This is a genomic window from Paracoccus benzoatiresistens, assembly GCF_026913015.1.
GTDB classification, from domain to species: Bacteria; Pseudomonadota; Alphaproteobacteria; order Rhodobacterales; family Rhodobacteraceae; genus Paracoccus; species Paracoccus benzoatiresistens.
This window is the reverse complement of the sequence record NZ_JAPTYD010000009.1, coordinates 1-55,473: the sequence shown is the minus strand read 5'-3', so window position 1 is coordinate 55,473 and position 55,473 is coordinate 1. Positions and strand designations below refer to the sequence as shown.

At 66.6% G+C, this 55,473-nt stretch carries 54 protein-coding genes, 2 tRNA genes and 2 pseudogenes (1 of these 58 only partly in view); 37 read left to right on the top strand and 21 right to left on the bottom strand.

Annotated features, from left to right (window positions below):
- The 6 genes from trpA to recR form a co-directional block, all read left to right on the top strand.
- A protein-coding gene (gene trpA, locus OU682_RS09030) for a tryptophan synthase subunit alpha (RefSeq protein WP_268941754.1) crosses the window boundary here: on the top strand, positions 1-721 show its 3' portion. It extends 77 nt beyond the left edge of the window; 721 of the gene's 798 nt are visible here — the last part of the coding sequence; its start codon lies beyond the left edge, outside the window; its stop codon occupies positions 719-721.
- Positions 721-1,224: a GNAT family N-acetyltransferase gene (locus OU682_RS09025; RefSeq protein ID WP_268941753.1), complete on the top strand. Its 504-nt coding sequence runs from the start codon at positions 721-723 to the stop codon at positions 1,222-1,224. The genes trpA and OU682_RS09025 overlap by 1 nt, the downstream gene beginning before the upstream one ends.
- Before the next feature lie 60 nt (positions 1,225-1,284).
- Complete coding sequence (locus tag OU682_RS09020) at positions 1,285-2,010, top strand: molecular chaperone DjiA (protein ID WP_268941752.1); 726 nt, start codon at positions 1,285-1,287, stop codon at positions 2,008-2,010.
- Between the two features lie 63 nt (positions 2,011-2,073).
- Positions 2,074-3,846 carry a DNA polymerase III subunit gamma/tau gene (locus OU682_RS09015; protein WP_268941751.1) on the top strand — a complete coding sequence of 591 codons (1,773 nt, stop codon included), beginning with the start codon at positions 2,074-2,076 and terminating at the stop codon, positions 3,844-3,846.
- A 3-nt stretch (positions 3,847-3,849) separates the two neighbouring features.
- Positions 3,850-4,194, top strand: coding sequence for a YbaB/EbfC family nucleoid-associated protein (locus tag OU682_RS09010; RefSeq protein WP_268941750.1), 345 nt, complete (start codon positions 3,850-3,852; stop codon positions 4,192-4,194).
- Positions 4,195-4,208: 14 nt separating this feature from the next.
- Positions 4,209-4,808, top strand: coding sequence for a recombination mediator RecR (gene recR / locus OU682_RS09005; RefSeq protein WP_268941749.1), 600 nt, complete (start codon positions 4,209-4,211; stop codon positions 4,806-4,808).
- On the opposite strand, the gene OU682_RS09000 is transcribed toward recR, so the two are convergent.
- The gene (locus OU682_RS09000; protein ID WP_268941748.1) at positions 4,805-6,388 is read right to left on the bottom strand and encodes a lysine--tRNA ligase; all 1,584 of its coding nucleotides are present in this window, start codon (positions 6,386-6,388) and stop codon (positions 4,805-4,807) included. The two genes, recR and OU682_RS09000, sit on opposite strands and share 4 nt — an antisense overlap.
- Before the next feature lie 94 nt (positions 6,389-6,482).
- Between OU682_RS09000 and OU682_RS08995 the strand changes: the two genes are divergently transcribed.
- Positions 6,483-6,905, top strand: a complete 423-nt coding sequence (locus OU682_RS08995; RefSeq protein WP_268941747.1) for a tellurite resistance TerB family protein — start codon at positions 6,483-6,485, stop codon at positions 6,903-6,905.
- Here the strand turns inward: OU682_RS08995 and dacB are convergent.
- The 5 genes from dacB to lgt are packed head-to-tail and all read right to left on the bottom strand — an operon-like array spanning position 6,902 to position 11,552.
- On the bottom strand, positions 6,902-8,272 hold the full coding sequence (gene dacB / locus OU682_RS08990) for a D-alanyl-D-alanine carboxypeptidase/D-alanyl-D-alanine endopeptidase (protein WP_268941746.1): 1,371 nt from the start codon (positions 8,270-8,272) through the stop codon (positions 6,902-6,904). The two genes, OU682_RS08995 and dacB, sit on opposite strands and share 4 nt — an antisense overlap.
- Positions 8,272-8,841 carry a nicotinate-nucleotide adenylyltransferase gene (locus OU682_RS08985; RefSeq protein ID WP_268941745.1) on the bottom strand — a complete coding sequence of 190 codons (570 nt, stop codon included), beginning with the start codon at positions 8,839-8,841 and terminating at the stop codon, positions 8,272-8,274. Before OU682_RS08985 ends, dacB begins: the two co-directional genes overlap by 1 nt.
- 20 nt (positions 8,842-8,861) lie before the next feature.
- The gene (gene pgeF, locus OU682_RS08980; protein ID WP_268941744.1) at positions 8,862-9,626 is read right to left on the bottom strand and encodes a peptidoglycan editing factor PgeF; all 765 of its coding nucleotides are present in this window, start codon (positions 9,624-9,626) and stop codon (positions 8,862-8,864) included.
- Entirely contained in the window at positions 9,610-10,668 is a 1,059-nt protein-coding gene (locus OU682_RS08975) for a class I SAM-dependent methyltransferase (RefSeq protein ID WP_268941743.1), read from the bottom strand. Before OU682_RS08975 ends, pgeF begins: the two co-directional genes overlap by 17 nt.
- Entirely contained in the window at positions 10,665-11,552 is an 888-nt protein-coding gene (lgt, locus tag OU682_RS08970; protein WP_268941742.1) for a prolipoprotein diacylglyceryl transferase, read from the bottom strand. Before lgt ends, OU682_RS08975 begins: the two co-directional genes overlap by 4 nt.
- Positions 11,553-11,713: 161 nt before the next feature.
- On the opposite strand from lgt, the gene OU682_RS08965 reads away from it, so the two are divergent.
- Positions 11,714-11,962 (top strand): accessory factor UbiK family protein, encoded by a 249-nt coding sequence (locus OU682_RS08965; protein WP_234855465.1) that lies wholly within the window; start codon positions 11,714-11,716, stop codon positions 11,960-11,962.
- On the opposite strand, the gene OU682_RS08960 is transcribed toward OU682_RS08965, so the two are convergent.
- Positions 11,953-12,258: a DUF6476 family protein gene (locus tag OU682_RS08960; protein WP_268941741.1), complete on the bottom strand. Its 306-nt coding sequence runs from the start codon at positions 12,256-12,258 to the stop codon at positions 11,953-11,955. The two genes, OU682_RS08965 and OU682_RS08960, sit on opposite strands and share 10 nt — an antisense overlap.
- On the opposite strand from OU682_RS08960, the gene OU682_RS08955 reads away from it, so the two are divergent.
- The 5 genes from OU682_RS08955 to ade all read left to right on the top strand — a co-directional run bounded on the left by OU682_RS08955 (position 12,257) and on the right by ade (position 17,316).
- On the top strand, positions 12,257-13,279 hold the full coding sequence (locus tag OU682_RS08955; RefSeq protein WP_268941740.1) for an RluA family pseudouridine synthase: 1,023 nt from the start codon (positions 12,257-12,259) through the stop codon (positions 13,277-13,279). The two genes, OU682_RS08960 and OU682_RS08955, sit on opposite strands and share 2 nt — an antisense overlap.
- A 133-nt stretch (positions 13,280-13,412) precedes the next feature.
- Positions 13,413-14,321 (top strand): RNA polymerase sigma factor RpoH, encoded by a 909-nt coding sequence (gene rpoH / locus OU682_RS08950; RefSeq protein WP_268941739.1) that lies wholly within the window; start codon positions 13,413-13,415, stop codon positions 14,319-14,321.
- A 72-nt stretch (positions 14,322-14,393) separates the two neighbouring features.
- Positions 14,394-15,416 carry a hypothetical protein gene (locus OU682_RS08945; RefSeq protein WP_268941738.1) on the top strand — a complete coding sequence of 341 codons (1,023 nt, stop codon included), beginning with the start codon at positions 14,394-14,396 and terminating at the stop codon, positions 15,414-15,416.
- A 60-nt stretch (positions 15,417-15,476) separates the two neighbouring features.
- Positions 15,477-15,553 (top strand) — tRNA-Arg (locus OU682_RS08940).
- A gap of 65 nt (positions 15,554-15,618) precedes the next feature.
- The gene (gene ade, locus OU682_RS08935; RefSeq protein ID WP_268941737.1) at positions 15,619-17,316 is read left to right on the top strand and encodes an adenine deaminase; all 1,698 of its coding nucleotides are present in this window, start codon (positions 15,619-15,621) and stop codon (positions 17,314-17,316) included.
- A gap of 32 nt (positions 17,317-17,348) precedes the next feature.
- On the opposite strand, the gene OU682_RS08930 is transcribed toward ade, so the two are convergent.
- Positions 17,349-17,423, bottom strand: a tRNA-Gln gene (locus OU682_RS08930).
- Positions 17,424-17,517: 94 nt separating this feature from the next.
- On the opposite strand from OU682_RS08930, the gene OU682_RS08925 reads away from it, so the two are divergent.
- Positions 17,518-18,693 carry a BaiN/RdsA family NAD(P)/FAD-dependent oxidoreductase gene (locus tag OU682_RS08925; RefSeq protein ID WP_268941736.1) on the top strand — a complete coding sequence of 392 codons (1,176 nt, stop codon included), beginning with the start codon at positions 17,518-17,520 and terminating at the stop codon, positions 18,691-18,693.
- Here OU682_RS08925 and kdsA read toward each other — a convergent pair.
- The 3 genes from kdsA to OU682_RS08910 are packed head-to-tail and all read right to left on the bottom strand — an operon-like array spanning position 18,690 to position 21,923.
- On the bottom strand, positions 18,690-19,532 hold the full coding sequence (gene kdsA / locus OU682_RS08920; RefSeq protein ID WP_268941734.1) for a 3-deoxy-8-phosphooctulonate synthase: 843 nt from the start codon (positions 19,530-19,532) through the stop codon (positions 18,690-18,692). The two genes, OU682_RS08925 and kdsA, sit on opposite strands and share 4 nt — an antisense overlap.
- Positions 19,529-21,286 (bottom strand): KpsE/RkpR family capsule polysaccharide export protein, encoded by a 1,758-nt coding sequence (locus tag OU682_RS08915; RefSeq protein WP_268941733.1) that lies wholly within the window; start codon positions 21,284-21,286, stop codon positions 19,529-19,531. The genes kdsA and OU682_RS08915 overlap by 4 nt, the downstream gene beginning before the upstream one ends.
- Positions 21,270-21,923 carry an ABC transporter ATP-binding protein gene (locus tag OU682_RS08910; RefSeq protein WP_268941731.1) on the bottom strand — a complete coding sequence of 218 codons (654 nt, stop codon included), beginning with the start codon at positions 21,921-21,923 and terminating at the stop codon, positions 21,270-21,272. The genes OU682_RS08915 and OU682_RS08910 overlap by 17 nt, the downstream gene beginning before the upstream one ends.
- Positions 21,924-22,083: 160 nt before the next feature.
- Between OU682_RS08910 and OU682_RS08905 the strand changes: the two genes are divergently transcribed.
- The gene (locus OU682_RS08905; protein ID WP_371832225.1) at positions 22,084-22,671 is read left to right on the top strand and encodes a uracil-DNA glycosylase family protein; all 588 of its coding nucleotides are present in this window, start codon (positions 22,084-22,086) and stop codon (positions 22,669-22,671) included.
- Positions 22,672-22,737: 66 nt separating this feature from the next.
- Positions 22,738-24,408 (top strand): formate--tetrahydrofolate ligase, encoded by a 1,671-nt coding sequence (locus tag OU682_RS08900; RefSeq protein ID WP_268941728.1) that lies wholly within the window; start codon positions 22,738-22,740, stop codon positions 24,406-24,408.
- Between the two features lie 175 nt (positions 24,409-24,583).
- Here OU682_RS08900 and OU682_RS08895 read toward each other — a convergent pair whose 3' ends face one another.
- The gene (locus OU682_RS08895) at positions 24,584-25,489 is read right to left on the bottom strand and encodes a hydrogen peroxide-inducible genes activator (protein ID WP_268941727.1); all 906 of its coding nucleotides are present in this window, start codon (positions 25,487-25,489) and stop codon (positions 24,584-24,586) included.
- Positions 25,490-25,584: 95 nt separating this feature from the next.
- Between OU682_RS08895 and OU682_RS08890 the strand changes: the two genes are divergently transcribed.
- Positions 25,585-27,066, top strand: a complete 1,482-nt coding sequence (locus OU682_RS08890; protein WP_268941726.1) for a catalase — start codon at positions 25,585-25,587, stop codon at positions 27,064-27,066.
- A gap of 51 nt (positions 27,067-27,117) precedes the next feature.
- Here OU682_RS08890 and OU682_RS08885 read toward each other — a convergent pair whose 3' ends face one another.
- The gene (locus tag OU682_RS08885; protein ID WP_371832224.1) at positions 27,118-28,254 is read right to left on the bottom strand and encodes a DUF6456 domain-containing protein; all 1,137 of its coding nucleotides are present in this window, start codon (positions 28,252-28,254) and stop codon (positions 27,118-27,120) included.
- 219 nt (positions 28,255-28,473) lie between these two features.
- Here OU682_RS08885 and OU682_RS08880 point away from each other — a divergent pair, with 219 nt between their 5' ends.
- Positions 28,474-28,881 carry a DUF6477 family protein gene (locus OU682_RS08880; protein WP_268941725.1) on the top strand — a complete coding sequence of 136 codons (408 nt, stop codon included), beginning with the start codon at positions 28,474-28,476 and terminating at the stop codon, positions 28,879-28,881.
- Here the strand turns inward: OU682_RS08880 and OU682_RS08875 are convergent.
- Positions 28,844-30,388 (bottom strand): helicase HerA-like domain-containing protein, encoded by a 1,545-nt coding sequence (locus OU682_RS08875; RefSeq protein WP_268941724.1) that lies wholly within the window; start codon positions 30,386-30,388, stop codon positions 28,844-28,846. The genes OU682_RS08880 and OU682_RS08875 overlap by 38 nt on opposite strands.
- A gap of 486 nt (positions 30,389-30,874) precedes the next feature.
- On the opposite strand from OU682_RS08875, the gene OU682_RS08870 reads away from it, so the two are divergent.
- Positions 30,875-31,648 (top strand): invasion associated locus B family protein, encoded by a 774-nt coding sequence (locus OU682_RS08870; protein WP_268941723.1) that lies wholly within the window; start codon positions 30,875-30,877, stop codon positions 31,646-31,648.
- A gap of 61 nt (positions 31,649-31,709) precedes the next feature.
- On the opposite strand, the gene OU682_RS08865 is transcribed toward OU682_RS08870, so the two are convergent.
- From OU682_RS08865 to OU682_RS08850, 4 genes are all read right to left on the bottom strand, one after another.
- On the bottom strand, positions 31,710-32,918 hold the full coding sequence (locus OU682_RS08865) for a beta-ketoacyl-[acyl-carrier-protein] synthase family protein (protein ID WP_268941836.1): 1,209 nt from the start codon (positions 32,916-32,918) through the stop codon (positions 31,710-31,712).
- 62 nt (positions 32,919-32,980) lie between these two features.
- Entirely contained in the window at positions 32,981-33,247 is a 267-nt protein-coding gene (locus tag OU682_RS08860) for an acyl carrier protein (protein WP_268941722.1), read from the bottom strand.
- Between the two features lie 12 nt (positions 33,248-33,259).
- Positions 33,260-34,360, bottom strand: a complete 1,101-nt coding sequence (gene lpxD, locus OU682_RS08855; RefSeq protein ID WP_268941721.1) for a UDP-3-O-(3-hydroxymyristoyl)glucosamine N-acyltransferase — start codon at positions 34,358-34,360, stop codon at positions 33,260-33,262.
- A gap of 52 nt (positions 34,361-34,412) precedes the next feature.
- Entirely contained in the window at positions 34,413-35,939 is a 1,527-nt protein-coding gene (locus tag OU682_RS08850; protein ID WP_268941720.1) for a L,D-transpeptidase family protein, read from the bottom strand.
- A gap of 383 nt (positions 35,940-36,322) precedes the next feature.
- Here OU682_RS08850 and mepK point away from each other — a divergent pair, with 383 nt between their 5' ends.
- Both mepK and OU682_RS08840 read left to right on the top strand, forming a co-directional pair.
- Positions 36,323-36,883: a peptidoglycan L,D-endopeptidase MepK gene (gene mepK / locus OU682_RS08845; protein WP_268941719.1), complete on the top strand. Its 561-nt coding sequence runs from the start codon at positions 36,323-36,325 to the stop codon at positions 36,881-36,883.
- 174 nt (positions 36,884-37,057) lie between these two features.
- Positions 37,058-37,642: a TetR/AcrR family transcriptional regulator gene (locus OU682_RS08840; protein WP_268941718.1), complete on the top strand. Its 585-nt coding sequence runs from the start codon at positions 37,058-37,060 to the stop codon at positions 37,640-37,642.
- Here OU682_RS08840 and OU682_RS08835 read toward each other — a convergent pair.
- Positions 37,639-38,256 carry a TetR family transcriptional regulator C-terminal domain-containing protein gene (locus OU682_RS08835; protein WP_268941717.1) on the bottom strand — a complete coding sequence of 206 codons (618 nt, stop codon included), beginning with the start codon at positions 38,254-38,256 and terminating at the stop codon, positions 37,639-37,641. The genes OU682_RS08840 and OU682_RS08835 overlap by 4 nt on opposite strands.
- A 218-nt stretch (positions 38,257-38,474) precedes the next feature.
- Here OU682_RS08835 and OU682_RS08830 point away from each other — a divergent pair, with 218 nt between their 5' ends.
- The 6 genes from OU682_RS08830 (at position 38,475) to OU682_RS08805 (ending at position 44,781) form a co-directional block, all read left to right on the top strand.
- Positions 38,475-39,740, top strand: coding sequence for a Zn-dependent hydrolase (locus OU682_RS08830; RefSeq protein ID WP_268941716.1), 1,266 nt, complete (start codon positions 38,475-38,477; stop codon positions 39,738-39,740).
- A 68-nt stretch (positions 39,741-39,808) separates the two neighbouring features.
- Positions 39,809-41,260 carry a dihydropyrimidinase gene (gene hydA / locus OU682_RS08825; protein ID WP_268941715.1) on the top strand — a complete coding sequence of 484 codons (1,452 nt, stop codon included), beginning with the start codon at positions 39,809-39,811 and terminating at the stop codon, positions 41,258-41,260.
- A gap of 1 nt (position 41,261) precedes the next feature.
- Positions 41,262-42,035, top strand: a complete 774-nt coding sequence (locus OU682_RS08820; protein ID WP_268941714.1) for an ABC transporter ATP-binding protein — start codon at positions 41,262-41,264, stop codon at positions 42,033-42,035.
- Positions 42,036-42,072: 37 nt separating this feature from the next.
- Entirely contained in the window at positions 42,073-42,936 is an 864-nt protein-coding gene (locus OU682_RS08815; RefSeq protein ID WP_268941835.1) for an ABC transporter permease, read from the top strand.
- Positions 42,933-43,775, top strand: a complete 843-nt coding sequence (locus OU682_RS08810; protein WP_268941713.1) for an ABC transporter permease — start codon at positions 42,933-42,935, stop codon at positions 43,773-43,775. The genes OU682_RS08815 and OU682_RS08810 overlap by 4 nt, the downstream gene beginning before the upstream one ends.
- Before the next feature lie 25 nt (positions 43,776-43,800).
- Positions 43,801-44,781, top strand: a complete 981-nt coding sequence (locus OU682_RS08805; RefSeq protein WP_268941712.1) for an ABC transporter substrate-binding protein — start codon at positions 43,801-43,803, stop codon at positions 44,779-44,781.
- Between the two features lie 200 nt (positions 44,782-44,981).
- On the opposite strand, the gene OU682_RS08800 is transcribed toward OU682_RS08805, so the two are convergent.
- Positions 44,982-46,097, bottom strand: coding sequence for a hypothetical protein (locus tag OU682_RS08800; RefSeq protein WP_268941711.1), 1,116 nt, complete (start codon positions 46,095-46,097; stop codon positions 44,982-44,984).
- A 130-nt stretch (positions 46,098-46,227) separates the two neighbouring features.
- On the opposite strand from OU682_RS08800, the gene OU682_RS08795 reads away from it, so the two are divergent.
- The 9 genes and pseudogenes from OU682_RS08795 to OU682_RS08760 all read left to right on the top strand — a co-directional run bounded on the left by OU682_RS08795 (position 46,228) and on the right by OU682_RS08760 (position 53,576).
- The gene (locus OU682_RS08795) at positions 46,228-46,563 is read left to right on the top strand and encodes a PepSY domain-containing protein (RefSeq protein WP_268941710.1); all 336 of its coding nucleotides are present in this window, start codon (positions 46,228-46,230) and stop codon (positions 46,561-46,563) included.
- Between the two features lie 11 nt (positions 46,564-46,574).
- Complete coding sequence (locus OU682_RS08790; RefSeq protein WP_268941709.1) at positions 46,575-47,237, top strand: response regulator transcription factor; 663 nt, start codon at positions 46,575-46,577, stop codon at positions 47,235-47,237.
- A complete protein-coding gene (locus OU682_RS08785) occupies positions 47,234-48,532 on the top strand; it encodes an ATP-binding protein (protein WP_268941708.1) in 1,299 nt (432 codons plus the stop codon). Before OU682_RS08790 ends, OU682_RS08785 begins: the two co-directional genes overlap by 4 nt.
- Before the next feature lie 98 nt (positions 48,533-48,630).
- The gene (locus OU682_RS08780) at positions 48,631-49,971 is read left to right on the top strand and encodes an NAD(P)-dependent oxidoreductase (RefSeq protein WP_268941707.1); all 1,341 of its coding nucleotides are present in this window, start codon (positions 48,631-48,633) and stop codon (positions 49,969-49,971) included.
- Complete coding sequence (locus tag OU682_RS08775) at positions 49,971-50,777, top strand: class I SAM-dependent methyltransferase (RefSeq protein WP_268941706.1); 807 nt, start codon at positions 49,971-49,973, stop codon at positions 50,775-50,777. The genes OU682_RS08780 and OU682_RS08775 overlap by 1 nt, the downstream gene beginning before the upstream one ends.
- A complete protein-coding gene (preA, locus tag OU682_RS08770; RefSeq protein ID WP_268941705.1) occupies positions 50,770-52,071 on the top strand; it encodes an NAD-dependent dihydropyrimidine dehydrogenase subunit PreA in 1,302 nt (433 codons plus the stop codon). Before OU682_RS08775 ends, preA begins: the two co-directional genes overlap by 8 nt.
- Positions 52,072-52,405: 334 nt before the next feature.
- A pseudogene (locus OU682_RS24215) lies at positions 52,406-52,702 on the top strand (Arm DNA-binding domain-containing protein); the annotation flags it as partial.
- Between the two features lie 172 nt (positions 52,703-52,874).
- Complete coding sequence (locus OU682_RS08765; protein ID WP_268941704.1) at positions 52,875-53,063, top strand: hypothetical protein; 189 nt, start codon at positions 52,875-52,877, stop codon at positions 53,061-53,063.
- A 123-nt stretch (positions 53,064-53,186) separates the two neighbouring features.
- Positions 53,187-53,576, top strand: a complete 390-nt coding sequence (locus OU682_RS08760; protein WP_268941703.1) for a site-specific integrase — start codon at positions 53,187-53,189, stop codon at positions 53,574-53,576.
- Positions 53,577-53,747: 171 nt separating this feature from the next.
- On the opposite strand, the gene OU682_RS24545 is transcribed toward OU682_RS08760, so the two are convergent.
- Positions 53,748-54,113: a hypothetical protein gene (locus OU682_RS24545; protein ID WP_503634549.1), complete on the bottom strand. Its 366-nt coding sequence runs from the start codon at positions 54,111-54,113 to the stop codon at positions 53,748-53,750.
- Positions 54,114-54,152: 39 nt separating this feature from the next.
- Between OU682_RS24545 and OU682_RS08755 the strand changes: the two are divergent.
- Positions 54,153-55,245: pseudogene (locus tag OU682_RS08755) on the top strand (IS3 family transposase); the annotation flags it as partial.
- Positions 55,246-55,473 lie beyond the last annotated feature (228 nt).

Here is a 55,473-nt window from a genome sequence, read left to right as displayed (position 1 = left end):
GGATCCCGATGACGCCACCACGCTGGAAATCATGCGCGGCCTGCCCGAAGCCGGGGTGGACATCATCGAATTGGGAATGCCCTTCACCGATCCGATGGCCGATGGCCCCACGATCCAGGCCGCAGGCCAGCGCGCGCTTGCCGCAGGCGGCAGCGTGACCCGCACCTTGGGCATCCTGCGCGCGTTCCGCAAATCCGACAACACGACGCCAGTGGTGCTGATGGGCTACTACAACCCGATCTATGCCCGCGCCGGCGGGGTGGATGGGTTCCTGGCCGACGCCAAGGAAGCAGGCGTGGACGGCCTGATCGTCGTGGACCTGCCCCCCGAGGAGGACGAGGAGCTGTGCATTCCCGCCACGCGCGCGGGCCTGAACTTCATCCGCCTTGCCACGCCGACGACGGATGACCGCCGCCTGCCGGCCGTGGTCAGGAACACATCGGGCTTTGTCTATTACGTCAGCGTCACCGGCATCACCGGCGGCCCCGCCGCCAATGCCGCCGAGGTTGCCCCCGAGGTCGCGCGCATCCGCGCCGCCGCCAAGCTGCCGGTGATCGTGGGCTTCGGCGTTTCCTCGCCCGATGCGGCGGAACAGATCGCCAGCGTCGCGGATGGCTGCGTCGTGGGCAGCGCCATCGTCAAGAAGATCGGCGAGGGCCGCCCGGTGGCCGAGGTGCTGGACTTCGTGCGCGACCTGGCCGCCGGCGCGCATCGCGGCTGATGATCCGGCTTCGCGACGCGGCGCCGGAGGACGTTCCCGCCATTGCGGCGATCTGGAACCCGATCATCCGGGATACGGTCATCACCTTCTGGCCGACCGAACGCAGCGATGCCGAAATCGCCACGCTGATCCGCGACCGGCAGGCCGCGGGCCATCCCTTCATCGTCGCCGAAGACGCGGGCGTGGTGCTGGGCTTTGCAACCTACAGCCAGTTCCGCCATGGTGGCGGCTATGCGCGCAGCATGGAACACACCATCTACCTGGCGCCCGGGGCGCGCGGCACCGGCACTGGCCGCCTGCTGCTGGAGGGCCTGGAAGATCGCGCCCGCGCCGCCGGACACCGGCTTTTGATCGGGGGCGTGACGGCGTCGAACGAAGAGTCGCTGCGGTTCCACCTGCGGGCGGGTTATGCCGAATGGGGACGGATTCCCTGCGCTGGCTGGAAATTCGGCAGCTTCCACGACCTGGTGCTGATGGGCAAGGATCTTTCGGCCGGGAACTAGGGGTGCGACACCCTGCCCCTACACTTGCCCGCCATTACCCGCTAACCTGCGACCATGGACATGCGCGCGACCGATACCCCCTGCCCCAGCCTGCCGAAGCCCCGCAGCTTCTGGCAGCGCATCGGCGACCGGCTGGCCGCGCTTCTGGGCAGCGCGCGCGCCGCGATCCCGCCCGAACGGTCCGTCGCCTTCACCATCGCCGTGATCGCCCTTGGGGCGAAGCTGGCGAAATCCGACGGCGCCGTGGCCCGGTCCGAGGTCGCGGCCTTCCGCCGCGTCTTCATCATCCCGCGCGCTGAGGAAAAGAACGCCGCCCGCGTCTTCGACCTGGCGCGGCAGGACGTGGCGGGCTTCGACGCCTGGGCGCGCCGCATCGCCGCCATGTTCCCGGCCGGGGACCCGGTGCTGGCCGACGTGATCGAGGGGTTGTGCATCATCGCCGTGGCCGATGGCGGGATGCACGAGAATGAAATCCTGTTCATCGACGAGGTCGGCCGCATCTTCGGCCTGCCCGCCGAACGCACCGCCGCCATCCGCCTGCGCCATGACCGCCAGACCGGCTGCCCGCCCTGCGACGTGCTGGGCATCCCGATCGACACCCCCTTGCCCGAGGCGCGCAAGCGGTTCCGGTCGCTGATCCTGGAAGCCCATCCAGACCGCGCCATCGCCCGCGGCCTTCCGCCCGAGGCCGTGCGCCTGGCCGAGGCCCGCACCCGCCGCCTGAACGAGGCCTGGGACAAGTTCCGCCAGATGCGCCGAGGCACCGTCCCCGAGCCTGCCGAATAGGCTGCCCTTGCCGCGCCGGGTGCCAGCGACTAGGTTCGGCATGACCCTTTGACGGACCCTACGATGCCCCAAGACGCCGCGCCGACTTATCAGGTCCTGGCCCGAAAATACCGGCCCGAGACCTTTGCCGACCTGGTCGGTCAGGACGCGATGGTGCGCACCCTGAAGAACGCCTTTGCCGCCGACCGCATCGCGCAGGCCTTCGTGATGACCGGCATCCGCGGCACCGGCAAGACCACGACGGCGCGGATCATCGCCAAGGGCATGAACTGCATCGGCCCCGACGGCCAGGGCGGGCCGACCACCGAACCCTGCGGCACCTGCGAGCATTGCGTGGCGATCAGCGAGGGCCGCCATGTCGATGTGCTGGAAATGGACGCCGCATCGCGCACCGGCGTGAACGACATCCGCGAGATCATTGAAAGCGTGCATTACCGGGCGGCCTCGGCGCGCTACAAGATCTACATCATCGACGAAGTCCACATGCTGTCCACCAGCGCCTTCAACGCGCTGCTGAAGACGCTGGAGGAACCGCCCCCGCATGTGAAGTTCATCTTCGCCACGACCGAAATCCGCAAGGTTCCCGTCACGGTCCTGTCGCGCTGCCAGCGCTTCGACCTGCGCCGGATCGAGCCCGAGGTGATGATCGCGCTGTTGCGCCGCATTGCGACTGCAGAAGGCGCGCAGATCACCGACGACGCCTTGGCGCTGATCACCCGCGCGGCGGAAGGATCCGCCCGCGACGCGACCAGCCTGCTGGACCAGGCGATCAGCCACGGCGCGGGCGAAACGACCGCCGAACAGGTCCGCGCCATGCTGGGCCTTGCCGACCGGGGCCGCGTCATCGATTTGTTCGAGATGATCCTGCGCGGCGATGCCGCATCCGCCCTGACCGAGCTGCAATCGCAATATGCCGATGGCGCCGATCCCGTGGCCGTGCTGCGCGACCTGGCGGAAATCACGCACTGGATTTCCGTCGTGAAGATCACGCCGGATGCGGGCGACGATCCGACGATTGCGCCGGACGAACGGGTGCGCGGCAAGGAACTGGCCGACCGGCTGGCGATGCGGGTGCTGACCCGGCTGTGGCAGATGCTGCTCAAGGCACTGGAGGAGGTCTCGGCCGCGCCGAACGCCATGATGGCGGCCGAAATGGCGGTCATCCGCCTGACCCATGTGGCCGACCTTCCCGACCCCGAGGCGCTGATCCGACGCGTCCAGCAGGCGCAGGCGGCGGGCGACTTTGCGCGCGCAGGCGCGCCTGCGGCGCCCTCACAGGCGCCGCGCGCCGTCCGTCCCGCGCCGGTCATCGCGCAGCGGTCGGGCGCCGCGACCGCGCTGGCTGTCAGCCCGGATGCCTTCGCGGCCTGGCCGGACTTCGCTTCGGTCCTGGAACTGATCCGCCGGATGGGCGACATGCTGCTGCTGGTGCAGGTCGAAAAGCATGTGGGGCTTGTCCGCTACAGCCCCGGCCGGATCGAATTCGAGCCGAAGGGCAACGCCCCTCGCGATCTGGCGCAAAAGCTGGCCGAACGACTGCGCGGATGGACCGGTGGGCAACGCTGGGCGGTCACGGTCACCAATGAGGGCGGCGCGCCGACCATTGCCGAACAGCAGGCGGCCGAGCAGCGCAAGCGAGAGGAACGCGCCCTGCAACTGCCGATCGTGCAGCAGGTTCTGGCGACCTTTCCCGGCGCCACGCTGAAGCGCGTGACCCGCGCTGCGCCCGATGCGCAGGTCGAGGATGTGGCCGAGGGCGCCACGAACCCGCACGAACTGACCCAGGGCCCGGTGGCCGAGGTCGAGGAATGGGACCCCTTCGAGGATGAGGACTGAACAATGATCAAGGGTTTGGGCGGCTTTGGCGACATGGCCAAGATGATGAAGGCTGCCAAGGACATGCAGGAACGGATGGGCCAGATGCAGGCCAGCCTGGACACGATCACCGTGACCGGCGAATCCGGCGCGGGCCTGGTCAAGGCGACCGCCACCGCCAAGGGAGAGCTGACCGCGCTGGAGATCGATCCGTCGATCTTCGTGCCCTCGGAAAAGGAAGTGGTCGAGGATCTGATCCTGGCCGCGATCAAGGACGCGCAGCGCAAGGCGCAGGAAAAGATGCAGTCCGAAATGGCCCGCATCACCCAGGAACTGGGCCTGCCCGCCGACATGAAGCTGCCCTTCTGAATGGCGGCCCGTGAATGAAGGAAGGCAGCGACGACATCCAGGCGCTTGTCGGGCTGATGGCGCGGCTGCCGGGGCTTGGACCGCGATCCGCCCGGCGGATCGTGCTGCACCTGATCCGCAAGCGCAGCGGTCAGATGTCGCAGCTTGCCGATCTTCTGGAACGCGTGGCGCTCAATTCCCGCGAATGCATTACCTGCGGCAACATCACCGACCGCGACGAATGCGCGATCTGCTCTGACCCCGCCCGCGCGACCGGAGAGATTTGCGTGGTCCAGGACGTGGCGGACCTTTGGGCGATGGAACGCGGCAGGGCCTTTGGCGGCCGCTATCACGTGCTGGGCGGAACGCTGTCGGCGCTGGACGAGGTTGGACCGGACGACCTGGGCATCCCCGCCCTGATCGGCCGGGTCGAGCGCGAGAAGATCCGCGAGGTGATCCTTGCCCTGAATGCCACCGTTGATGGCCAGACGACCGCCCATTACATTGCCGACGCCCTGGCCGACAGCGGCGCAACGGTCACGGGCCTGGCGCAGGGCGTGCCGATCGGCGGGGAATTGGACTACCTCGACGACGGCACGATCAGCGCGGCCCTGCGCGCGCGGCGGCGGCTCTAGGCCGCCGTCAACTCTCCGGCCAAGGCTTTCTCGATCAGCGCGCGGGTTTCATCGATCCCGTAAAGCGCGATGAACCCGCCGAAGCGCGGCCCCTGGTCCGCACCCAGCAGCACCTGGTACAGCGCCGCGAACCAGTCGCGCAGCGGCTCGAACCCGTGCTCCTTGCCGATGGCGAAGACCATCGACTGCAACGCCTCCGGATCGGCGTGCTGGTCCCATGCGGCAAGCCGCCCGGCCAGGTCCTCCATCGCCCGGCGCTCGACCTCGGTGGGCGCGCGGAACTGGCGGGTGGGCGCCACGAAGTCGGCGAAGTAGCGCACGGCAAAGCCCGCCGCCTGGTCCAAGCCCGGATGGGTCTCGGGCGATGCCTCGGGCGCGTAGCGGCGGATGAAACCCCACAGCCCGTCCTTGTCCTTGGCACCCGCGACCGAGGCCAGGTTCAGCAGCATCTGGAACGGCACCACCATGTCCGAGGCCGGAACGTCGCCGCCATGGATGTGCCAGACCGGGTTGGCAAGCTGCTGGTCCACCGGCTGGTCGGGATAGGCGCGCAGCTGCTGGTGATATTCATCGACGGCCTTCGGGATGACATCGAAGTACATCCGCTTGGCCGTCTTCGGCTTCTGGTACATGAAATAGGACAGGCTTTCGGTGGCCGCATAGGTCAGCCATTCGTCGATGGACAGCCCGTTGCCCTTGGACTTGCTGATCTTCTGCCCGTGCTGGTCCAGGAACAGCTCATAGGTGAAATGCTCGGGCGCCCGGCCTCCCAGAATCCGGCAGATGCCGTCATAGATCGGCGTGTTGGTGGAATGGTCCTTGCCATACATCTCGAAGTCCACGTCCAGCGCGGCCCAGCGGGCGCCGAAATCGGGCTTCCATTGCAGCTTCACATTGCCGCCCGTGACCGGCAGGGTCAGTTCGTGCCCGTCCTCGTCGTCGAAGGTGATGGTGCCGTTCCTGGCGTCCACATTCTTGATCGGCACATACAGCACCTTGCCGGTCTTGGGGCTGATCGGCAGGAAGCACGAATAGGTCTGCTGGCGTTCCTCGCGCAGGCTGGCCAGCATGACCTCCATGATCGCGTCATAGCGCTCGGCGGCCAGCAGCAGCGTCTCGTCGAACTGGCCAGACTTGTAGAACTCGGTCGCGCTGATGAATTCGTACTCAAACCCGAAGGTGTCCAGGAAGCGGCGCAGCATGGCGTTGTTGTGGCCGCCGAAGCTGTCGTATTCGCCAAAAGGGTCGGGCACCGTGGTCAGCGGTTCCTGAAGGTGCTGCTTCAGCATGTCCTGGTTGGGAACATTCTCGGGAACCTTGCGCATCCCGTCCATGTCGTCGGAAAAGCAGAACAGCCGGGTCGGAATGTCGCTGATGATCTCGAAGGCGCGGCGGATCATCGTGGTCCGCGCCACCTCACCGAACGTGCCGATATGCGGCAGGCCCGAGGGGCCGTAGCCTGTCTCGAACAGGACAAAGCCCTTTTCGGGGTCTTTCTTCTCATAGCGTTTGAGCACCCGGCGCGCCTCCTCGAACGGCCAGGCCTTCGATTGCATCGCGGCATCGCGCAGGGTGGTCATTGCGTCTTCTCCTGTTCCAAGACCACGACGCCTTATTGAAAGCCGGCTGAATCGTCAATAATTTGCGCCGGAACCGATTGCCAAAGGACAAGACATGACCATTGAACTGCCCTCGTTCTCGCCTTGCGACGCATTGGTGGCGGTGATGGTGGCCGTGTCAGCGTCCGATCAGACCTATCGGACCTCGGAACTGGTCGCGATCCAGCGCAGCGTCGATCACTACCCGGTCTTTGCCAAATACGACGATGAGCGCATCCGGGCGATCAGCCAGACGGTCATGACCCTTTTCGAGGAAGAAGACGGCCTCGACGCCCTGTTCGGCCTGATCCGCGACGCCTTGCCGGAAAAGCTGTACGAAACGGCCTATGCCCTGGCCTGCGACGTGGGGGCCGCCGACGGTCGCCTGTATGAGGGCGAGGTCGCCATGCTGGCCGAGATCCGGCACCAGTTGAACATTCCCCGCCTTCACGCCGCAGCCATCGAGCTGTCGGCCCAGGTTCGCCACCGGGTCCTCTAGCTAGACCAGATCGTCAGCATGTCGCGCTGAAGCTGCCTGGCGTCACGCGTCCAGGACAGCACGCCTGCGGGCAGTTCCTGCCCCGAAGTCGCCGCCTGCCGCGACGGGTCGGCGGCAAGGATCGCGAAGGCCGACTGCCCGCCATCCGGTCGGGTGACATAGCCAGCCAGGTTCGACACGAAGTTCAGCGTCCCGGTCTTGGCCCGGACCTGCCCGACTGGCGCGGGGTCGCGGACAGAATCCTCGTCCAGCGGGTGCGGCTTCAGCAGATCGGGCAGGCCTGCCGCCAGTCCCGGCCCCGCCAGCAGCCGCGCCATGCCCCGCGCCGTCACCCGGCTGTCGGGCGACAGGCCGGAATGATCGGAAAGAGTGAAGTCCGCGCCCTGCCCCTGTGCCCCCAGCCACGCCATCATCGCGCGACCCGAAGCCGCAAGGTCCGACGCGCCGCTGGCGTGCAGGCCCACGACCTCGGCCGTCAGGTTGGTCGAGAAATAGAGCATACCGCGCAGGATCTCCTCCAACGGCGGACTGGAGTGGCTGGCCACGACCTCGCCCGGGGGCAGGTCGCGGATAACCTCTGGCGTGGGCAGGACCAGCCCCCTGGCGCGGCACAGGGTCTGGAACACGTCGCCCGCATAGAGTTCAGGCTTGCGGACGGGCAGCCAGCGGCTGCCGGGACGGTTCACGGCGCTGCGCGAAACGGTCCAGCTTTCGCGGCCGCCATCCTCTTGCCAGGAAAAGAGATCGGCCTGGTCCCCCGGCGCCGCCGTGATCGTATAGGCGCGCGGGGAATGGCTTGCCGCCCGCGCCTCCAGCGACATCTGAAGCGCGCCGCCCGTGCGCCGCCAGCCCAGATGCACGCGGTTGAAGTTCAGGATCATCCCGGACAGGGCGGGGTTGTAGGCCAGGTGGTCGGCCTGCGCTGGCACGAGTTCCTCGACCTGCGGCAGTGCGCCGCCCCAGACGGCAAAGCGCGCAGGCGCGGGCTGGCCGGTCGCGGCAAGGTCGCCCGCCAGCCGCGCCAGATCGTCGGTAGACAGCAGAGGATCGCCGCCCCCGGCCAGGACCAGCATGTCGCCCGCGCGGATGACGCGGGTGGCAAACCTGCGGCTGCGCCCCAGCCGAGCCAGGGCGTAAAGCGCCGTCACCGCCTTCAGCGTGCTGGCGGGCATCATCGGTGCGGCAGCCAGCGCGGCGTCCGACAGCGCCTCCCCGGGCAGGTCCATGCGCGCATAGGCAACGATGCCGGGCAGCCCGGCCGTGGCAACCACCGGACCTGCCGTAAAGGAGGGCTTGGCCAGGGGACGGGCCCAGGCCGGCGCCACCGGCAGCGCGGCAAGCCCCGCCAGAAGGCTGCGCCGCCGCATCATTTCCGTGCCCTCAGCGCGGTCGAGGACTGGCGGGACATCGGCAGGTTGAGCAGCACCCAGGCAGGCGGCCTGCGCAGGGCCAATGTCCCGGCCTGCCACTGCGGCAGGCGCGCGCGCGCCAAGGCCAGCGCGGCGATCGAGTGGCGGGCCGATGTCCGCGATCCGGGCCGGGCCAGCACGCCGATGGGGACGCTGGCTGCGATCTGCCTCCAGCGGTCCCAACGGTGGAACTGCACCAGATTGTCCGACCCCATCAGCCAGACGAAGCGCACGCCGGGATAAATACGCCTCAGCGCGGCGATGGTGTCCGCCGTCATGCGGGTGCCAAGGCGCTGCTCGACATCGGTCACAAGGACGCGCGGATCGGTTGCAAGGCGCCGGGCGTGGGCAAGCCGTTCCGCCATCGGCGCAGGCCCCCGCGCCTTCAACGGATTGCCGGGCGAGACAAGCCACCAGACGCGGTCCAGCCGGAACCGACGCAGGGCGGCCTGGGTGATGGCGACATGGCCTTCATGCGCGGGATCGAAGGAGCCGCCCAGCAGGCCGATGCGCAACCCCGGCAGCACAAGGGGAAGCCCCGCCTGGCTCAAAGCGCGATGGCCGAGATCAGCCTGCCGTAATCGGCCTCGCCCTCATGCGTGGCGCGGCGATAGCTGAAGAACTTGTCCGGGTCGGAATAGGTGCAATGGCCGGACCATTCGGCATCAACCCCCGCGTCTCGCAGCCGCATCAGGCCAAAGGACGGCAGGTCGAACATCGGCCGTCCGTTGGGCCCGCCGCTGAAGAAGCGGTCATAGCCCGCGTCCTCGGCCAGGAAGCTGTTCATGAAATCGGGGCCGACCTCATAGGCGCGCTGGCTGATGGTGGGACCGATCACGGCGCGGATCCGGGTGGCGCCAAGGGCGCGCATGGCCTCGGCCGTCGCCTCGATGATGCCGTCAAGCGCCCCGCGCCAGCCGGCATGGCAGGCACCGATCACCCCGGCGGCGGGGTCGGCCAGCAGGATCGGCTGGCAGTCTGCCGTCAGCACCGCCAGGGCCACGTCGCGGCGGGCGGTGACGATGCCGTCAGCCTCGGTATTGGCGACGGTGGCGATGTCGCTGGCCTCGGTCAGGGTGACCACATCGGCGGAGTGGACCTGCTTCACGGTCGCCAGGGCACCGGCGGGTATGCCCATGGCCGTGGCGACGCGGCCGCGGTTCAGGGCCACCATCTCGGTCTGGTCGGTGGACCGGCGCCCGCAGTTCAGCCCCGCGAAAAGCCCCGAGGATGCGCCGCCCTTGCGGGTGAAGAAACCGTGCCTGACATCGCGGAGCAGAGGATGGGTCAGGATCTCAAGCGTGGTCTGCATGAAGCCTCAGCTTGTCAAATCCGGGCACCGGGGGCGCCCCTTTCGGCCAGATGGCCATGGCCTTGAACAAGTGACCCATTTCATCCGGGTGGGTCAAGCGTCGAAGCGCCCCCATAGCGCCCGTGTCCCCGGCGGCCGCCAGCCGGTCCGCCCGCTGCGCCGCGCCCAGCGACAGAAGCCATTCGCCCTGATGGATCGGTCGCGACGCGATGGCCCCTGCCCGGATGGCAGCGGCAGCCAGGGGGGCAAAGTCGACATGGGCGGTCAGGTCGGCCTCGCCCGGATGGGCCAGGGGATCTTCCGGGGCGTGGTTGCGCAGCGCCTGGAAGGTATCGCCATAGCCGTTCCAGCCGCCGTAATCGATGAAGATCGCGGCGCCCCCCTGAACCGCGATGCGGCGGGCGATGGCTTCGACAATGGCGGGCGCGGCGGGACATTCCTCGACCACGTCGCCGGGCTGACCTTCGCGCGGCAGTTGGACGACGGGACCCAGGCCAAGGCGCAGGCCATTGTCCGACAAACCGACCATGCGTTCGGCCCAGCCGTCTTCGGCGCGCTGGTACTGCCGGATCGGCAGGGCGTCGAAGAACTCGTTTGCCATCAGGAACAGGGGCTTGTCAGGCAGCTGCCCGACACTGTCGAGATGCGTGACCGTTTCCAGCCGGTCCCGCTGGATCTGGCGCAGATGCGGGGATGCCTCGATCAGCGCGACCTGGGCCGCCCCAGCCATGCCGGGAACCTTGCGGATCGCGCGCAGCATGTCGGCCATCAGCGTGCCCCGCCCCGGCCCGATCTCGGCCAAGGTGAAGGGCGCGGGGCTGCCCTGGTCCATCCAGGCCTGCGCCAGGGCCAGCCCGCACAACTCGCCGAACATCTGATGGATCTCGGGGGCGGTGGTGAAATCGCCCTTGGCGCCGAAAGGGTCGCGCGTCGCATAATAGCCATGGCGCGGGTGCAGCAGGCAGATTTCCATGTAATCGGCCAGGGTGATCGGCCCCGTTGCCCGGATGCGCTGCGCGATGAGCTGGGCCAGGGGCGTCATGCGGCGGCGGCCACCGCCGGCCTGCGCCAGGCGCGCAGGACAAGGACCAACCCGGCCAGCACCATCGGCAGCGACAGAAGCTGGCCCATGGTCAGCCCGATCACCGGCCCGCCGATCACATGGCCAAGCGGGTTGTCGGGCGTGATGAACTGCGCATCCGCCACGCGGAACAGCTCCACGAACATGCGCGCCAGCCCGTAGCCGGTAAGAAACACGCCGAAGGCCAGCCCCGGACGGCGCAATCCGCCCCTGCGGACCAGCGCGAACAGGATCAGGCCCAGAAGCAGCCCCTCCAGCCCCGCCTCGTAAAGCTGGCTGGGATGGCGCGCGCAGGGGCCGGTGATGCCGGGGCAAGCCTGCGCAGCCTCGCCCGGGAAGATCACGCCCCAGGGCAGGTCGGTCGGGCGGCCCCAGAGTTCCGCATTAATGAAGTTGGCGACGCGGCCAAAGAACAACCCGATCGGCGCGACCACAGCCATGGCATCCGCCAGGCGCAACGCCGGGATGCCGTTCGCGCGGCAGAACAGCCACGTCGTCGCGATGACCCCCGCGAAGCCGCCGTGGAAGCTCATGCCGCCCTGCCAGACCTTGATGATCTCGCCCGGGTTGGCAAGATAGAAGCCCGGTTCGTAGAACAGCACGAAGCCCAGCCGGCCGCCCAGGATCACGCCCAGGATCACCCAGGTCAGCAGGTCGTCCACGCGGTCGGAAGCCATGGGCGCCCGGTCGCCCCAGACGCGATCGCGCCGCATCAGGGCAACGATGATCCGCCAGCCGATCAGCAGCCCCGCCAGATAGGCCAGCGCATACCAGCGCAGCGACAGGGTCAGGCCGCCCAGATGGATGGTGAAGATCTCGGGGGCGATATTGGGGAATGGGATCATGGGGCCTCGGGGCGTTGCGCGGCGCACGCTAGTCAGCGGCGGCGCGGTGTCAACATGAGGATCCCGGGCCGCCATGATGCAGCCGCAGCATTCCCGACATTGAACCCGGACGCCGCGCGGCCCATATAGGACGCCGAGCACGTATCGGGGGCAAAGGCCAAATGACCACGCAAAACAAGTTCTTTGACGATATCTCGAAGCTGATGACCAACGCCATGGGCGTGGCACACGGCGCCAAGTCCGAGGCGGAAACCGCCATGAAGGGCTGGATCGACCGCTGGCTGGCTGATCGCGACTTCGTGACCCGCGAGGAGTTCGAGGCCGTGCGCGAGATGGCCATCAAGGCCCGGACCGAAAATGCCGAGTTGAAGGCCCGGCTGGACGCCATGCAGGCGGGCCGTCAGGGCTGAAGCCGGTCCCGCAGCCCGCCCGAACGGTCGTACAGCAGCACCTCGCCCGCATCGGTCACGACGACGATCCAGTCGCGGGCAAAGGTCACGGCCTCGGGCCGGGCACCCTCGGGCAGCGTGATCGCCTCGGGCAGGCCGGGCAGCACCGGCTGTCCCAATCGCATCCACAGCAGCGCGACGATGGCGATCATGCCAAGGCCCATCACAAGCGCCAGCCCCGTCACCAGCCAGCGAAGCAGCCGCAGTTCCGGCACCGCTTTCGCCGCCGTTTTCCAGTCGCTATCATCCTTGTCCATGTCGAACCTTGTTGTCACCATTCCGGCCAATCCGCCCGAGCGGCTTGATAAGGCGCTTGCCCTTGCCGTGCCAGAGGCGGCTGCCCTGTCGCGTTCGCGCCTGGCGCGGCTGATCGCCGATGGCGCGGTCAGCGGCCCCGACGGCGTGGTCCGCGACGGCAAGGCCCGCGTGGCCGAGGGGCAGGATTACCACATCGCCATCCCCGAGCCCGAGGCGGTCGAGACCCGGCCCGAGGCCATTCCGCTGGTCATCGCCCATGAGGACGAGGATCTGATCGTCATAGACAAGCCCGCCGGAATGGTCGTCCACCCTGCCCCCGGCTCGCCCAATGGCACGCTGGTCAATGCGCTTCTGGCCCATTGCGGCGACACGCTGTCGGGCATCGGTGGCGAGAAGCGCCCCGGCATCGTGCATCGGATCGACAAGGACACGTCCGGCCTGCTGGTCGTCGCCAAGTCCGACCGCGCCCATCACGGCCTTGCGGCGCAGTTCGAGGCGCACAGCGCGCAGCGCCGCTATCTGGCGCTGGCGCATGGGCTGATCGACGGCGCCGACCCGCGCCTTCGCGGCACCCCCGGCGTCAGCTTCGAGGATGGGGCGGTGCTGAAGATCACCTCTCGGCTGTCGCGCCATGCGACGGACCGGCAGCGGCAGGCGGTCTATTTCGACAAGGGCCGCCATGCGGTCACGCGGGCACGGATGCTGGAACGCCTTGGCAGGCCCCCTGTCGCCATGCTGGTCGAATGCCGGCTGGAAACTGGGCGGACTCATCAGATCCGCGTCCACATGGCCCACGCGGGCTTGGGGCTGATCGGCGATCAGGTCTATGGCGGCGCGCGGCGTGCGTCAGCCAAGGCGCTTGGGGCTGCGGCGGAACTGGTCGCGGCGTTCCCCCGTCAGGCGCTCCACGCGGCGCATCTGGGCTTTGACCATCCGGTGACGGGCCAGCCGCTCTCGTTCGACAGCCCGCTGCCTGCCGACATGCAGGCGCTGCTGGATGCTTTGCGGGCCGCCACATGACGGCATCGTGAAGGCGTCACGCCTGTCGCGTTCACGATTTCTGAACAGAATATCACCAAAAGCCCCGGTCGGGGTTGCCGGAACCTTGCGCGCGCAGGTCGCGTTCCCCGGACATATGCGAAAGGCCAGCATCATGGCGAATTACGGAAACCTTCCCGCCCCCAGCCCCGAACAGGGCTTGAACCGCTATCTGCAAGAGATCCGCAAGTTCCCCTTGCTGGAGCCGGAAGAGGAATACATGCTGGCCAAGGCCTGGGCCGACCACCAGGACAGCGAGGCCGCACACAAGCTGGTCACCTCGCACCTGAGGTTGGCCGCAAAGATCGCCATGGGCTATCGCGGCTATGGCCTGCCGCAGGCCGAGGTGATTTCCGAGGCGAACGTGGGCCTGATGCAGGCCGTGAAGCGCTTCGACCCGGAAAAGGGCTTTCGCCTTGCCACCTATGCGATGTGGTGGATACGGGCCTCGATCCAGGAATACATCCTGCGGTCCTGGTCGCTGGTGAAGATGGGCACGACCAGCGCGCAGAAGAAGCTGTTCTTCAACCTGCGCAAGGCCAAGTCCAAGATCGGCGCGCTTGAAGAAGGCGACCTGCGCCCCGAAAACGTCGCCCAGATCGCCAACGACCTGAACGTGACCGAGCAGGAGGTGATCGAGATGAACCGCCGCCTGTCGGGCGGCGACGCATCGCTGAACGCGACGGTCGGCTCGGGCGAAGGCGAATCGACCTCGCAATGGCAGGACTGGCTCGAGGACGAGGACGCCAACCAGGCCGAGGCATTCGCCGAATCCGAGGAACTGGACACCCGCCGGCAGATGCTGATGCAGGCGATGGACGTGCTGAACGACCGGGAAAAGGACATCCTGATCGAACGCCGCCTGCGCGACGACCCGCTGACGCTGGAGGATCTGTCAGCGCGCTATGACGTGTCCCGCGAACGGATTCGCCAGATCGAGGTCCGGGCCTTCGAGAAGCTGCAGGACCGGATGCGGGTGCTGGCGCGCGACAAGGGGATGAGGGTGCCCGAGGGGATGGCCTGACCCATTCAGTGGCGCAATTGACCTGCCATTGGCGCGCGCTATGGTCGGCTTGACAATGGCAGACCGGACCCGATGACCGCGCTTACGAAATTTCAACGGCTCGAAGCCCAGGGGTCGTGGCGCGCGACCCCTGATGCGCCATTGCGCGAGGTCATCGTGTCGGTCGGCGAGGCCACGCTGGTCCTGTCGGATCCGAAGAATGACCGTCCCTTGTCCCATTGGTCCCTGCCCGCCGTGGTGCAGCTTAACCCTGGCGCTGTGCCGGCCATCTATGCGCCCGGTGCCGAAGGGGCGGACGAAACCGTCGAGATCGACGATCCGCTGATGATCGAGGCGATCTCTCGCGTCCAGGGTGCCGTTGCCAGCCATCGCGCCCATTCCGGGCGGCTGCGCAGCGCGCTGATGGTGCTGGCGATTCTGGCTGTCTTGGCGGGGGCGGTCCTTTGGCTGCCCAATGCGCTTGTCGTTCATGCAGCGCGCATCGCACCGCCGGCGCAGGCGCGCGACATCGGCATGGCGATCCTGGCCGATCTGGAGACAAGCGCAGGCGCGGTCTGCACGCGCGATTCAGGGCAGGCGGTCCTGGACTATCTGGCGCCGCAACTGCTGGGTCCCGGCGCCGTCGTCCGCGTGCTTCCCGGCCCCTTGGGCGGCGCGCGGCGCTTGCCGGGGGATCTGTATGTAGTGGGCAGCGATCTTTTGCGCGCCGCGCCCGGTCCCGAATCTGCCGCAGCCCATCTGGTGTCGGCGCGACTGGCGGCCGAGGATCCGAATCTGAGACTGGTGGCCATGCGCCATGCCGGCCTGGGTGCTTCGCTGCGGCTGATGACCTTGGGACACCTGCCGCGCAACGCCATGGCGGGCTTTGGCAATACACTGCTGCTGCAGCCTCCGCCCCGACCCGCGGATGCCGATCTGCTGGCTTCCTTGGCCGAACGCGGCATCCCGGCCGAGCCCTATGCCCGCTCGATCGATCCAACCGGGCAGACCGTGCTGCCGCTGATCGAGGGTGATCCATTCCGCAAGGCACCGCCTTCCCGTCCCCTGCTGACCGATGAACAGTGGCTGGCCCTGCAACAGATCTGCGCAGGCTGACGTCGGCATTTCGTTTTCGCCGTTGCACCCCGGCACCGCTGCGGTTATTCACGGCCCCAGGCACCCGTAGCTCAGCTGGATAGAGCGCTGCCCTCCGAAGGCAGAGGCCAGGGGTTCGAATCCCTTCGGGTGCACCATTCTCCATGACCCTCTGGACGTTGCGCCTTGTGTCAGGTCTTCTGACGCAAACGGAGGATGACCCATGGACGATCTGGAACGGCGTATTGCGCAAGCACGTGGCGATGAACCCGCCGATCTGGTCCTGCGCGGCGGACAGGTCTTCGACCTGATCACGGGCACGATGATCGCGGGCGACGTCGCCATCTGCGGCGACTGCGTTGTCGGCATGGGCGAGGACTACGAGGCCCGGCAGGTCATCGACGTGACCGGCCTGACACTGGTGCCGGGCTTCATCGACACCCATCTGCATGTCGAAAGCAGCTTGGTCACGCCCTTCGAATTCGACCGCTGCGTCACGCCGCGCGGCATCACAACCGCCATCTGCGACCCGCACGAGATCGCCAATGTCATCGGCCTAGACGGCATCCGCTGGTTCCAGGCAGCCAGCGAGCGCACCCTGATGGACCTGCGGGTGCAGCTTTCCTCCTGCGTGCCCTCGACCGAGATGGAAACGGCGGGCGCCCGAATCGAGGCCGAGGATCTGCGCGCCGTCATGGGCCATCCGTCGAATATCGGGCTGGCCGAGTTCATGAACTATCCCGGCGTGATCCATCGCGATCCTGCCGTCATGGCCAAGCTGCGGCTGTTCCAGGGTGGGCATATCGACGGCCATTGCCCGCAACTGTCAGGACGCGACCTGTCGGCCTATGTCGCGGCGGGCATCCGCACGGAACACGAGGCGACCACCGCCGAGGAGGCTCTGGAAAAGCTGCGCAAGGGAATGCGCGCGCTGATCCGCGAGGGATCGGTCAGCAAGGATCTGGCAGCCTTGCAGCCGGTGCTGACCGATGTGACGGCGCCCTACATGTGCCTTTGCACGGATGACCGAAACCCGCTGGACATTGCCGAACAGGGCCATCTGGACCACATGATCCGCGAACTGATCCGGCGCGGCAGCCCGGTGCTGGCCGTTTATCGCGCAGCCTCGCTGTCGGCGGCCGAGGCTTTCGGACTGAAGGATCGCGGGTTGATTGCGCCGGGCCTGCGCGCCGATATCGTGGCGCTGGACAGCCTGGAACATTGCCGGGCGCAACTGGTGCTGTGCGGCGGACGGGTTGTCGATGAGGCATCCTTTGCCGCGCGGGGCGACCTGCCCCCGATCGGCCGCCACTCCGTCAAGGCGCCTGCGGTCACGTCCGGGAATTTCCGCCATCCCGGCAATCGCCGCGAGACCCCGGTGATCGGCATCATCGAAGGCAAGATCATCACCGCTCACCTGAACGAGGATATCGCGCCCGAGGACGGCGACAAGCGCCCCGACCCGTCGCGCGACCTCGCTCGAATCGCGGTGATCGAGCGTCACGGCAGGAACGGCAATATCGCCACCGGCTTTGTGCGAGGTTTCGACATCCGGCGTGGCGCCATCGCCTCGACCGTATGTCACGATCACCACAACATCGCCGTGGTCGGCGCCGACTACGACGACATGGCCCTGGCTGCGAACCGCCTGTCAGACATCGAGGGCGGCTTCGTGGTGGCTCATGCCGGCCGCATTCTGGCCGAATTGCCCTTGCCCGTCGCCGGCCTGATGAGCCTCGAGCCGTTCGAAGCCGTGCGCGACCGCCTGATCCTGCTGCGCGAAGCGGCCAGAACCCTTGGCGTCACGCTGGAGGAGCCTTTCCTGCAGATGGCCTTCCTGGCCCTGCCCGTCATCCCCGCCCTGAAGATCACCGACCGCGGGATGGTCGATGTCACGCGATTCGAGATCATTGCAGGCTGAACAGACAGCAAAAACAGTAGTCTAGATGATGTTGGCTGGGGCGGTAGGATTCGAACCTACGGTACACGGTACCAAAAACCGATGCCTTACCACTTGGCCACGCCCCAACTGTGGGAGGGTGAATAGCCAAGGTGGCGGGGGGGTGCAAGCCGAAAATTCGCAAAACTTGTCTGTTCCGCGACCACGCAGTATGCGGCCCCAATGGAACAGGTCGATCTTCTGATACTGGGCGCCGGGGCGGCGGGATTGTTCTGCGCGGGGTCCGCGTTGCGGCAGGGCCGGCGTGTCCTGGTGCTGGATCATGCCCGGGATCCGGGCGAGAAGATTCGCATATCGGGCGGGGGGCGGTGCAATTTCACCAATCTCGCTACGGCGCCGGACCGGTTCCTGTCGCAAAATCCGCGATTCGCGGCCAGTGCGCTGTCCCGATATAGTCCGGGCGATTTCCTGCGGCTGGTCGATCGGGCGGGAATCAGCTGGCATGAAAAGACGCAAGGGCAGCTTTTCTGCGATGGCAAGGCAACTCAGATCACCCGGATGCTGCTGGACCGGATGGAAGGCGCCGAGTTGCGGATGCAGACCGCCCCGCAACAGGTCCGGCATGACGGCACGGGCTTTCTGGTCGACACCTTGGCAGGTACGATCCGGGCCGCGCAGCTCGTGGTCGCAACGGGCGGCAAGTCGATTCCCAAGATCGGCGCCACCGGCCTCGCTTACGATATCGCCACGCAGTTCGGCCTGCGCTTGATCGACACGCGGGCTGGCCTGGTTCCGCTGACCTTTGCCGAACAGGAACTGGCGCTGTGCCGTCCGCTGGCCGGTGTCCCGGTCGAAGCCGAGATTCGCCACGGCGGCGGTAGGTTCCGGGATGCGCTATTGTTCACGCATCGCGGACTCAGCGGCCCGGCGATCCTGCAAATCTCCAGCTTCTGGCAGCCGGGCGAGACGCTGCAGGTCGATCTTGCCCCCGGTCGGGACATCGCGGCGGATCTGAAGGCAGCGCGGGCGCAGTCGGGGAGGATCAGCGTTGCCTCGGCGCTTGGGCGCGCCCTGCCCGCCCGTCTGGCCGCGGCAATCTGCGAGGAGATGGGGCTTGGGCAGGCGCGGCTCGCCGACCAGCCGAACACCCGGCTTGATGCCATCGGGGCGCGCGTCAATCGCTGGCAAGTCCGACCCGTCGGCACCGAAGGCTATCGCACGGCCGAGGTGACCCTGGGCGGCATCGACACGCGCGACCTGGACGCGCGGACCTTGCAGGCCCGCAATGTGCCAGGGCTTTATTTCATTGGCGAATGCGTCGATGTGACAGGCTGGCTGGGAGGATACAATTTCCAGTGGGCCTGGGCCTCGGCCGATGCCGCAGGCCGCGCGGCCTAGCCCATCACCGGATCGGCCTTGGCCAGCCGGTCGAAGGCCATCAGCGATTCGACGAGCGCAGGCATTTGCTCCAGCGGGATCATGTTCGGCCCGTCCGATGGCGCGCAGTCCGGATCCTCATGCGTTTCGATGAAGACACCCGCCACACCCAGCGCCACCGCCGCACGGGCCATCACGGGTGCGAATTCCCGCTGCCCGCCCGAGGATCCGCCCTGCCCGCCGGGCTGCTGCACCGAATGCGTCGCGTCCATGATCACCGGATAGCCCGTCCGCGCCATGATCGGCAGCGACCGCATGTCGGCCACCAGGGTGTTATAGCCAAAGCTGGCCCCGCGTTCGGTCAGCAGGATATTGTCGTTGCCCGTCGAGGCGACCTTGTCGGCGACGTTCGGCATGTCCCAGGGCGCCAGGAACTGCCCCTTCTTGATGTTGACCACCGCCCCCGTCCGGCCAGCGGCCAGCAGCAGGTCGGTCTGGCGCGACAGGAAAGCCGGGATCTGGATCACGTCCACGGCCTGCGCCGCCAGCACCGCCTGTTCGGCGTCGTGGACATCGGTCAGCACCGGGCAGCCGAGCCGGTCCCTGACCGTCGCCAGGATCTGCAAACCCTCCTCGATCCCCACCCCGCGGCGGCCCTTCAACGAGGTCCGGTTGGCCTTGTCATAGCTGGCCTTGAAGACATAGCCCGCCCCGGCCCTGGCGCAGGCCTCGGCCATGCGTTCCCCGATCATCAGGGCATGGTCCAGCGTTTCAAGCTGGCAGGGGCCGGCGATGACCGTCAGGGGCAGATCGTTGCCGCAGGAAAGATCGCGGATGAGGACATGCTTGGCTTGGGTCATGTAGATACCTGTTCGCGTAGGATCGAGGCTGTCAGCGACAGCATCAGATAGATACCCGAAAAGATCAGGAAGGCCACCAGCGTATTCTGGAACGCCTTGGGATAGGTCGCCTCGTCCGGCGGAACCGGGGCCACGGACAGCGACAGATAACGGACCTGCTTGTTGGCCTCGATCCGCGCCGCCTCCATCTGGGCAGCCGCCGTTGCCAGCAGTTCCTGGCGGGTCAGGAGATCGCTTTCCGCGATCCTGAGTTCGCCCGAGATCAGCGCCAGCGAACTCCGGTTGTCGTCGCCCCCGGTCAGTTGCGTCCGCGTTTCGGCGATCATCTCCTCCAGCCGGGTGATGTCGCCGCGCAGGGCAGCAACGCGGCTTTGCAGCGGCTGGGGGTTGGACAGCAACTGGCCCAGCTCCAGCCGCTTCGTCGCGAGCTGCGTTTCCAATGCCGAGATCTGGTTCATTACCACGGTGCCCTCGGCCACGGGATCCAGCACGCCAAGCGTCTGCTGCAATTCCTGCACGCGGCGCTGCGCGGCCAGCACCTTGGCCTCCGCATCCTCATAGATGGCGACCGCGCCCTTCATCTGGTCGTCGCGCAGGCGCGAGGTCATCCGGTCCACCTGCTCCTCGGCATAGGCGATCAGGGCCAGCGAGAAGTCCTGGCTTTGCTGGGGGTCGGGGGCAATCACCTCCATGTCGATCATCCCCTCGGTCGGATCATAGCCGATCTTGACCGAGTTCTGGTACAGTTCGAACGTCTCCTCGTTCGTCGCATCTGCTGGCAGCCGCTTGACCGGGTCGATGGCGGGATCCTGATAGGCCGCCTTGAAGCCCTTGTCCGCGTCCAGCCGCAGCATGGCGTCGCGCGATGTCAGATAGCTTTGCACCGCGACCGAATCCGTGTTGGTCGCAAGCTGCGATCCCGACAGAAGCCCGCCCAATCCCCCTGCGCCTGCGCTTCCCTGGCCTTCCGCAGACTGGATGCGGAACTGCGAGACGGTCGCATAAAGCGGCGTGGCAACGCGGAAGTAATACCATCCGGCCAGCAAGGTCGGCAGCACCACGAAGGCCGCCAGACGCAGCCACAGCAGGACCATCCGACGCCGCCTGCGCTGCGCGATGTCGCGCTGGATGCGGAAGATCTCGGCCGCGCGCTTTTCCTCGGTCAGGACCTCGCGCGAGGGAAGATCGGGGCGGGGCGGAGCGACCTCGGTCCCCGGGGCAGTTGCAGGAGCGGTCTGCTTCTTCGGCATCACCGCGGGCGTGTTGGCGGCCGGCCTTGCCTGCGCACGGCTGCCTTCACTGGACAGGATCTGCCCAAGGGCCGCGCGATGCGACGGGTCGATGCCGCGCTGGCGCAGGCGCAGGACCGCTTCCTCGTCGGAACCCACCTCGATCTGGTGCAGGGTCGCAATGCGGCGGGCAATGCGCAGCTGCCGTTCGGACAGGTTTTCCCGTCGGATCGCCTCCAGTTGCTTGTCCAGGTCGTCACCGGAGGCAGAAGGCTGCGGCCCGGCGGGCTGCGGTTCGGCGGGCCTCACATGGGACAGCCCGTCATCGACGGGATCGGTCCGCATGAACCGGGCGCGTTCGTCGTCCTGCGGCACATGCGCCGGGGCCTTCTTGCGGACCGAGATCTGGACACTGGAGTCCGACAAGGATCGCCCGGCCAGCGCTGCTGCCTCGCTCCCGCCGACGGGACGCACGGATTCGGCCGCCGAGGCGTGATAGCGGCGGACCTTAGGCGGTGTAGTCATAATACTGTTTCGCCTCAGCAAGGGATTCGAACGAATAAAGTCGCCCGTCGCGCAGGATGGCGGCAGACCGGCAGAACTTCTCGATGGTAGCGGGCTGATGGGATACGATGACCACGGTCGCGGTCTTCAGCCGGTCATAAAGCACCGCGCCCGCCTTGCGGTTGAATTCCACGTCGGTCGTCTGCGGCATGCCTTCGTCGATCAGATAGATGTCGAATTCCAGCGCCAGCAGCAGCGCAAAGGTGAACCGCTGGCGCATCCCCGCCGAATAGGTGCCCACCGGCCTGTCGAAATATTCGTCGATATCGGTCAGCCACCGCGTGAAGGCGGAAACATAATCGGGATCCAGGCCATAGATGCGGGCGATGTAGCGCGCGTTCTCATTGGCCGAATGCTTGGTGACGACACCGCCCATGAAGCCCAGGGGAAAGGAAATGCGGCAGGTGCGGCGGATCGTGCCCTCATCCGGCTTCTCGAGGCCGCACATCATGTTGATCAGCGTCGTCTTGCCGGTGCCGTTCGGTGCCAGGATCCCCAGGGAATTGCCAAGTTCGACCCGGAAGGATGCCCGGTCGAGGATCACCTTGCGCCGTGTTCCCGTCCAGAACGACTTCGAGACATTGTCGAATTCCAGCATCAATCATCCCTGCCGCCAAGCGGCCCTTGGCCTGGACTGCCCGGCACCGGCGACACTAGTATCGGGCGAGCGGAGTGTCCAGTTTTCCCCCCTTGGTGATGCCTGCCCGGCACGCGTTTGTCACCCTTCAAACACGCGGCATTTTCACTATCTGTTCGACATGTCCATGCTTGAACAGTCCATCCGTGCCTGCCGCCTGTGCGCGCCGCGCTTCGCAGGCACCGCCACCGCCCACGAACCGCGCCCGGTCGTCTGGTTCCATCCCGAGGCGCGCATCCTGGTTGTCGGCCAGGCGCCCGGCATGCGGGTGCATCACAGCGGGCGGCCCTTCACCGACCGGTCCGGCGACCGGCTGCGCGACTGGATGGGGGTGGACGAAGCGGTCTTCTATGACAAGGACCGCATTGCCATCGTGCCCATGGCATTCTGCTTTCCCGGCTATGACAGCCGCGGGTCGGACCTGCCGCCCCCGCCGATTTGCGCAAGGACCTGGCGCGGGCAGGTCATGGACCAGTTGCGGCCGCGCCTGACGCTGCTGGTGGGCGGCCATGCGATCCGCTGGAACCTGGGGCTGCGCGACGTGACGGGCGCCGTCGCCGCGTGGCGCGACCATGCGTCGGGCGTCTTTCCCCTGCCCCACCCGTCCTGGCGCAACACCGGCTGGCTGCGCCGCAATCCCTGGTTCGAAGCCGACCTGCTGCCCGAACTGCGCGCCGCCGTCCGCGCCGAACTGACGCGCAACGACTGACCCTTTGGTCCGGGTTGCGCGCCCCCCTTGTTGACAGGTTGCGCCCGCCGGGCCATCCCCGTCGGCATGACCAGTGACATTCTGATTGCCCGCGCCGCCCGAAAGCTGCCCATCACCGAAGTCGCCGCCCGGATGGGCCTGGGCGATCAGGAAATCCTGCGCTATGGCCACGACAAGGCCAAGATCGCGCATCACGCCGTGGCCGCGCTGGCCCACCGGCCCCGCGGCCATCTGGTGCTGGTCACGGCCATCAACCCCACCCCCGCGGGCGAGGGCAAGACGACCACCACCGTGGGCCTCGGCGATGCGCTGAACCGCATCGGCAAGCGCGCCACCGTCTGCATCCGCGAAGCCAGCCTGGGGCCGAATTTCGGCATGAAGGGCGGCGCGGCCGGAGGCGGTCATGCCCAGATCGTCCCGATGGAGGAGATGAACCTCCATTTCACCGGCGATTTCCATGCGGTCACCGCCGCCCACAACCTGCTGGCGGCGATGATCGACAACCACATCTACTGGGGCAATGACCTGGACATCGACACGCGCCGCATCACCTGGCGGCGCGTCATGGACATGAACGACCGCGCCCTCCGCGACGTCGTGGTGGGGCTTGGCGGCGTCTCGAACGGGTTTTCGCGGCAGACGGGCTTTGACATCACGGTCGCGTCCGAGGTCATGGCGATCCTTTGCCTGGCCCGCGACCTGGACGACCTGCACAAGCGGCTTGGCCGGATCGTCGTCGGTTATACCACCGATCGCCGGCCCGTCACCGCGCGGGACCTGAAGGCCGACGGCGCCATGACCGTACTGCTGCGCGACGCCCTGCAGCCGAACCTGGTCCAGACGCTGGAAAACAACCCCGCCCTGGTCCATGGCGGCCCCTTCGCCAATATCGCGCATGGCTGCAACAGCGTGATCGCCACCGAGACTGCGCTGCGCCTTTCCGACTATGTCGTGACCGAGGCAGGCTTCGGCGCGGACCTGGGGGCCGAGAAGTTCCTGGACATCAAGTGCCGCCTTGCCGGTCTTTCCCCCGCCGCCGCGGTGCTGGTAGCGACCATCCGCGCGCTGAAGATGAACGGCGGCGTCGCCAAGGAGGAGCTGGGGACCAAAGACGTGGCCGCCGTGACACGCGGTTGCGCCAATCTCGGCCGTCATATCGAAAACCTGCGCGGCTTCGGCCTGCCGCTGGTCGTCGCCCTCAACCACTTCGCGGGTGACACCCCTGCCGAGATCCAGGCGCTCCAGGCTTACTGCGCCCGTCACGGCGTGACCGCGATCCCCTGCCATCACTGGTCCAAGGGCGGCGCCGGAGCCGAGGATCTGGCCAGCCGCGTCGTGGAACTGGTGGAAAGCAAGGAGGCCGACTTCCACAACCTTTACCCGGATTCGATGCCCTTGTGGCAGAAGATCGAAACCATCTGCACCCGCATCTATCGCGCCGCCCATGTCGAGGCCGCGCCCGGCGTTCGCGCGCAACTGGAGCTGTGGGAGGAGGAAGGCCACGGCCGCCTGCCGGTCTGCATCGCGAAGACGCAATATTCCTTTTCCACGGATCCCGACCTGCGCGGCGCTCCGGAGGGCCATGTGATTCCGGTCCGGGAAGTTCGACTGAATGCCGGTGCGGGCTTTGTGGTGGCGATCTGCGGCCAGATCATGACCATGCCGGGCCTGCCGCGTCACCCATCGGCCGAAACGATCGCCCTGAACGACCTGGGCCAGATCGAGGGCCTGTTCTAGGCCAGCCCCAGTGCTTCCCAGCGCTCGGAATGATGGGGGCTCCGCAAGAAGACGGAACGATGAGCAACCTGTTCGGGCGGGGTGAAGCGCAAAGGTGATGAATGTCCTTTGCCGTCTTCCAGACCAGGAAAGGTCCGCCGCGAAGGGCGGTGTTGCGGCGGCGCGACGCGGCCCTTTACCCCGCCATGACACGCTCTCCGGCCTGGGACAGCGTGGCAGCCAGATCGTCCAGCCAGCCGCCCTCGGGGGTCGAGGCGCGGCGCAGCAGCATCACCTCTCGCGCGGGCTGGGGGTCGGGAAATTCCACGACCGAAAGGCCGGGTGCTGCCGCGCGTTCCTGCCTTGCGGCAAGCTGCGGCAGGAAGGTCAGCCCCATTCCCTGCGCGGCCAGGCGGCACAGCGTCGATAGCGAGGCCGCGCCCAGATCCAGCCGTGCGCCCCGGCGGCCAAGCCCGCAGACCTCCAGCGCCTGGTCGCCCAGGCAATGGCCCTCGTCCAGCAGCAGCAGTTGGCCGGGATCCAGATCGCGCGGCTCGGGCCGCATGGCACCGATGCGGGCGATCTGGTCCTGGCTGCCCGCCAGCAGGAAACGGTCGGTGAACAGCGGGGTCGCGGTCAGATCCGCACTGTCGGGGGCGGTCGCCACGACAGCCACGTCCAGCCGCCCCTGAAGCAACTCCTCGACCAGCCGGTCGGTCTGCGCCTCTCGCAGATGGAGGTCGCGGCCGATGTCCTGGGCACGCAGCACCGGCAGCGCCTCGGGCAGCAGATAGGGGGCGACCGTCGGGATCATCCCCAGCATCAGCCGCCCGCCCTGCCCCGGCTGGCGCATCCCCTGTTCCAGTCCCGCCATCGCCATCATCACCTTCCGGGCATGGGCTTCCAGCGCACGCCCCTGCGGCGTCAGCAGGACACCCGCCGGGGTCCGTTCTACCAAGGCGGCACCGACCTCCTCCTCCAGCGCACGGATCTGCATCGACAGCGCGGGCTGGGTGACGTTCATCACTTCGGCCGCGCGCGTGAAATGGGCCTGCTGGGCAAGCGCCAGGAAATAGCGCAACTGACGAAGGCTTATGTTCATCAGATACCCTTATCGGACTGATCGATTTCTTCGATTTCTCTTTATGCCACGGCTTCGGCATGAACAACCCAAGCCAATTCAGAAGGAGCCAAGGCATGACCCAGGACACCCCCCGTCCCCGAATGACCACCACGGCAGGTGCGCCGATTGCGTCGAACCAGCACAGCGAGACCGCCAGCGATCGCGGCCCGGTCCTGATGCAGGATTACCAGCTTCTTGAAAAGCTGGCCCACCAGAACAGAGAGCGGATCCCGGAGCGTGTGGTTCACGCAAAAGGCTGGGGCGCCTTCGGCACCTTCACCGTGACCCAGGACATCACGCAATACAGCTGCGCCGCGATCTTTGGCGAAGTCGGCAAGACCACCCCCATGCTGGCGCGGTTCTCGACCGTGGCGGGAGAGATGGGCGCGGCGGACCACGAACGCGACGTGCGTGGATTCGCGCTGAAATTCTATACCGACGAAGGCAACTGGGATCTGGTGGGCAACAACACCCCCGTCTTCTTCGTCCGGGATCCGATGAAGTTCCCGGACTTCATCCACACGCAGAAGCGTCACCCGCGCACCAACCTGCGCAGCCCGACGGCCATGTGGGATTTCTGGGGACAAGTGCCCGAATCGCTTCACCAGGTGACGATCCTGATGTCGGACCGCGGCCTGCCGCAGGATCCGACCTTCATGGACGGCTTCGGCAGCCACACCTATTCCTTCTGGAACAAGGATGGCGAACGCTTCTGGGTCAAGTTCCACTTCAAGACCCGGCAGGGCCACCGCTTCTATACCAACGGCGAGGCTGCCGAGATCATCGGCCACACCCGCGAGGGCTATCAGGAAGCGCTGTTCGGCAAGATCGAGAAGGGCGAGTTCCCTCGCTGGACCATGTATGTCCAGATCATGCCCGAACTTGATGCGGAAAAGACCCCCTATGATCCGTTCGACCTGACGAAGGTCTGGCCGCATGGGGATTACCCGCTGATCCAGGTGGGCGAGTTCGAGCTGAACCGCAATGCCGACAACTATTTCGCGCAGATCGAACAGGCGGCCTTCAGCCCCTCGAACAAGGTGCGCGGCATCGGCTACAGCCCCGACAAGATGCTGCAGGCCCGCGTCTTCAGCTATGCCGACGCCCACCGCTATCGGCTTGGCACGCATTACGAACACCTGCCGGTGAACGCGCCGAAATGCCCTGTCCATCACTATCACAAGGACGGGCAGATGAACTTCTTCGGCCAGGTGACGGGCAGCGCGGATGCCTATTACGAGCCGAACAGCCGCGGCGGCGCCATCGAGGATCCCTCGTTCGCCGAACCGCCGCTGCGCCTGTCTGGCGTGGCCGCGCGCCAGCCGCACCGGCAGCTGATCGACGATTACGAACAGCCTCGCGCACTGCATAACCGGGTGCTGAACGATGCGGAACGCGCGCGGCTGTATCACAACATCGCCGCCGCCATGGAGGGCGCGGACGAAGACGTGATCGAACGCGCGCTGCTCCATTTCGACCGGATCAGCCCTGCCTACGGCGCGGGAATCCGCGCGGCACGCGCGGAAAAGGCGGCGCATCGCCACGCCGCCGAATAGGTCCGCAAGCCGGATTGAAAAGGAGGCGCCCCCGCGCCCCCTTTTTCCGCATCACCCGATCAGGCGCGAACCGCTTCCATAGGTTTCCTGGTAATGCCGCTCCAGCCGCATCAGGGCCAGGCGCAACACGATCTTGCCCGACCGTGCCGACCAGCCCAGGCGGCGTTCGGTCAGTTCGATCCCTTCCAGGAAGCAGCAGACGCGCAGAACGATGTCGCCCATGCCGGGACCAAGGTCGCGCAGCGCCATGGCGACCCGGTCGCGCGCCGATTCAGATCCGCCGCGATAGCCCCCGCCGCTGCGGCTGACATCGATGCCCGAGGTCATGAAGCCGGTCCAGTTCTGCGTGACGCGCGGGCCCATCTGCGCCAGCTCGAAATCCTCGCGCAGGCGTTCGCCCGCCGCGACCATGCCGGGCGACAGGAAGGGCTTTCCCGCCCCGTCGCGGCGGCGCGCCAGAAGCAGAAGCGGGCTTTCGGCGATGTTGACCCGGGCACGGCGGCGGCGGCGATCCTCGGGGTCCTCGATCACGCGGCTTTCCCAGACTCGGTGCCGCTCGGCGTGATCGAAGCCGGCGGGCGCCTCGGCCATGCCCATCGGTTCATCGGCTACGGGGCTTGCATCGGTGAACTCGGCCGGCCCGGGCACGGCCTTGCGCTGGCGGGGCGATTTCAGCATGTCGCGCAACGCGTCGCGCCCGGCGGGCGCGATGGAATAGCGTTGCATCCGCCCCGGCAGGCCCAAGGGCGTGACCCATCCCTTCAACGCCATCAGTTCGGCGATCCAGCGCTCAAGGACGGCGGTCCGGATGTCATCCCGGCTGATGATGGCCTTGTCCATGCCCTCGGCCGTGACCAGCACCGCGCCGGGTTCGGCCAGGCGGCGCAGAAGGCGCATCGCCTGCTTGTCGTCCAGCCTGCGGGGGCGTTCCGCGACCTCGGCCAGGGCTCCGTCGATCAGGGGGTCGTCGCGCCGGGCCTCGAACCGGCGGATGCGGCGCAGGATGGTCGAGGCGTGGCAACCCTCGGACCGCGCCAGTGCGCGGATCGAATGTCCTTCCTCGACATGGCGAAGGTAAAGGCGCGCGTCGTCGGGCATATCGTCAGCGGAGGCGCCAGCAGCCCCGGTCGGCGAACGGTGCTCCGCGGCAAGGCTGTCGATAGCGAAATCACCGGTCAAAAGCGTCATGTCTGGTCCCTTGTCATCCTAGGCAGCGGGGGAACTGAACTACCTTGAGTTGCGTTAAGCGTGGTTAAAGGTATGCCTGCTAAACAGCAGATAGCCGCAACATTCCCTAACAAATCCTAAAGATAGGTTTCCCGACCGAACGCTGCGATAAAGCGGCAGGCAACACCCGTTAAAGTTGTGTGAAGCTGGTCTCACCAACATCAACGGGACGGTTCAAAAATGAGCTACATGCCGAACGTGATCGCCTTCCGCCCCCGCCCCGCGGCCGAGCCGCTGCGCCGCCCGCGCGTCCTGATCCGCGCCGCCCGCGAGGGGCAGGCCGGCTGGCGCCGCGAGCGCGATCTGAAACGCCTGCTGCGGGCGGATCATTGCCCCGCCCCCGGCGCCAGCCTGCCCCGCCTGCGCGCCGAGGAAGCGGCCCTGAACGAGGCGCGGCTGCAACGCGCGGCGGATTACGACATGCATCGCCATGTCCTGCTGATGATCGCCATCCTGGCGGAAATGCGTGCGGCCGTGGGCGATACGCCGGTGCCGGTCAGGACGGGCGCAAGGATCGGCGCGGCGATGCTGGCCCAGGCTGGCGTAGCACTCAGCGGCCCCGCAGCAGCGATCCCAGCACACCCCTGACGATGGCCTGCCCGGATTTCGTGCCCAGCTGTCGCGCAAGGCTCTTGCCGAAGGTTTCCACGATCGAATCGCTGCGGGACGACAGCGCGCGGGTGGGTCGCGCCTGGTCCCGCAGCTGATAACGGCGGGCATTGCGGTATTCGTCGCGGTTCATGTCGAACAGGGCCTCGTCCTCTGCCCTTGCCGCTTCCCTGGTCTTGCGCGCCAGCAGTTCCTGCGCGGACTCGCGGTCGATGGATCGCGCGTATTTCGCCGCCATGGGCGACGCCGCCATCACCTCGGCTCGCTCACTGTCCGAAATCGGGCCCATGCGGCTGAAGGGCGGGCGGATCAGCGTCCGCTGCACGATGCCCGGCACGCCTTTTTCTTCCAGCAGCGAAGTCACCGCCTCGCCGGTGCCGACATTCTGTATCGCCTCGGCGGTGTCGAAGCCGGGATTGGCCCGGTAATTCCCGGCGGCCATGCGCAGTGCCTTCTGGTCCTTGGGCGTGAAGGCGCGCAGGGCGTGCTGGATGCGGTTGCCAAGCTGGCTCAGGACGTCTTCGGGAATGTCGGCGGGGCTCTGGCTGATGAACCAGAGGCTGACACCCTTGGACCGGATCAATCGCGCGACCTGCTCGATCTTTTCGACCAGAGCCTTTGGCGCGTCGTCGAACAAAAGGTGCGCCTCGTCGAAGAAGAAGGCGACGCGCGGGCGGTCGGGATCGCCTACCTCGGGCAGTTGTTCGAACAATTCGGACAACAGCCACAGCAGGAAGGTCGCGTAAAGGCGCGGCGAATGCATCAGCCGGTCGGCGGCGAGGATGTTGACCATCCCCTTGCCGGTGTCGTCCTGCCGGATCAGATCGGCCAGTTCCAGCGCGGGTTCGCCGAACAGGCTGTTGCCGCCCTGGTTCTCCAGCACCAGCAGCGCCCGCTGGATGGCGCCCACGCTGGCGGTGCTGACATTGCCATAGCGCAACGACAGGTCGGCGGCGTTCTGGCCGACCCAGACCAGCATCGCCTGCAGATCCTTCAGGTCCAGCAGCGCCAGCCCCTGTTCGTCGGCCAGGCGAAAGGCGATGTTCATCACCCCTTCCTGCGCATCGCTGAGATCCAGCAAACGCGACAACAGCAGCGGCCCCATCTCGGCCGGAGTGGTGCGGACGGGGTGGCCCTTTTCGCCCCAGACATCCCAGAACGTGACCGGAAAGGCCTGGTAGTCTAGCGACATCCCGATCTGCGCGGCCCGGGCGGCAAAGCTTTCGTGCGGTTTCGCATCCGTGGTGCCCGACCGCGCCATGCCGGCCAGGTCGCCCTTCACATCGGCCAGAAAGACCGGCACGCCGGCCAGGGACAGGCTTTCGGCCAGGGTCTGCAGGGTGACCGTCTTGCCCGTACCGGTGGCGCCTGCGATCAGTCCGTGACGGTTGGCATATCGCAACAACAGGGTCTGGGGGGCGGCATGGCCGGGTCCGCCTCCGCCCACGAACACCGTATGCGCCTGCTGGTCCACCACGCCCGTCATGCATGTCCCCCTGCGTTGCCGCGCCCGTTGCGCCGCCTGCCGATGCAGCGTCCGGTCCGATAATACCGTGTTAATGCAACCATGCCAGTATGCGAATCGTTCGGCATCATGGTCGTCGATGACGAACCTTCCTCCCTGTTGGACTGCCGCGCCTCCGGGCGCGGCTTTTTTTTTGTGATCGGGGCCATGTCACGGAACTGTTGACGGATCACAACGGCGCGACTAGCGTGTGCCTCAATGATGACCGGCCAGTCCGGCAGGGGGAAGACAGCGCCCATGGCGCCGGGGTCGTGGTTCTTGCCACGGCCCCTTTCATTTGCCCATGCGGCTTGTGCCACGCATCCGTGTCAGCGTGATGACAAGCAAATGACCGCCGGCTCAACGCGATTCAACGCTTGGTGAACAGGGCGGCTCCGATGCAGCCTGACAAAGCGCACCGGACATGCTAGGCCCGGCCAACGCATTGAGCAAAGGGACGAAACAACCATGCCGATCACACCCTCGCGGGCCCTTCTGGCCGCGCTTGCCCTGGCCGCGGCTCCGGCCTTCGCGCAGGAAACCACTGCTCCGGCTACGCCCGCCGCCCCGGCCCCTGCGGCCGACGCCCCCGCCACCCCTGCCGCCGACGCCCCCGCCGCCGACGCCCCCGCCGCTCCTGCGGCTGATGCGCCTGCCGCAGATGCCCCCGCCCCTGCCGCCGGCACACCCGCAGCCGCGCCCGCCACTGGCGAACCGCAGGCCGGCCAGTACTACGTCAAGGCCACCAACAATGACTGGACGACGCGCTGCCTGAAGGCCGAACAGGGCAAGGATCCGTGCGAACTGTATCAGCTGATGAAGGACGCCGAGGGGAATTCGGTCGCCGAGATGACCCTGATCCCGCTGAAGAACTCCAAGGATGTCGCGGCGGGGGCCACGCTGATCGCGCCGCTGGAAACCGACCTGATCCAGGGCCTTGGCCTGGCCGTCGGCAATGCCGAGCCGCGCGGCTATCCGTTCAGCTTCTGCGCGCCGGTCGGCTGCGTGTCCCGCCTGGGCTTCACCCAGGCCGAGCTTGACGAGTTGAAGCGCGGGAGCCAGGCGACTGTGTCCCTGCTGCCCTTTGGTGGGGATCGCGAAAAGCCCGTGCAACTGAAGCTGTCGCTGTCGGGCTTCACGGCCGCCTTCGACGCGCTGTCCGCCTATGCCGACGAGCCCGTCCCCGCGGCCGAAGCTGCCCCCGCGCCGGACGCGCCCGCCGAAGAAGCGCCCGCCAACTGATCCGGACCACGACGACCTGCAAACCGCGCCCCACCGGGCGCGGTTTTTTCCTGCCCGGACATCAGACCCGGCGCAGGGCGATCACGGCGTTCAGCCCGCCAAAGGCAAAGGCGTTGGACAGGACGGCATCGACGCGGGCTTGCCGTGCCTCGTTCGGGACCACGTCCAGCGCGCATTCGGGATCGGCTTCCTGATAGCCGATGGTCGGCGCGATCACGCCCTCGCGCAGCGCCATGATGCAGGCCAGCAGTTCGACCGCGCCGGTGCCGCCGATGACATGGCCATGCATCGCCTTGGTGGACGACATCATCAACCGGTCCGCATGATGCCCGAAGGCATGGGCCACAGCCGCGCATTCGGTCTTGTCATTGGCAGCCGTGCCGGTGCCGTGGGCGTTGATATAGCCAACATCCTCGGGGTTCAGGCCCGCGTCCTGCAGCGCGCCAGTGATGGCCCGCTCGGCCCCTTGGGCCGAAGGCATGACGATGTCCTGAGCGTCCGAGGACATGGCAAAGCCCACCACCTCGGCCAGGATGTCGGCGCCGCGGGCGCGGGCGTTCTCGTAATCCTCGAAGACGAAGACGCCTGCCCCCTCGCCCTGGACCATGCCGTTGCGGTTGGCCGAAAACGGGCGGCAGGCATCCTTGGACATGACGCGCAGCCCTTCCCATGCCTTGACCCCGCCAAAGCACAGCATCGCCTCGGATCCCCCGGTCAGCATGACCTGGGCCCCACCCGAGCGGATCATCTGGAAGGCCAGACCCATGGCGTGGTTGGAACTGGCGCAGGCGGTTGCGACCGTGAAGGCCGGGCCGCGCAATCCGAATTCCATGCTGACATGGCTGGCCGCGGCATTGTTCATCAGCTTGGGCACGACAAAAGGATGGACGCGGTTCTTCCCTTCCTCATAGACCGTGCGATAGTTCTCGTCCCAGGTGTTCAGCCCGCCGCCCGCCGTGCCCAGAACGACGCCCGACCGCAGGCCAAGCGCGCCTTGGAAATCCAGCCCCGATTGCGCAACCGCCTGCTTGGCGGCCAGCAGCGCGAACTGCGTGAACTTGTCGTAAAGCAGGATTTGCTGGCGGTTGAAGTAATCCTCGGCCCGCCAGTCGTGAACCTGCGCGCCGATCTGGATCGACAGCCGGTCCACGTCGCGGAAATCCAGCTGGCTGATGCCGCAGCGCCCCTCGCGGAAGGCGGCCAGCGTTGCCGGCACGTCATGGCCAAGCGCGTTGATCGTGCCCGCACCGGTGATCACGACCCGCCGCAACCCGGCCAAGGGGCGCGGCTCGGCAGCCGCTGCTTCGGCCTTCTTTCCAGTTTTCTTCGGGCTCATGCGGCCTTCTGCGCCACCAGCCGTTCGACGGCCGCGATGATCGTGCCCATGGTCGAGATGTCGAAATCCGACTTGTCCGGCTCATTGGCATTGAAGGGGATCGAGATGTCGAACTCCTCCTCCAGCGCAAAGATCGATTCGACCAGCCCCAGGCTGTCGATGCCCAAATCCTGCGGGGTGGATTCGTCGCTGATCTGGTCGGGTTCAAGCATGGCCTGTTCGGCAATGATGGCCGTGATGCGGTCTCTGATCTGGTCGGTCATGAAGCCTCCTGCTCAGCCCTTCTCCAACAGTCGTGTAACAGTTTCCTGAAGCTTTGCCAGTTGTTGTGCAAATCGCGGCAGGCGGCGCATGGCCTTCTGGATCTCCATCTGCGTTTCCATCTTCACCGCCGGATTGCCAAGGATGACGCGGCCGGCGGGCACGCGGGTGAAGATCTTCGTGGCCCCGCCGGCGATCACGTCGTCGCCGATCTCGATATTGTCGCTGACGCCGACCTTTCCGGCCAAGACGACGCGGTTGCCGACCTTCGAGGAACCGGCGATGCCCACCTGAGAACACAGCAGGCAATCGTCGCCCACCACCACGTTGTGAGCCAGCATCACCAGGTTGTCGATCTTCGTGCCGCTGCCCACGCGGGTCGCGCGGATCGTGCCCCGGTCGATGGTGGCATTGGCGCCGATCTCGACATCGTCGCCGATCTCCACCCCGCCCAGCGAATGGATCCGCGTCCAGTGCTGCTGCTTGATCTTGTCACGCACGCCCAGCGTGCGGCGGATTTCCTCGATCCCCGATTCCTCGGGCGTGACAAAGGAAAAGCCGTCGCCGCCGATCACCGCGCCCGATTGCACGATCAGCCTGTCGCCTGCCGTCACGCCGTGCGCAATGCGCGCGCCCGCATGGATCAGTGCGTCAGCGCCCAGCCGCGAGCCGCGACCGATCGAGACATGCGGCCCGATCCGCGCACTGCGTCCGATCCGCACCTCGGGGCCGATCACCACGAAGGGGGCGACAGCCGCGCCTTCCCCGACCTGGGCCGACGGATCGATCACCGCCGTCGGGTGAATGCCGGGGGCGATGCCGGGACCGGGGTCGAAGGCCCGCGTCAGGCCCGCCATCAGCAGGCGCGGACGGGGCGCGAAGATCGCAGCCTTCAAGCCGAAAGCTTCGGGGTCCATCCCTTCCGCCAGGATCGCGATGCTGCCGGGCCGCAGGGCCTCGGCGTATTTCGGAGCCATGGCCATGGCGATCACGCCGCCTTCGGGGCCGACCGGGCCGGTGGCAGCCGGCTCGGCCGCACCCGTCACGGGCAGATCCAGATCGCCCCAGCCTTGCGCGTCCAGTGCCTGCGCCAATTCGCGAATGGTGATTGCCATGGTCGCCCCCCGGACCGCCTTCGTGTCGGAAAGCGACTTAGACCTTCCGGGCCTACGAATCCAGTCCGGCCTTCTGAATCGCGTCATAGAGCAACGCGTCACGGCCATAGACATCCTCGAACCGGCGGATGGTTCCATCGGCATCGGGGAAAGCCGTGAAATAGACCAGATGGACCGGAACCGGGGGCGTCAGCTTCAACCAGGTTTCCTTGCCGCGATCCAGCGCCCGCTGGAACATCGCCTGAGGATCCTTGGCCTGGACCGACAGCAGGGCATGGGCCAGGTCGAACGGGTCGCCGATGCGAATGCAGCCATGCGAATAGGCGCGCGCGGCGTTCCCGAACAGGTGCTTGGTCGGCGTGTCGTGCAGATAGATGTTCCAAGGGTTCGGGAAGATGAACTTCACCAGCCCCAACGCATTGTCGCCGCTGGCCTTCTGCCGCATCCGATAGGGAAAATTCGCCGCCGTATAGCGGCCGAAGTCGATGCGGTCGCGCGAGATCACGTTGCCGTTCCCGTCCACCACGTCGATATGCGACACGGCATGGCGGTTGGCCTGCAGCTTGGGCAGGTATTCCTTGACCGTGATCGACCGCGGCACGTTCCAGCGCGGATTGGCCACGACATACTCCATCTCGTCCGAAAATTCCGGGGTCTGCCGGTCGTGATCGGTGCTGCCCACGACGGTGCGGGTGCGGAACACCTCGGCCCCGCCATCCATGATCCGGGCGGTATATTCTGGAATGTTGACCCAGACATGGCGGGCAGACAGATCCTCGCCCGCCATCCAGCGCATCCGTTCCAGCGCCACGACGATCGCGCGGCTGCGGCTGTCGTCGGGCACGTCGCCATTCAGGTGGCGGATGGTCTTTGGTCCCGCCACGCCGTCCGAAGGCAGCCCGGCCGCCGCCTGATAGCGCGCGACCGCATCGGCCAGCCCCGCGTCATAGACCTTGGGATCGGCCGCGGGCGCGGTGAAGCCGATGCTGTCCAGGCGTGCGCGCAGGGACAGCACACCCTCGCCGCGCGCGCCGATGCGCCACATCGCTTCGGGAATGCGTGGCAGGTGGGCGGGAACGCCAAGGGATTTGCCGCCCGCCAGCGCGTCCTGCAAGGCCAGATAGGCGGGGTGGCGCGGCTGCAGGTCCAGCAGGAACCGCTGCGGATCAGGGGCCTGGGTAAAGTCGTGGATCAGCCGGTCGATGGGGGGTCGCCTGACTTCGCGCTTGATCAGGGAATCGACCCGGGCGGGACGGACGATCCCGCCCGTCATGTCGCGCAGGTATCGCGCCAGGATCCGCGCCTGCCCCACCTCGGTGGCGACATCGGTGGCATCCTTGGCAAGCGCCTCGGCGGCATAACGGCCTGCGGGAATGCCATGCGACGGCCCCAGCGCCACGGCCCCAAGCAGCGCCGCGCGCCGCGCAGCCCCCTGGGGTCCCAGGAAGACCGGCTTTAGACCATGCGTGCCGTAATAGGCGGCAAGATCCGGATTGGCCGCGGCGGCCTGCGCCAGCGCCATCTCGGCGGCCGAGAAATCCAAGCGTGGTGCGGCGGCAACACCGACGGAACGCGCCAACCCCGCTTGCGGCTGCGCAACCACCGATTGAGCGCCTATAATCAGAAGAATAGCAGCAATCCGCCAAACGCCGCGCATGGGCACTCCATCCTGGTCTTGACCCAAATCTGCCATCGAGAACGGGCCCCTACCAGTAAATGCGGGGTTATTGCTAACCGCAGGGTGACAATGGTTGCACCAGTGCCACAGCGCCGGGACGCATTCGCAACACAGGGCTGACATCGGCAGGATTTCGCCTAAGATCGTGAAAATACATCTCTTGGGAGCAGGAATCTATTTCTGAGCGCACGGTCTTTTGACATATTGTTAAGTAGCCGGGGATAACCCTGGTGGCGCCGCAAGGATGTGGCGGACAAAAGACGAAGTGGGACAGGCGATCTGACATGACAATGGACCTTCTTTCGCGCCGCGGCATCCTTGGCGTGTTCGCGGCGACCACCGTGACGGCCGCGCCGGTAATGGCCAACGCCTTCGGTTTTCTTCGCGGGGCGGGCGACATGCGCCGCATCCGCATGTATTCGGGCAGGACCGGCGAAAGCCTCGACACCGTCTACTGGGTCGACGGCAAGTACATCCGGGAAGCCCTGAACGAGATCAACATCTTCATGCGCGACTGGCGCACGGGCGAGGCGATCGGGATCGACCCGCGCACCGTGGATGTCGCCGCGGCCTCGCACCGGCTGCTGCAGACCAACGAGCCCTACATGATGCTGTCCGGCTATCGCTCGCCGCGCACCAACGCGATGCTGCGCCGCAGCTCCGGCGGGGTCGCCCGCAATTCGCTGCACATGGTGGGCAAGGCTGCCGACCTGCGGCTGAAGTCGCGTTCGGTCGGGCAGATGTACAAGGCCGCGATGTCCTGCCGCGCCGGGGGCGTGGGCAAGTACTCGCGTTCGAACTTCGTCCACATGGACTGCGGTCCGGTTCGCAACTGGGGCGCCTGAACAGCCCCAGACCCTGATCGCTTCGACCCTGCGCCGCTCGCACCCTTGCGCGCGGCGCCTTTTGTGTGGCAGCCCGGACTACCGTGCCGCGCCTGCCCCTGCGGGATGCATCTTGACGAAGCCCGGTCGTTGCGGAAACCTTTTCGAGATCAGCACGACACAGAAGGCCGCATGATGCCGCAGACGACGCGCCGCTATCGAACCGCCAAGAAGATCCAGGCGACGGCGGTCCAGCTGGCGGTGCGCGACGGACTGGCGAATGTCACGACCGAGGCGATCGCGCGCGAGGCGGGAATCAGCACCCGCACCTTCTTCAACTATTACCCCTACAAGGAAGCGGCCATGATGGGGCCGCCGCCCGACTATCCCGCAGAAGCCTCGGAGCAATTCGTCAACGGCGGCGGCACCCTGATCGAGGATCTGAACCGCCTGATCACCGCCCATCTGTCGCGCTTTCTGGATGAACGGGAAATGCTGGTTCAAATCCTGGCCCTGTCGGATACCGACCCCAAGCTGGACGCCCTGCGCAACTCTACCGTGCTGTCGCGGCGGGCCCAGATGCGCGACCTGCTGCGCCGCCGCTGCCCCGACGCGAAGCCCGCGCAGATCGAGATCCTGGCCGCCGCCATTGTCGCCGCCACCAATGCCGCCACAAAGGAATGGACCAGCGGAGAGGCCGACGATTTCATCGTGGCCGCGCGCGAGAACCTGTCGCTGATCCAGTCCGCAGCCGAGATGCTGGGCCGGCGTCCCTGCTAGACGCTCAGCATTTTGCGGTAAAGGTTATCGATGAAGGGTTCCGCCTCGACAAAGGGGTCGTGGCCGGGGCCAAGCACCGCGCGGACCTGCACGTCGAAATCGGCATAGTGCTGGGTCAGCGCCCAGATCGAGAAGATCAGGTGATGCGGATCGACCCGCGCCAGACGGCCCTGGTCCATCCAGTTCTGCAGGATGGCGGCGGCGGTATCGACGATCCCGCGCAGGCTGCCGCCCAGGATTTCCGTCAGATGGGGCGCCCCTTGCAGGATCTCATAGGCGAACAGCCGGCTTTCGCGCGGAAAGCGGCGCGACATTTCCAACTTGGCGCGGACATAGGCCATCACCTCGGCCAGGGGCTCGCCCTTCGGGTCGATGCGCATCATGGGCGCCAGCCACATGTCAAGCAGCGTCGTCAGCAGCGTCTTGTGGATTTCGTCCTTGGTGGGGAAGTAATACAGCACATTGGGCTTGGACAGGCCCGCCGCCTCGGCGATCTGGTCCACCGTCGCGCCGCGAAAGCCATTGGTCGAAAAGGCGGACAGCGCGCCTTCCAGGATCAGGTCGCGGTTCTTCTGCTGGATGCGGGTCAGGGTCGGTCCGGACTGATCTGCCATGTCTGAGGCTCCGCCTTTGCCGTTGGCGCTATTTTGGGCATCGGGCATCCCGGCGCCTTTCTGGATGCTTGACTGAACCCCGACCCGTGCTAGCCTGTTCCTGACCAATTGGTCAATAAAGGAAGGGGCTTAGGCCGCATGGCCGCCCGGTGGACCGCCGGACCCCGATCAAGCCGACCCCGCGCCAGAACGGGGCGGCCAGACAGGAAGGACGACAGATGACCGACGCCAGCGGGCTGGTTCCGGCTGCCAACATGAAGGTCGATGGCGAAAGGCTGTGGGACAGCCTGATGCAGATGGCTAGGGTCGGCCCCGGCGTGGCCGGCGGCAACAACCGCCAGACCCTGACCGATGCCGATGCCGAGGGCCGCGCCCTGTTCCGCCGCTGGTGCGAGGATGCGGGCATGACCATGGGCGTGGACCGGATGGGCAGCATGTTCATGCGCCACGAAGGGGCCGAGCCGGATCTGGACCCCGTCTATATCGGCAGCCATCTGGACACCCAGCCCACCGGCGGCAAGTTCGATGGCGTGCTGGGCGTGCTTTCGGGGCTGGAGGTGATCCGGTCGATCCGCGACATGGGGATCACCACCCGCCGCCCGATCGTCGTGGCGAACTGGACGAACGAGGAAGGCACGCGCTTTGCCCCAGCCATGCTGGCCTCGGGCGTCTTCGCGGGCGTCCTGACCGAGGATTACGCCAACAGCCGCACCGATGCCGATGGCAGGCGCTTCGGCGACGAACTGGACCGCATCGGCTGGCGCGGGGACGAACAGCCGGGCGCCCGCAGGATCCATGCGATGTTCGAATACCACATCGAACAGGGTCCGATCCTGGAGGCCGAAGGCAAGCAGATCGGCGTCGTCACCCACGGCCAGGGCCTGTGGTGGCTGCAAGTCACGCTGACCGGGAAAGAGGCGCATACGGGATCGACGCCCATGCACATGCGCGTGAACGCCGGCCTCGGCATGGCGCGGATCATCGAGGCCGTGCACCGCATCGCCATGGATCACCAGCCCGACGCCGTGGGCGCCGTGGGCCAGGCCAATGTCTGGCCGAACAGCCGCAACGTGATCCCCGGCCGGGCGGTCTTCACCGTCGATTTCCGCTCGCCCGACCTGTCCAAGCTGAACGCCATGCGCGCGCGACTGGAGGAGGAGGCGCCCAGGATCGCCGCCGAACTGGGCCTGGGCATCAAGATCGAGCCGGTCGGCCACTTCGATCCGGTCACCTTCGATCCGGGCCTTGTGGAAAAGGTCCGGAACGCCGCCGAACGCCTGGGCTACAGCCAAATGAACATCGTCTCGGGCGCGGGGCACGACGCCTGCTGGATCAACCGCGTCGCGCCGACGGTGATGATCATGTGCCCCTGCGTGGACGGGCTGAGCCACAACGAGGCCGAGGAGATCAGCCCCGAATGGGCCGAGGCCGGGGCGGATGTGCTGCTGCACGCCGTTCTGGATGCGGCCGAGGTGGTTGACTGAGGCAGGCAAGGACCGGGGGCCAGCCCCCGGACCCCCGGGATATTTAGGCCAAAATGAAAGGGATGGGGATGAGCACGGTTATTCGCGGCGGAACCATCGTCACCGCCGACCTGACCTACAAGGCGGATGTGTTGATCGAGGGCGGGCGCATCGCGGCCATCGGCGATGGTCTGGTGGGCGACAAGGTTCTGGACGCCACGGGCTGCCTGGTCATGCCGGGCGGGATCGACCCGCATACGCATCTGGAGATGCCCTTCATGGGCACCTATTCCGCCGATGATTTCGACAGCGGTACGCGCGCCGCGTTGGCGGGCGGCACGACCATGGTGGTGGATTTCGCCCTGCCCTCTCCCGGGCAGGGGCTGCTGGACGCGCTGCAGATGTGGGACAACAAGTCTGGCCGGGCGCATTGCGACTACAGCTTCCACATGGCCGTCACCTGGTGGGGCGAGCAGGTGTTCAACGAGATGCAGGCGGTGGTGGATCGCGGCATCACCAGCTTCAAGCATTTCATGGCCTACAAGGGCGCGCTGATGGTGAATGACGACGAGTTGTTCGCGTCCTTCCGCCGGGTGGGCGATCTTGGCGGCGTGGCCCTGGTCCATGCCGAGAATGGCGACGTGGTCGCCGAGCTGTCCGCCCGCCTGCTGGCGGAAGGCAATACCGGCCCCGAGGCCCATGCCTATTCGCGCCCCCCGCAGGTCGAGGGCGAGGCCACCAACCGCGCCATCATGGTGGCCGACATGGCGGGCGTGCCGCTTTATGTGGTTCACGTGTCCTGCGAGGACAGCCACGAGGCGATCCGCCGTGCCCGCGCCCAGGGCAAGCGCGTGTGGGGCGAGCCGCTGATCCAGCACCTGACCCTGGATGAAAGCGAATATTTCAACGCCGACTGGGACCACGCCGCGCGGCGCGTCATGTCGCCGCCGTTCCGCAACAGGCTGCATCAGGACAGCCTCTGGGCGGGGCTGCAATCGGGGTCTCTGTCGGTGGTTGCGACCGACCACTGTGCCTTCACCACCCAGCAGAAGCGGACCGGCATCGGCGACTTCACCAAGATACCCAATGGCACCGGGGGTCTTGAGGACCGGATGCCGATGCTGTGGACCCATGGCGTTGCGACTGGGCGGCTGACACCCAATGAATTCGTGGCCGTGACTTCGACCAATATCGCCAAGATCCTGGGGATGTATCCCAGGAAGGGCGCGGTGCTGGTCGGCAGCGATGCGGATCTGGTCGTGTGGGATCCCGAGGCCGAGAAGACCATCACCGCCGGATCTCAGCAATCGGCCATCGACTACAACGTATTCGAGGGTCAGCGTGTGAAGGGCCTGCCGCGCCATGTCCTGACACGCGGGCATGTGGCGGTGGACGGCGGCAAGCTCGATCCGCGCGAGGGCCATGGCGAGTTCGTCGCCCGAGAGCCGCGAGGAACCGTGAACCGCGCCCTGTCCGCCTGGAAGGAACTGACCGCGCCGCGCCCGGTGGAACGGTCGGGCATCCCGGCAAGCGGGGTGTGACTTGACCGCCATCGAGGCCCGCGACGTTTCCCTGACCTTCCAGACTGCCGACGGCCCCGTCCATGCGCTGAAGGACGTGAGCCTGACCATCGACCGGGGCGATTTCGTCAGCTTCATCGGGCCGTCCGGCTGCGGCAAGACCACCTTTCTGCGGGCCATCGCCGCGCTGGAAACCCCTACGGCGGGAACTCTGGCGGTCGCGGGCATGACGCCCGACCAGGCGCGGCGCAGGCGGGCCTATGGCTATGTCTTCCAGGCACCGGGGCTTTATCCCTGGAGGACGATTGCCGGGAATGTCAGCCTGCCGCTGGAGATCATGGGCTTTTCCAGGGCGGACCGGATGCAGCGGATCGCGCGGGTGCTGGACCTAGTCGATCTGAGCAGCTTCGGCGGCAAGTATCCCTGGCAACTGTCGGGCGGGATGCAGCAGCGTGCCTCCATCGCCCGCGCTCTGGCTTTTGATGCCGATATCCTGCTGATGGACGAACCCTTCGGCGCCCTGGACGAGATCGTGCGCGACCGGCTGAACGAGGCCTTGCTGGATCTGTGGAAGAAGACCGGCAAGACCATCGGCTTCGTCACGCATTCGATCCCCGAGGCGGTGTATCTCTCCACCAGGATCGTCGTCATGTCGCCGCGTCCGGGCCGGATCACGCGGGTCATCGACAGCCCCCTGCCCCCCGAGCGCCCGCTGGAAATCCGCGACACGCCCGAATTCATTGCGCTCGCCCAGCAGGTCCGCGAGGGGCTGCGCGAAGGGCACAGCTATGACTGAGGCCGTGGCGCGGGGGCATGGTGGGGCGAACCCCGGCCTGCGAAGCGCCTTGCCGATCCTGACCGTGCTGCTGGCGATTGTCGCAATATGGTATCTGGCCGCCGTCTGGATGAATGCGCCCTGGGTGCGCGACCAGGCGGCGCGGGCCGATACCGTGCTGACCTCGGGCGAGTTGATCCGCCAGACGCTGACGCTGGAACGGCCGGTGCTACCTGCCCCGCACCAGGTGGCGGCAGGGTTGTGGGAGGGGGTCGCGGGACAGAAGATCACCTCGAAGCGCAGCCTCGTCTGGCATGGCTGGGTCACGCTGTCGGCGACGCTGGCCGGTTTCGCGATCGGCACGGCGGCGGGGATCGGCCTTGCCGTGGGCATCGTCCACAACCGTGCCATGGACCAGTCGGTGATGCCCTGGGCCGTGGCCAGCCAGACGGTGCCGATCCTGGCCATCGCGCCGATGGTGATCGTGGTATTTGCCAGCATGGGCATCACCGGCCTGCTGCCCAAGGCCATCATCGCGGCCTGGCTGTCCTTCTTTCCGGTGCTGGTCGGCATGGTCAAGGGCCTGCGCACGCCCGATGCGATGCAGCTTGACCTGATGCACAGCTGGAACGCCTCGCGCGCGCGGCAATTCTGGAACCTGCGGCTGCCCAGTTCGCTGCCCTACCTGTTCGCCAGCCTCAAGGTCGCCATTGCCGCGGCGCTTGTCGGCACCATCGTGGGCGAGCTTCCGGCAGGTGCTACCGCCGGACTTGGGGCACGGCTGCTGTCGGGCAGCTATTACGGCCAGACCGTGCAGATCTGGTCGGCGCTGTTCGCCGCTGCCATCCTGGCCGCCGCCCTGGTGATGCTGATCGGCGCCGTCGAGCGGCTGACCCTGCGCCGCATGGGGATGGCCAGATGAGCGCCCTGCCCATCCTTGCGGTCTGGCTGGGGGCCCTCGGCCTCAACACCTGGCTGTCCCGGTTCGACACGCGCGCGACCCGGCTGGCGGTGGCGCTGATCTTCGGCGCCACGATCCTGATCCTGTGGGAGATGGCCGTGCGGATCTATGCCATCCCGCCGGTGATCCTGCCCGCGCCCAGCCAGATCGGCGCCAGCTTTGCCCGGAACACCGCGATCCTGTGGACCGATTTCGTGCAGACGATCCTCAAGGGTGCGCTGACCGGCTGGCTGATCGGGGCGGCCGCCGCCATCGCCACGGCCATCGCCATCGACCGCAGCCCCTTCCTGCAACGCGGGCTGCTGCCCATCGGAAATTTCGTGGCCGCCCTGCCCATCGTCGGCATCGCGCCCATTTTGGTGATGTGGTTCGGCTTCGACTGGCAGTCCAAGGCCGCCGTGGTCGTGGTCATGGTGTTCTTCCCGATCCTGGTGAACATGGTGGCGGGCCTTGCCGCGACCGAGCCGATGCAGCGAGACCTGATGGCGACCTGGGCCGCGCCTTATGGCGCCAGCCTGTGGAAGCTGCGCCTGCCCGCCGCGATGCCGTTCCTGTTCAACGGGCTGAAGATCACCACCACCCTTGCCCTGATCGGCGCCATCGTGGCCGAATTCTTCGGCAGCCCGACCAGGGGCATGGGCTTTCGGATCTCGACCGCCGTGGGGCGGCTGGATCTGCCGCTGGTCTGGGCGGAAATCCTTGTGGCGGCGATCGCGGGATCGCTGTTCTATGGCATCGTGGCGCTGGCCGAAAAGAAGGTGACGTTCTGGCACCCGTCACAGCGCCGTCAACGGGGGTAATCCCCCACACACAGGAGAGGGAAAGATGAAACCACTGATGCTGGGCACCATTCTTGTGCTGGCAGGCGGCGCGGTCCAGGCGCAGGAACTGACCCTGCAGCTGAAATGGGTCACGCAGGCCCAGTTCGCGGGCTATTACGTTGCCAAGGACAAGGGCTTTTACGAGGAAGAAGGGCTGGACGTGACGATCCTGCCCGGTGGCCCGGATATCGCGCCGACCCAAGTGCTGGCAGGCGGCGGCGCGGATGTCATTGTCGAATGGATGCCCGCCGCGCTTGCCGCGCGAGAAAAGGGCCTGCCGCTGGTCAATATCGCGCAGCCCTTCAAGGCGTCGGGGATGATGCTGACCTGCCTGAAGGAAAGCGGCATCAGCGACCCCAAGACCGACTTCAAGGGCAAGACGCTCGGCGTCTGGTTTTCCGGCAACGAATACCCGTTCCTGTCCTGGATGAGCCAGCTCGGCCTGTCCACCGAGGGCGGGCCGGATGGCGTCACCGTCCTCAAGCAGGGCTTCAATGTCGATCCCCTGCTGCAGAAGCAGGCGGCCTGCATCAGCACCATGACCTATAACGAATATGGCCAGGTCCTGGACGCCGGCATCGCGCCCGAGGATCTGGTGACCTTCAAATACGAGGACCAGGGCGTTGCCACGCTCGAGGACGGGCTCTACGTCCTCGAAAGCACGCTGCAGGATCAGGCCAAGGTCGCCGATCTGGTGAAATTCGTGCGCGCCAGCATGAAGGGCTGGAAATATGCCGAGGAGAACCCCCAGGAAGCGGCCGAGATCGTGCTGGAAAACGACGAGACCGGCGCCCAGACCCTGGACCACCAGGTCCGCATGGTGAAGGAAATCGGCAAGCTGACCGCGGGCTCCAACGGCACCCTGGACGAGGCCGATTACCAGCGCACCGTTGACACGCTGATGGCGGGCGGCTCCGATCCGGTGATCTCGAAGACGCCCGAGGGCGCCTTCACCCATGACGTCACCCGGCAAGCCGTCAACTAGGGCTTCTTCTTCACGCAAATATCCTCGGGGGGCTTGGGGGGCAGACAGCCCCCCATCTTCTTGCAGCCCGCGCAACATTGCGGGCTACACGCCCTGGCACCGGTCATGAACCTGCCGCCCTCCGGGGCCTTGCCTTCGGCAGCTTCGTGGCCGCCATCAGCGTGGGCCTGTTGCGGTGAACCCCCGCAGGGAACGCCATATCACGGGGCTGTCGCCGGTTTTGCTTGTCGCGCGGTTTCGCGGACCAGCTCGCCTTTCGGGTCGAGTTCCAGCATCACCGACTCGCCTTGGGGGTTGGTCGCCTCCAGCATCAGGCGCGGGCCGTCGGCGCGCAGCAAGCCGAACTCCTTGTAGCCCGCCTGCGTCAGCTTCTGGTTGACCGCTACCGCGTCGAAATCCGCCGGAACCGGCGCCGGGCCTGCCGCGCGGCGGCCATCGCCTGCGGGACCATCGCCTGCGGGCCCATCGCCGCGCGGGCCATCGCCCATCGGCCGGTCCCCGCGCGGGCCGTGCTCGCCGTGCATCCCATGGCCTTCGTGGCCGCGTTCACCCATGTGCCTGCCGTGCTCGCCATGCTCTCGATCACCCATGCGGAGGCCGTGCTCGTGATCGTGGTCGCCATTCCTGCCGTGGCCGCGTTCGCCACGCGGGCCGTCGTCATCCTCGCGGCCAAAGCGCAGCACGCGGCCATCGGCGTCGAACATGGCGCGCATGTCCTCGCCCGAGGCATCCTCGCCGCGCAGCATGACGTGGCTCTCACGAGTGCCGATCTCTTCGATCCGGGCGAACTGGCCGATCAGTTCGTTTTCGCGGATCGCCTGCGGCAGCAGGGTGTTGGCCAGTTCGGCGGGAACAGCGCCGTTGTCCACGTCGATGCGGGTCAGCCTGTTCTGGCTGTCGAAGCGGACCGCGATATCGTCGCCAGCACTCTGGCGTCCCTTGAGCATCAGGCCCTCGGGGTGCTTCCGAATCTCGGTCATCGAGGTGAACAGCGCCAGGGCCTGATGCCCGCGCAGTTCGGCCGGCACAATGGCATCGACAAGCGATTGCGGCAGGACGCCATCATCCGCCTCGACCTTGACCAGATTGTTGTCGCGGTCGATCCTGGCTTCGATGTCCACGCCGTCGGCCGTGCGGCCCTCGATCTCGCGCATTCCGTTGCGGTCGGTGTCGATTTCGAGGCTGTTCAGGTTCAGCCCCGCCAGCGGCGCGGGCAGGTCGGCGCCAGAGGGCGCGGTCTGCGCCATGGCGGCCGAGCCTAGCCCGGCGACCAGCGCCAGCATCGCAGCCGAGGTGGTGAATCTGTGAATGGCCATGTCGGTCTTCCTTTCGGTCCTGATGAGCGGCAAGCCGCCCTGACGAATCGCTTTCTAGCGCCCCGTCACCGAATGAATCGCCAATGCCCTGTTTGGTTTCCATTTCGGTCCGGCACGCTAGATTGGCGCCATGACCCTGATCCGCGTCCTTGCCCTGCTCGTGCTGTCCTGCGCCCCGGCGCTGGCGCAGGACAGCGCACCCGCGATCAGCCAGTTCCGGCCCCTGCCCTTTCACGACCTCGCCGCCGCCGTGTCCGAACGCTACGAAGGCCGGCTGCTGGCGGCCAACATCCGCCCGCCCCTGCCCCGGGAGCGCGACCTTGGCGCGGAGCTGGTCTATCAGTTCCGGCTTCTGACGCCGCAGCGCAACCTGCTGGACATCCGCCTCGATGCCCGCGATGGCCGGTTCCTGTCGGTCACGGGGCGCGGACAGCTTGCCGCGCGCAAGCCGGTGGAACAGGATTAGAAGGACCCTCCATGCGTGCCCTGATCGTCGAGGATGATCCCGTCCTGTCGGAACAGCTTGCCACCGCGATGCAGGACGCGGGCTTTGTGACCGACTGCGCGGCGGATGGCGCGCAGGGCGAATATCTGGGCGCGACCGAGGCTTATGACGTGGCGATCCTGGATCTGGGCCTGCCGGGGATGCCGGGGATCGAGGTTCTGACCCGTTGGCGCGACGCGGGGCTGACCGTGCCTGTCCTGATCCTGACGGCGCGCGGCGACTGGACCGACAAGGTCGCGGGCTTCCGCGCCGGGGCCGACGACTACGCCGTCAAGCCGTTCCGACTGGACGAGGTCGTGTTGCGTTGCCAGACCCTGATCCGCCGTGCCGCCGGCCATGTCCGTCCGGTGATCCGCGCGGGCGCGCTGACGCTGGACAGCCAGCTTGGCGTCGTCACCCGCGACGGCCTGGCCCTGAAGCTGACCGGATTCGAGCAGCGCATCCTGGCTTATCTGATCCATCACCAGAACCGCATCGTCAGCCGCACGGAACTGTCGGACCACCTTTACGACGCCGGTGCCGACCGCGACTTCAAGTCCATCGAGGTCGTGATCGGCCGCCTTCGCAGGAAGGTCGGCGAGGGCGTGATCGAGACGCGCCGGGGCGAGGGCTATCTGCTGCGGGCGCCGGCATGATCCGCTCGATCCGCGGGCGGCTGCTGCTGCTGGCCGCCGCCTGGCTGGGCGCGGCGCTGCTGGCGGCCTTCCTGTTCATCTCGGCCCTGCTGGAGGATTTCGTCACGGACCGCTTCGATGCCGAGGCCGCGGCCCTTGCCGACGCGCTGATCGCCTCGGCCGAGGTCGAGGAGGACGGCCGGGTCGAACTGGACGATCCCCCCGCCGATCCGCGCTTCGACCTGCCCCTGACCGGCTGGTACTGGCAGGTCCAGGCAGGCGATGCGGTGATCGCCCGGTCGGGGTCGCTGCTGGACGGGCGCTTGCAGGGACCAGCGGGCGATTTCGCGGGTGGCCGGGGGACCGGCGCGGATGGGGCCCCGCTGCGCGTGTTGCGGCGGCAGGTGAGCCTGCCAGACAGCGATGCGCCGGTGGCGGTGACCGTCACCGCGCCGCGCGCGCAGATCGACGACAGCCTGCGCCAGATCAGCCGGCCGCTGGGGATCGCACTGGCCGTTCTTGGCATCGTCATGGCGGTGGCAAGCGTCGTGCAGGTCACCGCCGGGCTGGACAGCCTGAACCAGGTGCGCCGCGATCTGGCGCGGGTCGGCGCGGGTCAGAAGGACCGCCTGACCCCGCCCCTCGTCCGCGAACTGCGCCCCCTGGTGGCCGAGATCAACGCGGCCCTGGACCAGAACGCCAGCCTGCTGGCCCGTTCCCGGCAGCATCTGGGAAACCTCGCGCATTCGCTGAAGACCCCCCTGGCCGCGTTGGCGAACGAACTGCCCGCCGACCACAAGGGCCAAACGCTGATCTCGCGCATGGACCGGCTGATCGGCTGGCACCTGCGCCGCGCGCGATCCGCCGGGCCAAGGGTCTTGGGCCAGCGGACCCTCGTGCGGCCGGTGATCGACGACATCCTGATGGTCCTGCGCTGGCCCATGCGGGACAAGGGCATGACCGCGCGCATCGACTGCCCTGACACTGCCGCCTTCGCCGGCGAACGGCAGGATCTGGAGGAGATGATCGGCAACCTGACCGACAACGCCGTCAAATGGGGACGAAGCCAGCTGGCGATCACCGTCACCCGGGCCGATCGCCTGACCATCCGCATCGAGGATGACGGCCCCGGCATGGCGGAAACCGACGCCCCCCGCGCGCTGATCCGGGGAGGCCGGCTGGACGAACAAGGCGCCTCGGGGTCCGGCCTTGGGCTGGCCATCGCGGCTGATCTGGCGGCGCTGCATGGAGGGGACCTGCGGCTGGACCGGGCGCGACTTGGCGGGCTGTCGGCCATCCTCGACCTGCCTGCCTGAAATTTCCGCAAAACGCATCCGGCGAAGTTTTACCATTTGATAAAAAATCGGCCCTGTGTCAGCCTGATTCTTGCCAACAGGTGAGCCAGGAGACGTAGATGTCCCAAGCGAGACTGGCGCCGGGCGTCGTCCCCGGCCGCCTTACCCCATCCGAACTGGCAGCGAATTTCGTTGATGTCGCTCCGCCGCTGGACGACCACGAGGCCCGGGTGGCCGCCGACCGCTGCTATTTCTGCCACGATGCGCCTTGCATCACGGCCTGTCCCACCAGCATCGACATCCCGCTGTTCATCCGCCAGATCGCGACCGGCACCCCGGACGCGGCGGCGATGACCATCTTCCACGCCAATATCCTGGGCGGCATGTGCGGCCGCGTCTGCCCGACCGAGAACCTCTGCGAGGGCGCCTGCGTCCGCATGGAGGCCGAGGGCAAGCCGGTCGAGATCGGCGCCCTGCAGCGATACGCCACGGACGGGATGATGGCGCAGCCCGTCCACCCCTTCCTCCGGGCAGCGCCCACCGGCAAGCGCATCGCCGTGGTCGGCGCGGGACCGGCGGGCCTTTCCGCCGCGCACCGGCTGGCAGCCAAGGGCCACGATGTCACGATCTTCGAGGCGCGGCCCAAGCCCGGCGGGCTGAACGAATACGGCATCGCCAGCTACAAGGCCGTGGACGGCTTCGCCCAGGCCGAGGTGAACTGGCTGCTGGGCATCGGCGGGATCACCCTGCGCCACGATTACCGGCTGGGCCGCGACATCACGCTGGACATGCTGCGGGCGGAATACGACGCCGTGTTCCTGGGCATGGGCCTTGGCGGCGTGAACGCGTTGCGGGCCGAGGGCGAGGACCGCCGCAACGTCCTGGACGCGGTCAGCTTCATCCGCGACCTGCGGCAGGCCAGTGACCTGACCACCCTGCCCGTCGGGCGCGACGTGGTGGTGATCGGCGGCGGCATGACGGCGGTGGACGCCGCCGTGCAGGCGAAACTGCTGGGCGCGGAAAACGCCACCATCGTCTATCGCCGCGACCAGTCGCAAATGGGCGCGAGCCGCCACGAACAGGACCACGCGACCAGCGCCGGCGTGCGCATCATCTGCAATGCCGCCCCCGTGAAGGTCCATGGCAACGGCGCGGTGGTCGAGGTCGAGTTCGCCTATACCGAGATCGATCCCGACGGCGGCTTGCGCATGACTGACGACCGCTTCCGCCTGAAGGCCGACCAGCTGTTCCGCGCCATCGGCCAGCGGCTGGACGGCGTGCCCGAGGCGCTGGCGCTGGACGGTGGCAAGATCGCCGTCACGGGCCCCGGCCGGACCAGCATCGCCGGCATCTGGGCCGGTGGGGACTGTGCAGCGGGGGGCGATGACCTGACCGTCACCGCCGTCGCCGAGGGCCGCGACGCTGCCGAGGATATCCACGCCATTCTGATGAGGGGATGATGACGCTCGAAACGCGGGTCAGCGCCAATTATGCCAGCGGCCAGACACTGGAGCGTATCCTTGGCCTTGTCGCCGCCAACGGCGGAGATCCCGGGCATCTCACGGTCGAGGCGCTGCAACCCTTTGATTCGATGCATCTGGGCGGCTGGCGCGCGACCGAACTGCTGCTGGATGCACTGGCGGTCCGGCCTGGCGAAACGGTTCTGGACATCGGCTGCGGGATCGGCGCGGCCTCCCGGACGGCCGCGCGGCGCGGGGCACAGGTGGAGGGCATCGACCTGACGCCGGAGTTCGTGACCGTTGCCGTCGAATTGACGCGGCGGACCGGCACCACGGGCGCCTCCTTCCGCGAGGGCAGCGCCTTGTCCCTGCCCTTTCCCGACCGCAGCTTCGATGCCGCGATCATGCTGCATGTCGGGATGAACATTCCGGACAAAGGCGCGCTGTTCGCCGAGGTCGCCCGGGTGCTGCGGCCCGGCGGACGCTTCGGGGTTTATGACGTGATGCGGGTCGGCTCGGGTGACTTGGCTTATCCCATGCCGTGGGCGGGCACAGAGGCGATTTCCTTCGTGGAAACACCCGATACCTACGCCGAACGCGCCGCTGCCGCGGGTTTCCGCGAAACGGCGCGTCAGGCCCGCGCGCCGGAAGCGCTGACCTTTCTGGACGACTTGATTGCCGCCGGACCGGGACGCGGAATGCCGCCGGACCGGGCGGCGAATATCCGGGCAGCCGTGCGAGATGGCACCCTGGCCCCGGTTCAGATGATATTCACCCTTGGCGTGAAGGATGACGGCAATGGCTGACCTGCGCAGCGACTTCGTCGGGATCAAGTCCCCCAACCCGTTCTGGCTGGCCTCTGCCCCGCCCACGGACAAGGAATACAACGTCCGCCGGGCCTTCCAGGCCGGGTGGGGCGGCGTGGTATGGAAGACGCTGGGCGCCGAAGGCCCGCCGGTCGTCAACGTGAACGGCCCGCGCTATGGCGTGGTCCACGGGCCCGACCGCCGCGTCCTGGGGCTGAACAACATCGAACTGATCACCGACCGCCCGCTGGAGGTGAACCTGCGCGAGATCAAGCAGGTCAAGCGCGACTATCCCGACCGTGCCATGGTCATCAGCCTGATGGTCCCCTGCGACGAGCAGTCCTGGCGCGACATCCTGTCCCGGATCGAGGATACCGGCGCGGACGGGGTGGAACTGAACTTCGGCTGCCCACATGGCATGTCCGAACGCGGCATGGGCAGCGCCGTGGGCCAGGTGCCGGAATACATCGAGATGGTGACCCGCTGGGTCAAGCAGTACAGCCGGATGCCCTGCATCGTGAAGCTGACGCCCAACATCACCGATGTCCGCAAGCCGGCCGAGGCCGCGATGCGCGGCGGCGCCGATGCCGTCAGCCTGATCAACACGATCAACAGCATCACCTCGGTCGATCTGGACCTGTTCGCGCCCGAACCCACCATCGACGGCAAGGGGGCGCATGGCGGCTATTGCGGCCCGGCGGTCAAGCCGATCGCGCTGAACATGGTGGCGGAAATCGCGCGCAACCCCGCGACCCATGGCCTGCCGATCAGCGGCATCGGCGGGGTCACGACCTGGCGCGACGCGGCCGAGTTCATGGTCCTTGGCGCGGGGACGGTGCAGGTCTGCACAGCGGCCATGACCTATGGCTTCAAGGTCGTGCAGGAGATGATCACCGGCCTGCGCGATTACCTGGACAGCCACGACATGGCGCTGTCCGACCTGATCGGCCGCGCGGTCCCGAACGTCACCGACTGGCAGTATCTGAACCTGAACTATGTCACCAAGGCCCGCATCGACCAGGACCTGTGCATCAAGTGCGGCCGCTGCTATGCCGCCTGCGAGGACACCAGCCACCAGGCCATCGCCATGCTTCCCGGCCGCGTCTTCGAGGTGAAGGAGGACGAATGCGTCGCCTGCAACCTGTGCCTGGATGTCTGCCCGGTCGAGAACTGCATCACCATGCGCGAACTGGCCGTCGGAGAGATGGACCTGCGCACTGGCCTGCGCCGCGGCACCCATGCCAACTGGACGACCCATCCGAACAACCCGATGGCGGTCAAGGCGGCGGAATGATCGATGGTCGGGGCGAGAAGATTCGAACTTCCGGCCTACGATATCCAAACGCATAAGGTCTTCCTGAATTCTACAGCTTTTTCTGTAAACCGCCACAAAAAACGCGAGTCCGGATCAAGGGCTTGCGCAAAGACTGTAAACCATCAGTTCATGTTGCGATGTTGCCACGACAACACGGTCAACATTCGGCTCTGATTTTCTTTGGTGTAGGAGCCGATTTTTGCTGCCTCTAAGGTTGCGGTGATTCTTCGCTTTCACCTTCCCTGACAGGCTTTTCCTATGACGCCCTTATTCTCTCCCCAGCGGCCACACCGCCGGGAAACGTGGGGAAGGAATGTGGGGACAGTTCGGGGGGTCAATTCGTGGGGAACGGGCCATGCGGGGCGCTCCCCTGCCTGACCATGCTCAGCCTCTCACCCTGTCCTTCGTCCGGCGCGTCGTCAAGGCGGGCAGCTACCACGACGGCGCTCTCGGACTGATCCTGGTCGTGTCGGCGGCGGGCGGGAAGAGCTGGGTGCAGCGGCTGACCGTGAATGGCCGGAGGCGGGACATCGGCCTAGGGTCCGCCCACAAGGTCTCCCCGGCAGAGGCTCGCAAGGCGGCCGCCAGAAACAAGGCGACGGTCCGGGCCGGCGGGAACCCGTTCAGGGACGGACCAGACCCCTCCGTGGCCGCCCCAGAGCCCCGCAGGCTGACCTTCGCGAAGTTCTGCCAGGAACCGGTATCGGTCCCGCGCAGCGGCCTCGGAGAAGCCCTCCAGGGAGCGGGAAGCCTATCTGCTGCTCCGCAACCACGTCCATCCTATGCTGGCACTTCTGGGACTCGTCGAGATCGGGAACGCCGACGTGGCGGACGCCCTGGCCGCAGTCGGCCGGAACGCCGGCCCCTCCTCTGTCCGGAAGGCCCTGCCGCTGCTGACCCGGATCTTCGAGGAGGCGGTTCAGGAAGGGCTGATTGCGGAGAACCCCGCCTCCGGCATCAGCTACGCCTAGGTCGCGCCCCCCAAACTGACCTCAAAGCACGGAGAGGCCCGCACCAAGCGCGTCCTGGCCGCCCTTCCCGCCTTTCTGAAGGAGATCACCGCCAGCACCGCCCGGCCATCTCTCCTAAAGCTGGTGCGCTTCACGATCCTGACCGCCCGGCACCCGCAGGAGTGCCGTCTGGCGCGCTGGGAGCAGATTAATCAGGACGCGGCCGTGTGGCGCTTCCCCAGCATGCAGAAAGACGGAGCGCGGCAGATCGAGGTGCCGCTCCATGATGCCCTGCTGGAACTTCCGAAGGAGGCTGCGGCGCTGCGTGTGCCATCAGCGGGGGACTGGGTGTTCCCGAACCCGGTGCGGCCAGGGGAGCCTTACGGGAACACGGCAGCGGACAAGATCCCGGCCAGGTTCGGGTATGAGTTGAACATGCTGGATGTCAGGCGGGCGCGTGAGATGTGGGCGAAGCAATCGGTTTGTAGCCCTAGAGCATTACCAGATTGGCACGAGCATCTTTCGTCCACATAGCCGACGATGAAGGCCTACTCACACCCTCGACGAATATCGGTTCGATGACACGCCGGGCAATGAACCGGCGATAAGGGCCTGTGTTCCTTTTGCGCCGCATCCCTCTCATCAGGCGTAAGAACCTCTTTCGAGAATCTGTTGCCGCAGTTATTGCAGCGAAGTTCTCCCATCTCAGCCATAGTCTATCCCTGCTTGACCTAAGAACTCTGCGTAAAGCGCCTCGGCGGCCTCTTTGGGTGTCATTCTCCCATTATGCCCTTTGTGAGACGACATCATCCCTGAGCGTAGAAACTGCTCGTATTCATCTGCTTCAACTGTAAATCCCCCGTTAGGGATTCCTTCTCGCGCATCTTTTTGGAATACATAAGTGATATCGCCCAGCCCATAACGGCTGGTCGAGCAAAGGACAGTAATATGCGCGGACCCTGATCGGACCCTCTGCCGATTTACGACGGTGCAGGAAAACTTCTTGTCTCCCCTGGATATGTATCTTCCCCGAAGACCATCGACTGGAGTGCCCCCACTGAAGTGGTCCACCCACTGGGATAGAGTTATCCCGTTCAGGAGGACCAGCAGATGGCAGGCAAGCGAGACAAACCCGAAGACATCGTTCTGAAGCTTCGGCAGGTCGAAGTGCTTCACGGACAAGGAATGGCAATCTCTGACGCGGTGCGGCAGGTCGGCGTAACCGAGCCGACGTATTATCGCTGGCGCAAGCAGTATGGAGGCATGAACCGGGATCAGCTCAAGCGGCTCAAGGAGCTTGAGGCGGAGAACCAGCGGCTGCGGCGCGCGGTATCAGATCTGACCTTGGACAGTGAGGCGCGAGCCGCCACTGGTTCAAGGCCGTGCCGAACGATCCTGAGCGAGGCTGCACGGGGAACCGCAGGACCGCGCAGCGAAACTTCTAAGCCCTTCGCGCCGTCGCAAGTGCATCGATCATGTGCGGCAGGCGCTCGACATATCCGAGCGCCGCGCCTGCCGCACCCTCGGGCAGCACCGCCCGACGCAGCGCAAAGCTCCTTGCGGCGCCCCGGACGAAGAACGGCTGACGGAGGACATTATCACGCTCGCTCGCACCTACGGGCGATATGGCTATCGGATGATCACCGGACTGCTGAACAACGCCGGGTGGCATGTAAATCATAAACGCGTGGAACGGGTATGGCGGCGTGAAGGGCTAAAGGTCCCGCAGAAACAGGCAAAGAAGGGCCGGCTCTGATTGAACGATGGGTCCTGCGTCCGGCTCCGGCCGGAGCACCCGAACCACGTCTGGTCCTATGATTTCGTTCAGGACCGGACACATGACGGACGGCTGTTTCGAACGCTCAATATCATCGACGAATTCACGAAGGAGGCGCTGGTGATCCGTGTAAATCGCAAGCTTGCTTCCACCGACGTAATCGACGCCCTGACGGATCTGTTTATCTTGCGCGGCCCGCCTGTGTTCATAAGGTCCGACAATGGCGCGGAATTCATTGCCAAGAAGGTGCAGGGCTGGATCGGCGCGGTTGGTGCCAAGACCGCGTTCATCGAGCCGGGCTCATCCTGGGAGAACGGGTATTGCGAGAGCTTCAACGCTCGATTCCGCGACGAACTCCTGGACGCAGAAGTCTTCTATTCGCTCAGGGAGGCCCAGATCCTCATCGAGCGATGGCGCCGCCACTACTGTTGGGCGACAAACACCATGGCCGGTGCCGACAACCAGCTTGGCCGGTGGGGCTGAACGGAAGACGGGTATGCCCGTCTGGAGTGCAGCCCCACCGGCCTGAGTGATTTCGGGGATAGGTGCTGATCGCTGCGGGTTGGTAAACCGGGAGCCTCTGCCGTCAAACGGAGGATCCGGGTTGGCCTACAAACCCATCACCGACCAGCAAGTGAGATTATACATGTCCAA

Bases quoted from the DNA above. Each gene is read 5' to 3' on its own strand.
- OU682_RS09025 (WP_268941753.1), top strand. From the start codon at position 721: ATGATCCGGCTTCGCGACGCGGCGCCGGAGGACGTTCCCGCCATTGCG.
- OU682_RS09020 (WP_268941752.1), top strand. From the start codon at position 1,285: ATGCGCGCGACCGATACCCCCTGCCCCAGCCTGCCGAAGCCCCGCAGC.
- OU682_RS09015 (WP_268941751.1), top strand. From the start codon at position 2,074: ATGCCCCAAGACGCCGCGCCGACTTATCAGGTCCTGGCCCGAAAATAC.
- OU682_RS09010 (WP_268941750.1), top strand. From the start codon at position 3,850: ATGATCAAGGGTTTGGGCGGCTTTGGCGACATGGCCAAGATGATGAAG.
- recR (WP_268941749.1), top strand. From the start codon at position 4,209: ATGAAGGAAGGCAGCGACGACATCCAGGCGCTTGTCGGGCTGATGGCG.
- OU682_RS09000 (WP_268941748.1), bottom strand. From the start codon at position 6,388: ATGACCACCCTGCGCGATGCCGCGATGCAATCGAAGGCCTGGCCGTTC.
- OU682_RS08995 (WP_268941747.1), top strand. From the start codon at position 6,483: ATGACCATTGAACTGCCCTCGTTCTCGCCTTGCGACGCATTGGTGGCG.
- dacB (WP_268941746.1), bottom strand. From the start codon at position 8,272: ATGCGGCGGCGCAGCCTTCTGGCGGGGCTTGCCGCGCTGCCGGTGGCG.
- pgeF (WP_268941744.1), bottom strand. From the start codon at position 9,626: ATGCAGACCACGCTTGAGATCCTGACCCATCCTCTGCTCCGCGATGTC.
- OU682_RS08975 (WP_268941743.1), bottom strand. From the start codon at position 10,668: ATGACGCCCCTGGCCCAGCTCATCGCGCAGCGCATCCGGGCAACGGGG.
- lgt (WP_268941742.1), bottom strand. From the start codon at position 11,552: ATGATCCCATTCCCCAATATCGCCCCCGAGATCTTCACCATCCATCTG.
- OU682_RS08965 (WP_234855465.1), top strand. From the start codon at position 11,714: ATGACCACGCAAAACAAGTTCTTTGACGATATCTCGAAGCTGATGACC.
- OU682_RS08955 (WP_268941740.1), top strand. From the start codon at position 12,257: ATGTCGAACCTTGTTGTCACCATTCCGGCCAATCCGCCCGAGCGGCTT.
- OU682_RS08960 (WP_268941741.1), bottom strand. From the start codon at position 12,258: ATGGACAAGGATGATAGCGACTGGAAAACGGCGGCGAAAGCGGTGCCG.
- rpoH (WP_268941739.1), top strand. From the start codon at position 13,413: ATGGCGAATTACGGAAACCTTCCCGCCCCCAGCCCCGAACAGGGCTTG.
- OU682_RS08945 (WP_268941738.1), top strand. From the start codon at position 14,394: ATGACCGCGCTTACGAAATTTCAACGGCTCGAAGCCCAGGGGTCGTGG.
- ade (WP_268941737.1), top strand. From the start codon at position 15,619: ATGGACGATCTGGAACGGCGTATTGCGCAAGCACGTGGCGATGAACCC.
- OU682_RS08925 (WP_268941736.1), top strand. From the start codon at position 17,518: ATGGAACAGGTCGATCTTCTGATACTGGGCGCCGGGGCGGCGGGATTG.
- kdsA (WP_268941734.1), bottom strand. From the start codon at position 19,532: ATGACCCAAGCCAAGCATGTCCTCATCCGCGATCTTTCCTGCGGCAAC.
- OU682_RS08915 (WP_268941733.1), bottom strand. From the start codon at position 21,286: ATGACTACACCGCCTAAGGTCCGCCGCTATCACGCCTCGGCGGCCGAA.
- OU682_RS08910 (WP_268941731.1), bottom strand. From the start codon at position 21,923: ATGCTGGAATTCGACAATGTCTCGAAGTCGTTCTGGACGGGAACACGG.
- OU682_RS08905 (WP_371832225.1), top strand. From the start codon at position 22,084: ATGTCCATGCTTGAACAGTCCATCCGTGCCTGCCGCCTGTGCGCGCCG.
- OU682_RS08900 (WP_268941728.1), top strand. From the start codon at position 22,738: ATGACCAGTGACATTCTGATTGCCCGCGCCGCCCGAAAGCTGCCCATC.
- OU682_RS08895 (WP_268941727.1), bottom strand. From the start codon at position 25,489: ATGAACATAAGCCTTCGTCAGTTGCGCTATTTCCTGGCGCTTGCCCAG.
- OU682_RS08890 (WP_268941726.1), top strand. From the start codon at position 25,585: ATGACCCAGGACACCCCCCGTCCCCGAATGACCACCACGGCAGGTGCG.
- OU682_RS08885 (WP_371832224.1), bottom strand. From the start codon at position 28,254: ATGACGCTTTTGACCGGTGATTTCGCTATCGACAGCCTTGCCGCGGAG.
- OU682_RS08880 (WP_268941725.1), top strand. From the start codon at position 28,474: ATGAGCTACATGCCGAACGTGATCGCCTTCCGCCCCCGCCCCGCGGCC.
- OU682_RS08875 (WP_268941724.1), bottom strand. From the start codon at position 30,388: ATGACGGGCGTGGTGGACCAGCAGGCGCATACGGTGTTCGTGGGCGGA.
- OU682_RS08870 (WP_268941723.1), top strand. From the start codon at position 30,875: ATGCCGATCACACCCTCGCGGGCCCTTCTGGCCGCGCTTGCCCTGGCC.
- OU682_RS08860 (WP_268941722.1), bottom strand. From the start codon at position 33,247: ATGACCGACCAGATCAGAGACCGCATCACGGCCATCATTGCCGAACAG.
- lpxD (WP_268941721.1), bottom strand. From the start codon at position 34,360: ATGGCAATCACCATTCGCGAATTGGCGCAGGCACTGGACGCGCAAGGC.
- mepK (WP_268941719.1), top strand. From the start codon at position 36,323: ATGACAATGGACCTTCTTTCGCGCCGCGGCATCCTTGGCGTGTTCGCG.
- OU682_RS08840 (WP_268941718.1), top strand. From the start codon at position 37,058: ATGCCGCAGACGACGCGCCGCTATCGAACCGCCAAGAAGATCCAGGCG.
- OU682_RS08835 (WP_268941717.1), bottom strand. From the start codon at position 38,256: ATGGCAGATCAGTCCGGACCGACCCTGACCCGCATCCAGCAGAAGAAC.
- OU682_RS08830 (WP_268941716.1), top strand. From the start codon at position 38,475: ATGACCGACGCCAGCGGGCTGGTTCCGGCTGCCAACATGAAGGTCGAT.
- hydA (WP_268941715.1), top strand. From the start codon at position 39,809: ATGAGCACGGTTATTCGCGGCGGAACCATCGTCACCGCCGACCTGACC.
- OU682_RS08810 (WP_268941713.1), top strand. From the start codon at position 42,933: ATGAGCGCCCTGCCCATCCTTGCGGTCTGGCTGGGGGCCCTCGGCCTC.
- OU682_RS08805 (WP_268941712.1), top strand. From the start codon at position 43,801: ATGAAACCACTGATGCTGGGCACCATTCTTGTGCTGGCAGGCGGCGCG.
- OU682_RS08800 (WP_268941711.1), bottom strand. From the start codon at position 46,097: ATGGCCATTCACAGATTCACCACCTCGGCTGCGATGCTGGCGCTGGTC.
- OU682_RS08795 (WP_268941710.1), top strand. From the start codon at position 46,228: ATGACCCTGATCCGCGTCCTTGCCCTGCTCGTGCTGTCCTGCGCCCCG.
- OU682_RS08790 (WP_268941709.1), top strand. From the start codon at position 46,575: ATGCGTGCCCTGATCGTCGAGGATGATCCCGTCCTGTCGGAACAGCTT.
- OU682_RS08785 (WP_268941708.1), top strand. From the start codon at position 47,234: ATGATCCGCTCGATCCGCGGGCGGCTGCTGCTGCTGGCCGCCGCCTGG.
- OU682_RS08780 (WP_268941707.1), top strand. From the start codon at position 48,631: ATGTCCCAAGCGAGACTGGCGCCGGGCGTCGTCCCCGGCCGCCTTACC.
- OU682_RS08775 (WP_268941706.1), top strand. From the start codon at position 49,971: ATGACGCTCGAAACGCGGGTCAGCGCCAATTATGCCAGCGGCCAGACA.
- preA (WP_268941705.1), top strand. From the start codon at position 50,770: ATGGCTGACCTGCGCAGCGACTTCGTCGGGATCAAGTCCCCCAACCCG.
- OU682_RS08765 (WP_268941704.1), top strand. From the start codon at position 52,875: ATGCTGGCACTTCTGGGACTCGTCGAGATCGGGAACGCCGACGTGGCG.